General features: G+C 46.2%; 48 protein-coding genes and 1 pseudogene. 39 read left to right on the forward strand and 10 right to left on the reverse strand.

The window, feature by feature from the left end; genetic code table 11:
* Positions 1–186 precede the first annotated feature (186 nt).
* From EGV91_RS05040 to EGV91_RS05050, 3 genes are all read right to left on the reverse strand, one after another.
* Entirely contained in the window at positions 187–396 is a 210-nt protein-coding gene (locus EGV91_RS05040; RefSeq protein ID WP_135501301.1) for a hypothetical protein, read from the reverse strand.
* Between the two features lie 249 nt (positions 397–645).
* Positions 646–1,038 carry a ribonuclease HI family protein gene (locus EGV91_RS05045; RefSeq protein WP_135501303.1) on the reverse strand — a complete coding sequence of 131 codons (393 nt, stop codon included), beginning with the start codon at positions 1,036–1,038 and terminating at the stop codon, positions 646–648.
* Between the two features lie 2 nt (positions 1,039–1,040).
* Positions 1,041–1,730: a queuosine precursor transporter gene (locus EGV91_RS05050; RefSeq protein ID WP_135501305.1), complete on the reverse strand. Its 690-nt coding sequence runs from the start codon at positions 1,728–1,730 to the stop codon at positions 1,041–1,043.
* Between the two features lie 144 nt (positions 1,731–1,874).
* Here EGV91_RS05050 and EGV91_RS05055 point away from each other — a divergent pair, with 144 nt between their 5' ends.
* Entirely contained in the window at positions 1,875–2,072 is a 198-nt protein-coding gene (locus EGV91_RS05055; protein ID WP_135501307.1) for a zinc-finger domain-containing protein, read from the forward strand.
* A 154-nt stretch (positions 2,073–2,226) separates the two neighbouring features.
* Here EGV91_RS05055 and EGV91_RS05060 read toward each other — a convergent pair whose 3' ends face one another.
* Positions 2,227–2,433 carry a cold-shock protein gene (locus EGV91_RS05060; RefSeq protein ID WP_135501309.1) on the reverse strand — a complete coding sequence of 69 codons (207 nt, stop codon included), beginning with the start codon at positions 2,431–2,433 and terminating at the stop codon, positions 2,227–2,229.
* A gap of 164 nt (positions 2,434–2,597) precedes the next feature.
* On the opposite strand from EGV91_RS05060, the gene EGV91_RS05065 reads away from it, so the two are divergent.
* The 4 genes from EGV91_RS05065 to EGV91_RS05080 all read left to right on the forward strand — a co-directional run bounded on the left by EGV91_RS05065 (position 2,598) and on the right by EGV91_RS05080 (position 6,707).
* The gene (locus EGV91_RS05065; protein ID WP_135501311.1) at positions 2,598–3,230 is read left to right on the forward strand and encodes an HD domain-containing protein; all 633 of its coding nucleotides are present in this window, start codon (positions 2,598–2,600) and stop codon (positions 3,228–3,230) included.
* Positions 3,227–5,110, forward strand: coding sequence for an ABC-F family ATP-binding cassette domain-containing protein (locus EGV91_RS05070; protein WP_135501313.1), 1,884 nt, complete (start codon positions 3,227–3,229; stop codon positions 5,108–5,110). Before EGV91_RS05065 ends, EGV91_RS05070 begins: the two co-directional genes overlap by 4 nt.
* Positions 5,111–5,137: 27 nt before the next feature.
* Positions 5,138–6,271 (forward strand): conserved virulence factor C family protein, encoded by a 1,134-nt coding sequence (locus EGV91_RS05075; RefSeq protein ID WP_135501315.1) that lies wholly within the window; start codon positions 5,138–5,140, stop codon positions 6,269–6,271.
* A gap of 130 nt (positions 6,272–6,401) precedes the next feature.
* Positions 6,402–6,707: a hypothetical protein gene (locus tag EGV91_RS05080; RefSeq protein WP_135501317.1), complete on the forward strand. Its 306-nt coding sequence runs from the start codon at positions 6,402–6,404 to the stop codon at positions 6,705–6,707.
* A 110-nt stretch (positions 6,708–6,817) separates the two neighbouring features.
* Here the strand turns inward: EGV91_RS05080 and EGV91_RS05085 are convergent, their stop codons facing one another.
* On the reverse strand, positions 6,818–7,060 hold the full coding sequence (locus tag EGV91_RS05085; RefSeq protein WP_135501319.1) for a hypothetical protein: 243 nt from the start codon (positions 7,058–7,060) through the stop codon (positions 6,818–6,820).
* Between the two features lie 278 nt (positions 7,061–7,338).
* On the opposite strand from EGV91_RS05085, the gene EGV91_RS05090 reads away from it, so the two are divergent.
* The 16 genes from EGV91_RS05090 to EGV91_RS05165 all read left to right on the forward strand — a co-directional run bounded on the left by EGV91_RS05090 (position 7,339) and on the right by EGV91_RS05165 (position 19,417).
* On the forward strand, positions 7,339–7,776 hold the full coding sequence (locus tag EGV91_RS05090) for a BrxA/BrxB family bacilliredoxin (protein WP_135501321.1): 438 nt from the start codon (positions 7,339–7,341) through the stop codon (positions 7,774–7,776).
* Positions 7,777–7,778: 2 nt separating this feature from the next.
* Positions 7,779–8,552, forward strand: a complete 774-nt coding sequence (locus EGV91_RS05095) for a class I SAM-dependent methyltransferase (RefSeq protein WP_221300781.1) — start codon at positions 7,779–7,781, stop codon at positions 8,550–8,552.
* A gap of 325 nt (positions 8,553–8,877) precedes the next feature.
* Entirely contained in the window at positions 8,878–9,471 is a 594-nt protein-coding gene (locus EGV91_RS05100) for a YpjP family protein (RefSeq protein WP_135501325.1), read from the forward strand.
* Positions 9,472–9,598: 127 nt separating this feature from the next.
* Positions 9,599–10,543: a thymidylate synthase gene (locus EGV91_RS05105; RefSeq protein WP_135501327.1), complete on the forward strand. Its 945-nt coding sequence runs from the start codon at positions 9,599–9,601 to the stop codon at positions 10,541–10,543.
* Between the two features lie 35 nt (positions 10,544–10,578).
* Positions 10,579–11,076, forward strand: a complete 498-nt coding sequence (locus tag EGV91_RS05110; RefSeq protein ID WP_135501329.1) for a dihydrofolate reductase — start codon at positions 10,579–10,581, stop codon at positions 11,074–11,076.
* A complete protein-coding gene (locus EGV91_RS05115; protein ID WP_135501330.1) occupies positions 11,069–11,794 on the forward strand; it encodes a lysophospholipid acyltransferase family protein in 726 nt (241 codons plus the stop codon). The genes EGV91_RS05110 and EGV91_RS05115 overlap by 8 nt, the downstream gene beginning before the upstream one ends.
* A 99-nt stretch (positions 11,795–11,893) precedes the next feature.
* Positions 11,894–12,733, forward strand: a complete 840-nt coding sequence (locus tag EGV91_RS05120; protein WP_135501332.1) for a DegV family protein — start codon at positions 11,894–11,896, stop codon at positions 12,731–12,733.
* Positions 12,734–12,766: 33 nt separating this feature from the next.
* Complete coding sequence (locus tag EGV91_RS05125) at positions 12,767–13,564, forward strand: GDSL-type esterase/lipase family protein (protein ID WP_135501334.1); 798 nt, start codon at positions 12,767–12,769, stop codon at positions 13,562–13,564.
* Between the two features lie 14 nt (positions 13,565–13,578).
* The gene (locus EGV91_RS05130; protein ID WP_135501336.1) at positions 13,579–14,160 is read left to right on the forward strand and encodes a YpmS family protein; all 582 of its coding nucleotides are present in this window, start codon (positions 13,579–13,581) and stop codon (positions 14,158–14,160) included.
* Between the two features lie 15 nt (positions 14,161–14,175).
* The gene (msrA, locus tag EGV91_RS05135) at positions 14,176–14,706 is read left to right on the forward strand and encodes a peptide-methionine (S)-S-oxide reductase MsrA (protein WP_135501338.1); all 531 of its coding nucleotides are present in this window, start codon (positions 14,176–14,178) and stop codon (positions 14,704–14,706) included.
* Complete coding sequence (gene msrB, locus EGV91_RS05140; RefSeq protein WP_135501340.1) at positions 14,703–15,128, forward strand: peptide-methionine (R)-S-oxide reductase MsrB; 426 nt, start codon at positions 14,703–14,705, stop codon at positions 15,126–15,128. Before msrA ends, msrB begins: the two co-directional genes overlap by 4 nt.
* Before the next feature lie 456 nt (positions 15,129–15,584).
* Positions 15,585–15,800, forward strand: coding sequence for a YozE family protein (locus EGV91_RS05145; RefSeq protein WP_135501342.1), 216 nt, complete (start codon positions 15,585–15,587; stop codon positions 15,798–15,800).
* A 69-nt stretch (positions 15,801–15,869) separates the two neighbouring features.
* Positions 15,870–16,574 (forward strand): purine-nucleoside phosphorylase, encoded by a 705-nt coding sequence (deoD, locus tag EGV91_RS05150; RefSeq protein ID WP_135501344.1) that lies wholly within the window; start codon positions 15,870–15,872, stop codon positions 16,572–16,574.
* 134 nt (positions 16,575–16,708) lie between these two features.
* Positions 16,709–18,238 carry a lmo1851 family serine protease gene (locus tag EGV91_RS05155; protein WP_135501346.1) on the forward strand — a complete coding sequence of 510 codons (1,530 nt, stop codon included), beginning with the start codon at positions 16,709–16,711 and terminating at the stop codon, positions 18,236–18,238.
* A 58-nt stretch (positions 18,239–18,296) separates the two neighbouring features.
* Positions 18,297–19,178: a CobW family GTP-binding protein gene (locus EGV91_RS05160; protein ID WP_135501348.1), complete on the forward strand. Its 882-nt coding sequence runs from the start codon at positions 18,297–18,299 to the stop codon at positions 19,176–19,178.
* The gene (locus tag EGV91_RS05165) at positions 19,175–19,417 is read left to right on the forward strand and encodes a hypothetical protein (protein ID WP_135501350.1); all 243 of its coding nucleotides are present in this window, start codon (positions 19,175–19,177) and stop codon (positions 19,415–19,417) included. The genes EGV91_RS05160 and EGV91_RS05165 overlap by 4 nt, the downstream gene beginning before the upstream one ends.
* Here the strand turns inward: EGV91_RS05165 and EGV91_RS05170 are convergent.
* Positions 19,408–20,760 carry an MATE family efflux transporter gene (locus tag EGV91_RS05170; RefSeq protein WP_135501352.1) on the reverse strand — a complete coding sequence of 451 codons (1,353 nt, stop codon included), beginning with the start codon at positions 20,758–20,760 and terminating at the stop codon, positions 19,408–19,410. The genes EGV91_RS05165 and EGV91_RS05170 overlap by 10 nt on opposite strands.
* A gap of 130 nt (positions 20,761–20,890) precedes the next feature.
* Between EGV91_RS05170 and EGV91_RS05175 the strand changes: the two genes are divergently transcribed.
* The 9 genes and pseudogenes from EGV91_RS05175 to EGV91_RS05215 all read left to right on the forward strand — a co-directional run bounded on the left by EGV91_RS05175 (position 20,891) and on the right by EGV91_RS05215 (position 32,793).
* Positions 20,891–21,970 carry an undecaprenyldiphospho-muramoylpentapeptide beta-N-acetylglucosaminyltransferase gene (locus EGV91_RS05175; protein ID WP_135501354.1) on the forward strand — a complete coding sequence of 360 codons (1,080 nt, stop codon included), beginning with the start codon at positions 20,891–20,893 and terminating at the stop codon, positions 21,968–21,970.
* Between the two features lie 14 nt (positions 21,971–21,984).
* Positions 21,985–22,941 (forward strand): diaminopimelate epimerase, encoded by a 957-nt coding sequence (gene dapF / locus EGV91_RS05180; RefSeq protein ID WP_135501356.1) that lies wholly within the window; start codon positions 21,985–21,987, stop codon positions 22,939–22,941.
* An 18-nt stretch (positions 22,942–22,959) separates the two neighbouring features.
* Positions 22,960–24,633, forward strand: coding sequence for a sensor domain-containing diguanylate cyclase (locus EGV91_RS05185; protein WP_135501358.1), 1,674 nt, complete (start codon positions 22,960–22,962; stop codon positions 24,631–24,633).
* A 223-nt stretch (positions 24,634–24,856) separates the two neighbouring features.
* Complete coding sequence (locus EGV91_RS05190) at positions 24,857–27,673, forward strand: 2-oxoglutarate dehydrogenase E1 component (protein ID WP_135501360.1); 2,817 nt, start codon at positions 24,857–24,859, stop codon at positions 27,671–27,673.
* Positions 27,674–27,803: 130 nt separating this feature from the next.
* Positions 27,804–29,069, forward strand: coding sequence for a 2-oxoglutarate dehydrogenase complex dihydrolipoyllysine-residue succinyltransferase (gene odhB / locus EGV91_RS05195; protein WP_135501362.1), 1,266 nt, complete (start codon positions 27,804–27,806; stop codon positions 29,067–29,069).
* 91 nt (positions 29,070–29,160) lie between these two features.
* Complete coding sequence (locus EGV91_RS05200; RefSeq protein ID WP_135501363.1) at positions 29,161–29,751, forward strand: DedA family protein; 591 nt, start codon at positions 29,161–29,163, stop codon at positions 29,749–29,751.
* Positions 29,752–29,811: 60 nt separating this feature from the next.
* Positions 29,812–30,018 carry a DUF6501 family protein gene (locus EGV91_RS05205; RefSeq protein WP_221300751.1) on the forward strand — a complete coding sequence of 69 codons (207 nt, stop codon included), beginning with the start codon at positions 29,812–29,814 and terminating at the stop codon, positions 30,016–30,018.
* 55 nt (positions 30,019–30,073) lie between these two features.
* Positions 30,074–30,930 (forward strand): annotated as a pseudogene (locus tag EGV91_RS05210) (AAA family ATPase).
* A 9-nt stretch (positions 30,931–30,939) separates the two neighbouring features.
* On the forward strand, positions 30,940–32,793 hold the full coding sequence (locus EGV91_RS05215; RefSeq protein ID WP_135501389.1) for a vWA domain-containing protein: 1,854 nt from the start codon (positions 30,940–30,942) through the stop codon (positions 32,791–32,793).
* A gap of 56 nt (positions 32,794–32,849) precedes the next feature.
* On the opposite strand, the gene EGV91_RS05220 is transcribed toward EGV91_RS05215, so the two are convergent.
* Both EGV91_RS05220 and EGV91_RS05225 read right to left on the reverse strand, forming a co-directional pair.
* Complete coding sequence (locus tag EGV91_RS05220; protein ID WP_135501367.1) at positions 32,850–34,031, reverse strand: toxic anion resistance protein; 1,182 nt, start codon at positions 34,029–34,031, stop codon at positions 32,850–32,852.
* Entirely contained in the window at positions 34,003–34,701 is a 699-nt protein-coding gene (locus tag EGV91_RS05225) for a 5-bromo-4-chloroindolyl phosphate hydrolysis family protein (protein WP_135501369.1), read from the reverse strand. The genes EGV91_RS05220 and EGV91_RS05225 overlap by 29 nt, the downstream gene beginning before the upstream one ends.
* Before the next feature lie 201 nt (positions 34,702–34,902).
* On the opposite strand from EGV91_RS05225, the gene EGV91_RS05230 reads away from it, so the two are divergent.
* The 5 genes from EGV91_RS05230 (at position 34,903) to EGV91_RS05250 (ending at position 38,585) form a co-directional block, all read left to right on the forward strand.
* Positions 34,903–35,190, forward strand: coding sequence for a DUF1033 family protein (locus tag EGV91_RS05230; protein WP_135501371.1), 288 nt, complete (start codon positions 34,903–34,905; stop codon positions 35,188–35,190).
* A gap of 278 nt (positions 35,191–35,468) precedes the next feature.
* Positions 35,469–35,666 carry a cold-shock protein gene (locus tag EGV91_RS05235; RefSeq protein ID WP_135501373.1) on the forward strand — a complete coding sequence of 66 codons (198 nt, stop codon included), beginning with the start codon at positions 35,469–35,471 and terminating at the stop codon, positions 35,664–35,666.
* A gap of 374 nt (positions 35,667–36,040) precedes the next feature.
* Positions 36,041–37,702 carry a M4 family metallopeptidase gene (locus tag EGV91_RS05240; RefSeq protein WP_135501375.1) on the forward strand — a complete coding sequence of 554 codons (1,662 nt, stop codon included), beginning with the start codon at positions 36,041–36,043 and terminating at the stop codon, positions 37,700–37,702.
* Between the two features lie 159 nt (positions 37,703–37,861).
* A complete protein-coding gene (locus EGV91_RS05245) occupies positions 37,862–38,068 on the forward strand; it encodes a cold-shock protein (protein ID WP_135501377.1) in 207 nt (68 codons plus the stop codon).
* A gap of 40 nt (positions 38,069–38,108) precedes the next feature.
* The gene (locus EGV91_RS05250; protein WP_135501379.1) at positions 38,109–38,585 is read left to right on the forward strand and encodes a YkvA family protein; all 477 of its coding nucleotides are present in this window, start codon (positions 38,109–38,111) and stop codon (positions 38,583–38,585) included.
* A gap of 633 nt (positions 38,586–39,218) precedes the next feature.
* Here the strand turns inward: EGV91_RS05250 and EGV91_RS05260 are convergent.
* Together EGV91_RS05260 and EGV91_RS05265 are read right to left on the reverse strand one after the other, a co-directional pair.
* Positions 39,219–40,826 (reverse strand): ABC-F family ATP-binding cassette domain-containing protein, encoded by a 1,608-nt coding sequence (locus EGV91_RS05260; protein ID WP_135501381.1) that lies wholly within the window; start codon positions 40,824–40,826, stop codon positions 39,219–39,221.
* A 254-nt stretch (positions 40,827–41,080) separates the two neighbouring features.
* On the reverse strand, positions 41,081–41,317 hold the full coding sequence (locus EGV91_RS05265) for a hypothetical protein (protein ID WP_135501383.1): 237 nt from the start codon (positions 41,315–41,317) through the stop codon (positions 41,081–41,083).
* A 90-nt stretch (positions 41,318–41,407) separates the two neighbouring features.
* Between EGV91_RS05265 and EGV91_RS05270 the strand changes: the two genes are divergently transcribed.
* From EGV91_RS05270 to EGV91_RS05280, 4 genes are read left to right on the forward strand one after another with little or no spacing between them, the layout of a single operon-like run.
* Positions 41,408–42,352: an MFS transporter gene (locus EGV91_RS05270; RefSeq protein ID WP_241666107.1), complete on the forward strand. Its 945-nt coding sequence runs from the start codon at positions 41,408–41,410 to the stop codon at positions 42,350–42,352.
* Positions 42,353–42,360: 8 nt separating this feature from the next.
* The gene (locus tag EGV91_RS17335; RefSeq protein WP_241666108.1) at positions 42,361–42,582 is read left to right on the forward strand and encodes a hypothetical protein; all 222 of its coding nucleotides are present in this window, start codon (positions 42,361–42,363) and stop codon (positions 42,580–42,582) included.
* Positions 42,583–42,611: 29 nt separating this feature from the next.
* The gene (corA, locus tag EGV91_RS05275; protein ID WP_135501385.1) at positions 42,612–43,565 is read left to right on the forward strand and encodes a magnesium/cobalt transporter CorA; all 954 of its coding nucleotides are present in this window, start codon (positions 42,612–42,614) and stop codon (positions 43,563–43,565) included.
* A 22-nt stretch (positions 43,566–43,587) separates the two neighbouring features.
* The gene (locus EGV91_RS05280; protein ID WP_135501387.1) at positions 43,588–44,286 is read left to right on the forward strand and encodes a YjjG family noncanonical pyrimidine nucleotidase; all 699 of its coding nucleotides are present in this window, start codon (positions 43,588–43,590) and stop codon (positions 44,284–44,286) included.
* Positions 44,287–44,731: the final 445 nt, after the last annotated feature.

Raw genomic sequence — 44,731 nt, forward strand, 5'->3', positions numbered from 1 at the left:
TTTTGCATATAGCGGTATGCTGTCTTTCGGATAACGCACCCTGACGAGCTGAAACACCAAAAACGATAACAGCAGAGCCAGGAAATGCGGCCAGTATAGATGGTCAACCAAATTATTGACCACCAAGTAAATCACGATAGGGATAATGTAAAATAAAACCGAATGCAATGGAATCACCTTTTCAAACTATTTTTTCGGGTTGCGCTGCTGGCGCGATGAAAGCGCCAAGTACAGATTATAAATAGAAAATGCGATTGCAAGTGAGATTATGATGATGGAAATTACCGGGTACACCGAAACGCCGCGCTCCATGATTTCAATGATGCGGGTGTAAAGAATCCAAGGTCCGATTACTAAAATGAAAATATCGAGTACAATTCCAATTTTTGATCTCATAATTTTCCCCCATTTAATTCAACTGCTTCAAGTTTACCAGACTTTCCATAAAGCGTCTGCCAAAAACTAGTTCTCCATTAAGTTAACTTGATAAAGAGAGGAAAGGCGCAATTCCCGAACAATTCCATCGAAAATAATGCTCTAGTCCAAGTCCCTTCAACGCTGCGCTTGTTTTCGGATAGATAAGTACGTTTAAGCGCAGTGAAAAGAGCAAAAAGAAAAAACTCCCGCTGAACTAGCGGGAGCGTGTTATCTTCTATGGGACCGCAGCTCCGTACGGGCGAGGTCATCGGCGGCACGGTTCTGGGAATCGGGGATCCATTTGATAAAGCAATAGTCAAAATGTGCCGCCAGGTCAAGCGCTTGTGCGAGCAGCGGCTTGAACTTCGCGTTTTTCGTAAACTCACGTTCAAATGCATCTACCGTGACCTGGGAATCGGATTTGATGGACACCATTCCGCTGGTCAATTCTTTCGCCATCTCGAGCCCGATGACCAGAGCAGCAAATTCCGCTGTGTGATTGTCCATTTCGCCAAGGTATCGGCTTTTCTTGAGGAGGTGCCCTTCACCTTTGATGAAAATGCCGGCGGCACTGACTTTCGGGTCGCCGGCTGTCGCAGCATCTACAAAAACTTCCAGCATGGTCACACCTGCTTTTCGTCGATTGGTTTTATCGCTTTCGCCATATAGCCGAACGGTGTTGCGAGTACAGTCACGATGAATTTAAGGATGTATGTCGAAATGAATATTTCAAGCCAAATATCGAATGGGAATACGCCATAAAACGCGATGCTTGTGAAAATGAGCGTATCAATCAATTGGCTGATCAGCGTGGAACCGTTATTGCGGATCCAAAATTGGCTGTCTTTCGGAAACACTTTGCGGATTGCTGAAAAGATGATGACATCGATGTGCTGGCTGGCAAGATAGGCGATCATGCTGCCAAGGGCGATTTGGGGCACCAAACCGAAGATCGTGTGCAGAGAATCGTCCGCAATGTCGCTTTCCGCTGGTATGAATTTCAACCCGAATTGCATGACAACAACCATGATAAGCAGTGAGGCAAAGCCGAGCCACACGGCTTTGCGTGCGTCTTTTTTGCCGTATTTTTCATTTAATATGTCGGTTGCCAGAAAAGTCGAAGCATAAAGGCTATTGCCGAGCGTGGCAGTCAGCGCCAAGATCTCGATGGTTTTGGTCACTTGGATATTTGCCAGGACTGTCGAAATGGCTACCCAAGCGAACAAGCCGGTCTTGCCGAAAACCTTATACATGATGAGCATAAGGATGAAATTGATCAGGGCGAAGCCCAATCCTAAAAATTCGTTAAACAATGATGGTCCTCCTTAGTTTTGGTGAGGCGGGAGTTTACGAACCGCCGCAAAAAGTGAAATTATCCTTTGCTAGTATAACTATTGTTGCATTAAATGACAAATCAGTAGTAAAATAAACGAACGGCAATTTAGAGGGGTGACAGCTTGGACAAGCTTTCAATTATCAACGAGATTGACGGCATGATGGAAACCTATTGCGAAGGGTGTTTCGTACGCAAGCAAATTCGAAAAGAGCAAGGCAAAACCGCCGCTCACCGTTTTTGCATCAGCAATTGTTCCGTCGGCGCTCAACTGCAATTTTTGGGAAATGAATTAAATAAAGTTGGCACTAGCCATAAATGATCGACCGGCAAAGCCGGCGGCGGAACTATCCGCCGCCGGCTTTTATGCGGATCGAGCGGTGGGTCTTACAAAAAAGACGGCAAATGCGCCATCGCATAAAAAAAGAGACCAGGTAGAATTCCGCAGGTCTCTAAAGCAAAAAAGCTATACTGTTTTAATTGGTGATCTCGACCACATTTGCTGCCTGCGGACCACGATTGCCGTCAATAATTTCAAAAGACACGGGTTTGCCTTCTTCGAGTGTCCTGAAGCCGTCACCTTGGATGCCGGTAAAGTGGACGAAGACGTCATCACCATTATTATGTTCAATAAACCCATAACCTTTTTCTGAGTTGAACCATTTAACTGTGCCTTGGTGCATGCGCGTTCCCCCTATTATTGAGTCTTGCCGTGGCACCATTAAAAAACCTTTTAATGGATGGCTATACTATACATTAAGCGTGCCAAATCGTCAATCTAACGGGAAAAGAAAAGCGGGCAGCATGGAATACCGTTTATAATAGAAGTAAAGGAGCTAAAAATTACATGCAGAACGTAATCAACGAGTGTGAAAGAGCGGCACGGAAAATATACGATCGGTTCGACGCCAGCCACGATTGGCAGCATATCGAACGGGTCAGACAAAATGCAAACGCCATTTTGGCGCAGGAAACGGCGGACGGTTTCCTGATTGACATCGCAGTGATTTTGCACGACGTTTCGGATCCGAAATATGCGCAGGGCGGGGAAGACCCGGAATCGGCGATTTTGGACAGCCTGGAACTAACGGGAATGCAGAAGCGGCGCATTAAAGAAATTATCGGTTCCGTTTCATTCAAAGGCGGCAACGGTATCGCACCGGCCTCCATTGAAGCGGAAATTGTCCAGGACGCAGACCGACTAGATGCAATTGGAGCAGTCGGCATCGCACGCACATTCGCATACGGCGGCGCAAAAGGCCGCAAGTTATATGATTGGCAAGAAAAACCGCGCGGCGAAATGACCGAAGAAGAGTACCGGTCAGCTCCGACAAGCAGCGCAACGCATTTTTACGAAAAGCTCCTGTTATTGAAAAACACGATGAACACCGCCGCAGGAAAGCAGATTGCTGAAGAACGCCATCAATTTATGCTATCCTTTTTAGAGCAACTAAAAAAAGAAACGGATGGGAATAAATGAGCCACTTAAATATTACGAACTTAACGAAGACAGTTGGAGCGAAAACGCTTTTCAAAAATGTTGAATTTTCTTTGTATCCAGGAGAACGCGCAGGCCTGATCGGCGTCAACGGCACGGGGAAATCAACATTGATGTCGATTCTCTCAGGCGACATGGAAGCAGACTCTATCGTCATGGACCACCCGAAAAAATACCGCATCACGTATTTGATGCAAGAACCGGAATTTGACGAATCGTTGACTGTTCTTGAAACCGTGTTCTCAGGCGATTCGCCGATCTTGGCGTTGAACCGTTCCTATGAGCAGGCATTGAAAAACATGATGGCAGATTCCAGTTCGACGCAATTGCAGGATGAATTGATGAAAATCCAGGAAGGCATGGAGCAGGACAATGCGTGGGACATCAACGCCTTGGCGAAAACGGCTTTGTCCAAACTGGGAATCGACATGTACGACCAGCAAATCAGCGAATTGTCAGGCGGCCAGCGCAAACGCGTGGCTTTGGCGAAAGCGCTGATCGAACCGGCTGACTTGATCTTATTGGATGAGCCGACCAACCATCTGGACGCTGTTTCAACAGAATGGCTGCAGGAAACCTTGCTGCGCATGAACAGCGCTATGCTGTTTGTCACGCATGACCGTTATTTCCTGGACGCCGTTTCAACGCATATTTTCGAATTGGCAGACCAGACACTTTATAGCCACAAAGGAAATTACGGCGATTACCTTGAAAATAAAGCCATCAGAGACGAAATGGCCGCTTCTTCTCAGCAAAAATTGGAAAACCGTTTCCGCTCTGAATTGAAATGGATCCGCCGCGGTGCGAAAGCCCGTTCAACGAAGCAAAAAGCGCGCATCCAGCGTTTCGAGGAAATCCAGGACAGTGTCCAAAAAGAAAACGACAACACATCGCTTGAATTATCCATGCAAAGCCAGCGCCTCGGCAAAAAAATCATCGAAGGCGAAAATGTCGGCATGTCATTCGGCGACAAGCAAATCTTCCGGAATTTCAATTTCCTGATGCAGGGCGGAGACCGGATCGGCATTGTCGGGCCGAATGGCGCAGGAAAATCGACATTGATGAAAATTCTTGCGGGCGAGTACCAACCCACTGAAGGCAAGCTGGAATACGGCAGCACTGTGAAGATTGCGCATTTCACGCAGCATCTGCCGGAGATGGACGAATCCCAGCGGATGATTGAATACATCCAGGAAATCTCAAGTGACTACGAAGCGGCAAAAGGCGTGCGCCTGTCCGCCACGCAAATGCTTGAGCGTTTCTTGTTCCCTTCAAACGGCCACGGCACGCAAATCGGCAAATTGTCTGGCGGAGAGCGCAAGCGGCTTTACCTGCTTAAACTATTGATGGAGCAGCCGAACATTTTGCTGCTCGATGAGCCGACCAATGATTTGGATATCCAGACGCTTTCGGTATTGGAAGATTTCCTTGAAAACTTCCCTGGCGTCGTCCTCACGATTTCCCATGACCGCTTTTTCCTTGACCGGATTGCGCGCAAATTATGGACGACTGGCACAGGTGAAATCCTGGAATACCAAGTCTTGTATTCTGATTTTATTAAAGAAAAAGCAGCCCCTGTCGAAAAAGCGGCTGCACAGCCAGAACCGGTGCAGTTTGAAACGGCTAAGGCGGCAGCAGATAAAAAGAAAATGACATATAAAGAGCAATTGGAGTATAAGACGATTCTTGAGGATATTTCAGGTGTTGAAGCGAAAATTGAAGAGCAGGAAGGCAAGATGGCTGCAGCCGGCTCTGATTTTGAAAAACTGGACAAACTGACTCAGGAAATTGATGCATTGACCGAGCAATACGATCAGTTGATCGAACGCTGGACATACCTTCAGGAACTTGCGGAGGCATAAATCCTAAAACCAGGAGGAATTTTTTTCATGAAAATCAAAATGATCGAACCGACCCCTAGCCCGAATACGATGAAAGTGATCATAGATCAGGAGCTGCCGTTCGGCAAAAGCCATAATTATACTTTGGCGAATGTGCAAACTGCTCCCGCTGAAATTGCCAAGATCCTTGAAATCGAAGGCGTCAAAGGCGTTTATCATGTAGCGGATTTTTTGGCAGTCGAGCGGAATCCGAAATTTGAGTGGGAAAATATTTTAGCGGAAGTCCGCCGTGCATTCGGTGAGCAAAGCAGCAATGTGGACGAAGAAATCAGCATCGACGAGCATTTTGGCGAAGTATATGTCCATGTGCAGCAGTTTAAAGGCATACCGCTTCAAGTAAAGGTTTTTGACAATGAATCCGAAAAACGATTCGCGATGCCTGAACGTTTTATCCAAGCGATGAATGCGGTGATGGACCCGACGGAAGAAAATTACTTGCTGCAGCGCAAATGGGCCGATTATGGCGTGCGCTACGGTGAAAAAGAAGAAATTGGTCAGCATGTCGCAGAAGAACTTGACGCTGCATACCCGGAAGAGCGCCTTCTTGAAATGGCAGGCGCTAAAACATCAGAGGCGGCTCCTGCATTAGCTAGAGGCCGCAAAGTCAGCCTTGAAGAATTTGATGTGCCGGACTGGGAAACGCGGTTCCAGCTGCTCGACCAGATGGCCGAAGGAGAACTTGACGACGTGCCATTGCTTGCGAAAGCATTGGCAGATGAAAAGATGTCCATCCGCCGCCAAGCCGTCATTTTCCTCGGCGATATTAAAGACAAAACGGTCGTCCCTTATATTGGGCAGGCGATGAAAGACAAGAGCTGGGCCGTGCGCAGAACTGCAGGCGACACGATCAGCGATCTGGGTTTCACAGAATTTGAGCCGGTCATGGCGGAAGCATTATCGGATAAAAACAAATTGGTGCGCTGGCGTGCAGCGATGTTCCTGTATGAAAGCGGAACAGAAGCTTCGCTGCCTGCTTTGGAACAAGCGGCCGACGATCCGGAGTTTGAAGTGAAGCTGCAAGTGAAGATGGCAATCGCGCGGATTGCCCAAGGGGAAGACGCAAAAGGCTCGGTGTGGAAGCAAATGACCGAAGCCCGCCAAGCGATGAAAGAAGAAAAGTGACCCATTCAGCCAGCGGCTTTCCATTAGCCGCTGGTTTTTTATTTTGCATAAAGGTTTTCAAAACAGTTGAAACAGGGAACTGCTTTGTATATTGATAAACTTGGTAAACGCAAAAGAGGGGGAAATTCAAATGAGCGGAAATATTTATTCCATTGAATTATTGCACCAGGGAAAATACGATTCTTGGGAATTCAGCAGCGACAGCGAACGAGATCAATTTTACGAAAGGGTAAAAAAGCATTTCGCAGGGAAAGAACTCAACGAAGAGTCCGCAACCGATGATGCGCAGATTGTCCAATTATCGGCAACGAGCCTTGAAATGGATAAAGCTGGTGTGGAACAGAAGATTCCATATGTATGGTATGAAGGGGATCTTTTCGAGGAAATGCTCGGTTTCATCAATGGGCACTATGCCGAAAAGGAAAATGGGAAATGAGTTGCAAGCTGCCGGTGGCTTTCCGGTGGCTTTTCTTTTTTGTGGCCTTGAAGCTGTGTAGAAATACAGGGAAGGCAACGCAGATAGAATAAAAAAAACTCCTGAAAGGTTCAGGAGTTTGTAGAATACTGGTTCGAGTTGATTGCCCGGTCGATTGCCGCGGCTGCTTTTTCAATGCAGGTGAATTGCTCCACTTTCTGCTCTTCGTAAAAAGTGATCTCAAGGATGTTGGTGTTTTTAATGCATCTCGCTGTAATGACAGCATCTTCACCTTTACTGAACGTTTGGGTGATATTAACCGTGTTGTAATAATGTACAGTCTTGAGCATTTCTTTTATGCTATCTAGTGACATTTTACATTCTCCTTTCCGGAACTGGAAAGCTGGTATGAAGATTGTGATGCATATTATTTTCTCTAACATACCACATAGAATGTCAAAAATCTGCTCTATTTTTCAAAAAACATGAAAATGTAATACTAGTTTTAGAATATTCGAACTAAAGGTTATTTTCATGTGAAAAGTTCGTTTTTGGAAGACTAAAACTGGGTTGGAGCGGCTATTGATGAAACCAAAGTTTATTTGGGGTAGAATGAAAGAGAGAAATCCGAAGTTACAGGGGGATGTTATTAATGAATGCATATGATGAATATATGAAAGGCATCGTAGTTCCGATGCGCCAAGAGTTAGCTAAAGAAGGGTTCAAAGAATTGCTGACAGCTGAAGAGGTCAATAATTTCATGGCTGAAGCGTCAGGCACCAGCCTGGTTGTCATCAATTCAATTTGCGGCTGTGCCGCTGGACTTGCACGTCCAGGAGTAATTGAAGCGCTAAAAGGAACTGCTGCAAAGCCAGACCATTTGGTGACGGTTTTTGCCGGGCAAGATAAAGAAGCGACCGAGCAGATGCGCAGCTTTTTTGATGAAGTTCCGCCTTCATCACCATCTATTGCTGTGATAAAAGATGGCGAGTTGGCATATTTCATTCCGCGTGAACAGATTGAGGACCATTCTGTTGAGCATATTTCCAGCCATTTGACGCAGGTGCTGGAGCAGGTAGCTGCTCAGTGAAAATGATTGCCACAACAGCTTACCGGCCGAACGGGATAACGGATCAGAATGCCGCGCAGGCCGCTCAAGATCTCGGTATTCCGTTTGTTGTCCGCAATAAGCGTTCCATCGAAAAGCTCCATGCCGAAGAAAAGGCGGATGTGCTTGTGGCTGCAAGGGAACGGCTTGAGTTTTACCCATTGGGCGAAACGGAGCCGTTCTTTTTTCATCCGAGTTCATCCGCCTTCCGCACAAAACGCCCCATCCATCAGGACCCGCTAATAGAGGTTTCCGGCATCGCGGCAGGAGATTCATTTGTCGATTGCACATTGGGCATGGCATCTGATGCAATTGTTGTGTCGCAATTTGTCGGAGCTGGAGGCAGTGTCACAGGATGTGAAAGCAATCCCGCATTCGCCTATATCATCGGCAAAGGGCTGAAGGAATACACAGCCATGCCGCATTTAGTTGAGGCAATGAGACGGATTGAAGTGGTGTCCGGAGATTCTGTAGACTATCTCGCCTCTCTGCCTGACAACGCGGTCGATGTCATATACATGGATCCGATGTTCACCAATGAGATCAGTGAATCTTCCAATTTCCGGCCCGTACGCACTGCGGCTGATACAGGCCAGCTTACAAAGCGCTGGGTCGACGAAGCTGTGCGTTCGGCAAAGAAAAGCGTCGTCTTAAAAGCGCATTTCCGCTCTGTCGATTTTGAGGCATTCGGTTTCAACAGGCGCGTTCGCCCGAATACGAAATTCCATTACGGCGTCATCGATTGCCGAAATAAATAAAAAGGCCGACGGAAGATAAAAGAATCTTCCGTCGGCCTTTTCAATTCTTCGCTTGTTTGCACTTCCCGGCAGTGCCGAGGGAGAGAAATTAGTCAGTGAAGCTTAAAGATGTCAAATATCCAAGCATAAATAATAGTCCTAAACCGATAAGTAATGATGCATCCATGGAATTTTCCTCCTTTATTTCGAAAAAACAGAGCTAAATGATTAACTTTATTGTACAATGATTTTCAAGAAGATGAAACCTTTACCCATGAAAAACGTATAATAAAGCATAAGCATTTGTCAAAGTTTTATAAAATGTTCAAAATTGAAGGTGATGCAGATGAATAAATGGTGGCAGAAGTCATTGATGATTGCAGTTGCCGTGTTGACATTGGGTGCAATTCCCCCGAGCCATATGCTATGGGAATCACTTTTGGATGACAAAGCACATAATGATTCACAGCCTGCACAGGAAAAGGATAAACAAGTTCTTTATGACTGGATTGATCCCGGCGAATTTTATTTCGCAGATCCTTCCATTCTTCATACTGTACATAAATCTGCCGAAGAGCAGGCCTATTTGAAATTCGGCAGCCGCATCGGCCCGATTATCGGCGAAGAATTTCAAAGGGCCATCTTGCCGAATATGCAACAGGCCATCGATATGCACTTGGCGAAAATGGGCAGCGCCGAATTGAGAAAACTGGCCATTTCCGAAAAACCTTCCGGCGACCATGCAGAAAAGATTTTTCATATCTACGATATGGAAACAAATAAAGATGCTATCCGCTTTCATGTGAGAACGGAGAAAAAACCGCAGCAAGGATACTTTTTCAACTTCCATTACCATGTGGCAGACGACAATTTTCAGCAGCATATCACATTAGGAGACATTTACTGGTCTAAAAATACACCACCTAAATGGCTTTCGTAAGGCAATTCTAATAATGAATCACTGTTAAGAGGCGGCGCTGACCCGATTGTGGGTCCAGCGCCGCCTTTTTCATATTTTTTCAAGAACATTTTTGTTATGATTAATATAATAATGGAGGCGACTTGAAATGGAACAATATTTGGATTTATGCAAGCATATCTTACATAATGGAGCTTCGAAAGAAGACCGAACGGGCACGGGGACATTAAGTGTCTTCGGCCATCAGATGCGTTTTGATCTGGCTGAAGGATTTCCATTGATGACAACGAAAAAAACGGCATTCCGGTTGATTGCTTCCGAATTGCTATGGTTCATCAAAGGCGATACGAACGTAAAGTCACTGATAAAAGAAAATAATCATATTTGGGACGAATGGGCATTTGCGCAATGGGTGGAAAGTGCGGAATATAGCGGGCCGGATATGGCGGACTTCGGGCGAAAGGCGAATACAGACGAGGAATTCGCAGCGCTTTATAAAGAACAGATGCTTATTTTTCAGGATAAGATCTTGAACGAAACCGGTTTTGCGGAAACCTACGGAGACCTTGGCCCGGTTTATGGCAAGCAATGGCGCTCATGGGCTAAGACAGATGGCGACACGATTGACCAATTAAAAAATGTCATTGACTCCATTAAAAAAAATCCGGATTCCCGCCGGCACATTGTGACTGCTTGGAACCCGGAGTTTATCGAGGACATGGCGCTGCCGCCATGCCACATCATGTTCCAATTTTATGTGGCAGATGGCAAGCTGTCTTGCCAACTATATCAGCGAAGTGCGGATGTGTTTTTAGGTATGCCCTTCAATATCGCTTCGTACGCTTTGCTGACGCATCTTATTGCCCGGGAATGCTCGCTTGCTGTAGGAGACTTCGTTTATACAACGGGTGACACACACTTGTACTCCAATCACCTGGAGCAAGTTAACGAACAATTGACGCGTTCGCCAAAAGCTTTGCCGACGCTGGTAATTACAGAGGATGAAAAATCCATCTTTGAGCTTGAAGTGGAAGACATTGCAATCGAAGGCTATGATCCGCATCCACGCATTAAAGCGCCGGTAGCGGTTTAAGACTAAGCAATTTACGAGAACAAGGGGGAGCCAAAATGATTTCATTGATGGTGGCACACGATCCGAATTATGTGATTGGCAAAGACAATAAATTGCCCTGGCACATACCGGAAGATCTCGCCTATTTCAAAAAACATACAGTCGGCAAAGGCATGGTCATGGGGCGCAATACGTTCGAATCAATCGGGCGTCCGCTGCCAAAACGACGTAATATCATCGTCACCCGCAATGAAGAGTATCAAGCAGAAGGCGCGGATGTTGTGCATACGATTGAAGACGCGATCCGCTTGGCAGAAAATGTACATGAAGAAGTGATGGTGATCGGCGGAGAGCAAATATTCCGGTCGGTGCTGCCAATTGCGGACCGTCTGTACATCACGCTGATTCATAAAGATTTTGAAGGAGATACGTATTTCCCGGAATATGGTGATGACTGGCAGATAGTGTCGGAATCGGCACAGCACTTATCGGGAGATATCCCTTTTTCCTATCTGGTTTTTGAACGAAAGGAACGGTCATTGCCCGATGTATAACTCGTTAAGGACCTTTTCGTATTTATTCGGCTATTTGCCGCTTGCGGCGGCCAACTTAAAAAAATTCAAAGCTAAGAAAAAAGAGATGGCTCTTTCCGAATACGATGCGCTGATTCATTCCGAACCTCAAAAATGGGCAACGGGCATCATGAAAAGGACCAAAAGCAAAATTACGGTAACTGGATTGGAACACTTGCCGCAAGGAGCAGTGCTATTTGTGAGCAATCATGAAGGCAATTTTGACATTCCTGTGCTGTTGTCTTCCATACCGAAGCCTTTTGGGTTTATTTCGAAAAAAGAAGTCAAGAAATTTCCGGTTATTCCGGTTTATATGGAAGAAATGAATTGTGTGTTTCTGGACCGCAGCGACCGAAGAAGTGCGCTGAAGTCGATTGGGGATACAGTCGAGAAGCTTCAGCAAGGCCATTCAATCCTGATTTTTCCTGAAGGTACCCGCAGCAAAGGCGGCGGGCTCGGAGAATTCAAAGCAGGATTTATGCGCATCGCAAAGGATTCAGTCGTTCCCATCGTGCCGATTGCCATCAGCGGAACCTCAGAAATTATGGAGAAAAATAATAATAAGGTGAAGGCCGGGAACGTGGCTGTACAAGTTTTGGAGCCGATTTCAGCCGCAGCCATTTCGCAGGAAACGGCGAAAGAACTGGTGGCAGATGTCCGCTCCCGCATTGAAAAGGCGTTAGCGGCAAGTTCTCGCTGATGCCAGAAGCCTCAATGGATGTTGCCTGGAAAAGAAATTGTTTCGGGCAAGCCCATATAAGGAATTGTCTATATATCTTTGTTCAAGAGGAGTGATTTCATGTCGAAAATTCATATTGTTACGGATTCAACTTCAGATTTAAGGCCCGATGTAATTGAAAAATACAATTTGCATGTCGTGCCGTTGAATATTCTCATTGATGGAAAAACCTATTTGGACCGGGTGGATCTGCAGCCGAAAGAATTCCTTGAACTGATGGGGAAATCAGCTCAGCTGCCAAAAAGTTCACAGCCTGCTCCTGGCGTGTTTAAAGAATTATATGACCGCTTAGGAAAAGACGGCGACCAAGTTTTGTCGATTCATATGACAGGGGGCATGAGCGGCACGGTTGAATCAGCACGCACTGCTGCGGAATTGTCGGATGCTGACGTAACGGTCATCGATTCAAGATACATTTCTTATGCACTAGCTTTTCAAGTGATTGAAGCTGCTGAAATGGCGGCACAAGGCAAGACGATGCAAGAAATTATTGCACGATTGGATCATGTCCGCGAAAACACGAAACTTTTTGTGGTCGTCGATACGCTGGATAATCTCGTCAAAGGCGGCAGAATCGGCAAAGGCCGTGCCATGATCGGCTCTTTTTTGAAGATCAAGCCGATCGCTTCATTGGACGGCGGAGAATACACGCCAGTTGCAAAAGCACGGAGCTATAAACAAGTCGTCCAGTATTTGATGAACGATTTTAAAGAGCGGACGGCGGAGAAAATCATCAAAGGGGTCGGCCTCGTTCATGCGGAAGGTTTGGCGATGGCGGAACCGCTTCGCGAAAGAATTATTGAAAGCGGTTTTGCGGACATCAAGTTTGATTACACCACACCGGTCATTTCAACTCATACCGGCATTGGCGCAATCGGCTTTATGTTTTACACAGAATAAAAGAAAGACATTCCAGAAAAGGGGAGAAAGCATTTGAAACGCATCCTGTTTATTGTCCTTTTGACTGCGGTAATGTTAACCGGATGCAGCTCATCTTTCATTTTTGGAAAAGAAGAAGCGACACCCCGTGAACCTGCCGCATTCACAAATTATTATGTGCCGCCCAATTTCGTGCCGGATGCACTGGTTATTACGGCTGTCGGCGATTCTCTGTCACAGGGTGTTGGAGATGTAGAAAACCGCGGTGGCTATGTCGGCCGGGTTGCAACTGAAATAAGCAGCTGGCCGGGTGTGCGAAATGCAATAGTCGACAATACTGCGAAGCGTGGGCGGCGGAGTGACCAGCTGCTGGCGATGTTCCAGAAAGAGACGTTGACCGGGCCGTTGACTGAAGCGGATTACGTATTGATGACAATTGGCGGCAATGATGTCATGAAAATCGTCAAACGTGATCTTTTCTCTTTGAACCTCGAAGCTTTCATGGATGAGTTGGTGTTATACGAAAATCGCTACCGCACGATATTTGCTTCCATACGCTCAATCAACCCGACTGTGCCTATAATAGCGGTTGGAATTTATAATCCGTTTTCGCTGGTCACAGACGAGGTCGAGGAGTTTGAAGAGATTATTCAGGCATATAACGATACAATGGAAGAAATAGTGGAAGAAGACCCGCTGGCCTGTTTTGTGCCTGTCAGTGATTTGTTCGAAGGAAATGATAACCTGGTGTACCATTCGGATTTTTTTCATCCGAACAGCAAAGGCTATGATTTGATGAGCGAACGGGTACTGGAGCGGATGGCCGAATGTGGGTTCAGTTCCCAAGATTAAGGAAGTGACGATAGATGAAATTATGGCGCCTCGCGTTTTTTATATCCCTTAGCTTAAATCTTTTGGCGATTATCGCGTTCTTCATGATTATCACCATCCCTGCTAAAGGCCATAACCTGGCTGTTTCTGAAACGGCGCCAATTACCGCCAGCAGCGGCAATTCACTGATCATCAATGTCACCAAAGCGGATTTCGAAGGGCTTGCCAATACCTACATCCAGCGGGAAATGGATAATTCTCCGGTTCCTTTGGCTTTGGCAGTGAATGGAGACGTCAGTTTATCGTCGGAATTGGAGATTTTTTCAGTGCCTTTGCCGATTTTGCTGAGGTTTGATCCTGTTGTCCAGCCTGATGGCAATTTGCTGCTGGTCCAAAAATCCGTGGAGGTCGGGTTATTGGATATTCCACCCGAATCAGCGCTTAAACTTCTGCGGGATTCAGTGGAATTGCCGGATTTCATGTCCGTTTCACCGGGCGACGAAACAGTTTTACTGAAACTTTCAGAGATTCCGATAGACAATGGTGTATCAATCCGCGCAACGTCCTTTAATTTGGAAGAAGATGATATTCGGCTTAAAGTGACGATCAATCAATAAGAATGGAGTGATAGGATGAAAACTGAAAAAGCGACATTCGCAGGCGGCTGTTTTTGGTGCATGGTCAAGCCGTTCGATTCATATGATGGCATCGAGTCGGTGGTGAGCGGCTATACAGGCGGCGATCTGCCAAATCCGACCTACGAGCAAGTGTGTTCAGAGACGACAGGCCATTACGAAGCCGTGCAAATCACTTTCCAGCCAGATGTGTTTCCTTACGAAAAATTACTCGACATTTTTTGGACTCAAATTGATCCGACTGATGCAGGCGGCCAATTTTTTGACCGGGGGCAATCCTATCAGACGGCAATTTTTTATCACTCTGAAGAACAAAAGCTGGCAGCTGAAAAATCCAAACAGGAATTAGATAACTCAGGGAAATATGCAAAGCCGGTTGCTACCAAAATTCTGCCGGCCAAACCGTTTTACTTGGCTGAAGAATACCATCAGGATTATTATAAGAAAAACCCTGCACATTATAACCGCTATTCTGTCGGTTCAGGACGTGCAGGATTTATTGAAAAAAATTGGGGTGGACATTCATGAAAGAAGATTTGAAAGCGAAATTGACGCCGATGCAATACCACGTGACACAGGAAAACGGCACGGAGCCGCCTTTCCAAGGCGAATACGACCAGTTCTTTGAAGATGGCATTTATGTGGATATCGTTTCCGGTAAACCATTGTTCAGCTCGAAAGACAAATTCGATTCACATTGCGGCTGGCCGAGCTTTGCGAAGCCGCTGGAAAGTGCCGAAGTCAAGGAAAGCTTCGACACCAGCCATGGCATGCGCCGGACGGAAGTGCGCAGCGCTACAGCCGATTCGCATCTCGGGCATTTGTTCCCGGATGGCCCGTCGTCTTTAGGCGGCTTGCGCTATTGCATCAATTCGGCATCTTTGCGGTTCATACCGAAAGACCAGCTGGACGCAGAAGGCTTATCCGAATACAAGCAATTGTTCGAATGACGAGATGCCCGGGCAACTGTCCGGGCTTTTTATATGCTCAAACATTAAGCTATATAAGTTGAACTAATGATTTTTTAGTTGTCGATATTCCGCAAAACAGCTGCAAAGGTATCGATCCAAGAATTTGGGAGATACCTTTGCGACGATGTGCACAGCACTGCAACGTACTTTTTGTCCCGAAGCTAGCGTAGCGATGCAACGCATTTTCATGTCCCGAAGCTAGCGCAGCGTTGCAGGGACAGGGAAAGGAGCAGTATGGTTTTCTCCGCTGTTTTGTTCCATATCGAGATATCTTTTAGCGGAGGCGCGTCAAGGGGCTAGGCGAAGCTATGAGACGAGTGTTCTTCTCGGTTCATAGCGGGAGCCATGCCCAAAGCGACCGAAGCGGTGTATGAACATTAACTTCTTCAGGTCAACTTATATAATTGTTAATTTTTCTCAAAAGGAGGCTGTTTGATGGAACGTTCGTTTTATCAATTTGCGTTAAAATACCGCGGCAAGCTGGTCGAAGACGACTTTTCCAGATTCGCGGATGCGATGTTCTTGGATCACAGCTTTCCAAGAAGTTCTGATAACTTCGAATTACTGTCGCGTTATATTGAAGAAAAAGCACATCCTGTTCTAAAGGCGTCAGCCTTCGATGCGATGTGGGAGGAATATGAAGGGCTATAATGCAATGCGTTGCACAACATAGAAAAAAACAGTATGATTAGTACGACTAAAATAAAGTGAGGTTTTAACATGAGTGTTCATATTAATGCAAAAAAAGGCGATATCGCCGATACGATCTTATTGCCGGGAGACCCACTCCGCGCAAAGTATATTGCTGAAACATTTTTAGAAGATGTTGTGCAATATAACGATGTCCGCAATATGTTCGGTTTTACAGGCACATACAAAGGGAAGCGCATTTCTGTCCAAGGGACTGGCATGGGCGTACCTTCAATTTCCATCTATGTGACTGAATTGATGAACGAATACGATGTGAAAAAACTGATCCGCGTAGGCACTTGCGGTTCAATCCACAAAGATGTAAAAGTGCGTGACGTGATCATCGCACAAAGCGCTTCAACAGACTCAAAAATGAACGAAATCATTTTCAAAGGCATTTCTTATGCCCCAACAGCTGATTTTGATTTATTGCTAAAAGCATATAATGCTGGATTGGAAAAAGGCTTGAGCTTGCGCGTTGGGAATGTCTTCACGGAAGACGTTTTTTACAACGACCATGCAGAGCATGAAAAATGGGCGGAATATGGCATTCTTGCACTGGAAATGGAATCGTCAGCACTTTATACCCTTGCGGCTAAATACGGGCGCCAAGCTTTGTCGATCTTGACAGTAAGCGACCACTTGCTGACAGGTGAAGTGACAACTTCTGAAGAACGCCAAACAACATTCAACGATATGATCATCGTTGCACTTGAAGCAGCAATTCAGGAATAAAGGTTGAAAGCGATTCGCCGTTTGTAGGGCTTATAGCGGAAAAGACTGTTTCGGCAGTCTTTTTCTTTTAATATTCACCAAAGCTTGATAAAATCGATACAGCATGAATGGCATTAATGAAAGTGGTGAAAGTAATGGATGAAAAGCGTCCCGGCGAAGATCACGAACAGGTCGAGCCAGTTGAAGAAAAACCCTCCCATTTTATTCGGATGAAGACGTTCTATTTTATAATGCTTGTGTTCACTTTGATTCTATTTACGGCAGGGCTGACCGTCTTTGCCTTGACCTTCGGAGATGACAAAGCGGTAGAAGTCAATTCCCCTGAGCGGAGAGAATTCCAAAAGCTGTATACAGCATATGATCAGCTTCAAAACGAATATTACGAAGATGTCGACAGCAATAAGCTCATCAACGGTGCTATCAATGGCATGATCGAGTCGCTGGATGATCCATATTCGGATTATATGAACGAAGAAGAAGCTTCGCAGTTCTTGGAAGGAATTTCATCAAGTTTCCAAGGAATAGGAGCAGAAGTGCAGGAACGCAACGGCTTTATCAATATCGTTGCTCCGATCAAGAATTCTCCTGCGGAAAAAGCCGGGCTCAAACCGGGCGATAAAATCACAGAAGTCGATGGAGAAAGCATCCAAGGTTTCAGTGCATCCGAAGCGGTCATGTTGATTCGTGGTGAAAAAGGCACGGAAGTGACATTGACGGTTCAACGAGGCGAATTGGCGGATCCGATTCAAATCAAGATTGTCCGCGATGAGATTCCAATTGAAACGGTTTATGCAGAAATGATCGGCGACAATGTCGCTCATATCCAAGTGACCAGCTTCTCTGAAAATACGTACGACGAATTGCAAAAAGCGATAGCTGATATGGAAGAACAAGGCATGGAAGCAATGGTCATGGACGTCCGGCAAAACCCAGGCGGTTTGCTGACGACTGCACTTGAAATATCGGACCTCTTTATTGAAGATGGTAAAGAAATGTTCGAAGTGCAGTCTAAAGGCGAAGAACCTGAAATCTATATGTCTTCATCGGTCGATAAAGTGAAAGTCCCGGTGACGCTTTTGATCGACGGTGGAAGTGCCTCAGCTTCTGAAATTCTTGCTGGAGCAATGAGCGAATCGGCAGACGTTAAGCTTGTCGGCGAGAAGACGTTCGGCAAAGGTACGGTTCAGACTGCCAATGATATGACAGATGGCTCGAATTTGAAATTCACTACCGCTAAATGGCTGACGCCGGACGGCAATTGGATCCACGAAAAAGGTATTGAGCCGGATGTGGAAGTTCCATTGCCAGCTTATGCTTCACTATCTGTTTTGGATCCATCTGTTGAACTGAAAGATGGCACCATTTCTGAACAAGTGAAAACAGCGGAACAAATGCTGGAGGCCCTTGGCTATGAAGTGGGCAAAGTAGATGGCGTATTCGAAGCCGAGATGGAAAAAGCGGTTGAAACTTTCCAGGAGGACAAAGAACTGGAAACGACAGGCGTATTGACAGGCGACACGGCATTCGCTGTGATGGATGAACTCCGCCTGAAAATAGAAAAAGATGATCCTCAGCTTCTAGAGGCCAAAAAGATTATTATGGAAGAAGCGGGCATTAAAGCAAAACCTGCTGAAGAAAAGAAAGAAGAAGACGCGAAAGAATAACAGGGAGGCCCGCGGAAGCGGGCCTTTTCTTACGCAATAATATCTCGAGGGGGATTCGATGAAAGATGTATATTTGTTCAGTGGGTTTTTAGGAAGCGGAAAAACCACACTGCTAAAACACATTATCCAACAAGTGAAAGACCAAGGGCTGGTGCCCGCAGTCTTTATGAATGAGCTGGGTGAGATGAATTTCGATTCAGATGAAATCGTGGACGGCGTGCCTCAAAAAGAATTGCTGGATGGCTGCATCTGCTGCACCGGCTCCGAAAAGTCTGAGGCCCAGATCCAGACGCTTTTAGCTGAAGAAGAGTTTGATGTATTGCTTATCGAAACAACTGGCGCGGCACATCCTGTCGAAGCGTTAGACGCGGTTTTCTCGCCGCTTTTTGCAGAACGGTTGAACTTCAAAGGCATCGTTACGGTTGCAGACAGCAAACGTTGGCTAGACCGCAGCAAGCTTTCCCCTCAAATCCGATCGCTGTACCTTGAACAAATCCGCCATGCTGATTTGATTCTTGCAAACAAGATGGATTTGCTGTCGGAGGAAGAACAAGCCAAAGTGACTTATGAAATACAGTCCTTGAACTCTTCCGCGCAAATTATCCAGACCGTGCAGGCGAAAGTGCCGATGGCTGCCCTTGAAAAAATTGCACCTTCTGTCAAAGGAGAAGTCCAAAAAGCGCCGGTATCAAAATTGAATCTCAATGCACAAGTGCTGCATTTTGACGCGCCAGTCAAGCGCGACGTCTTTGAACAATGGTTGCGTGCGCTGCCGGAATCTGTGTTCCGCATTAAAGGCTATGTGCCATTGGAAGGCGACAAGTATCCGCATGCGTTCCAATATGCATATGGGATGGCGCAATGGCTCCCAGAATACATGAAAATGCGGCCGCAGATCGTGGTTATCGGTGAAAACCTGGAAGAGGTGAAGCTTCCGTGATTGAAGCTTACCGGAAATTATGGCCAAGCCGGAGCGGCACTGGTTCGATTGGGAGCATTGAAGAGCTGGAACAGAAAATCCAAATTGAGCTGAACGATGAACTGACCCATCCGCGCGTCCGCAAATCGCGCCAGGAAAAACTGGACATGGCGCTTCAGCGAATTGCCGAGTCTGATCTCTCGACAGCCGAACAAACCGAATTAGCCCAGCTATACAAAAAGATTGCCGCTCAGGAATGAGCGGCAATCTTTTTTTGTATGGCGGCTAAACGGATGGACAATGTGGCTGCTCCGGCAGTTAGTCCGGCGATCAAACCAATCCAATAGCCGAAAGGGCCGAAGCCCGTATAGCTGGCCAGCAAATAACCGACCGGCAAGCCGATGACCCAGTAAGAAATTAAAGCCATGATGAATGTAATGTTCACGTCTTTATAGCCTCTCAACGCTCCCTGAACAGGTGCTTGGATGGCATCAGACAATTGGAATAAGGCAGCGAAAATTAAAAATTGGACAGCCAATTCGATTACAGCCGGGTCGCTTGAATACAGCTCCGCAATGGGTTCGCGCATGAAAAACAAGATTGCGGAGGAGATGAAGCTGAAAGAGATTGCAGAACCTACGCTTAACCAGCTGTATTTTTTCGCATCACCGAAACGCTTGGCGCCGACTTCAAAGCCCACAAGGATGGTCGCCCCCATAGATATGCTAAGCGGCAGCATGTACAGCAAAGACGTGAAATTGATTGCGATTTGATGAGCGGCAATTGTAATGGTGCCATAAGTGCTCATCATCAGCGTCACAGCGGAGAAGATACTTGTTTCCGCAAACAAGGAAATGCCAATCGGAATGCCGATCAAGGAAATTTCCTTGAAGCGGGCCAATGAAATTCTTGGCCAATTTGTAAAGATGAAGAAATCTTTAAACGGTTTTTGCGTATGGACAATCCACATCGCGATCAGCAGCACTAGCCAGTAGGTAATGGCGGAAGCCAGACCCGCGCCTGCTCCACCGAGTTCCGGAAAGCCCCAATTGCCGAAGATAAGGAGGTAATTGAAAAAGACGTTGATCGGTGCCGACAGCAGTGAAATGATCATCGACACACGCGTTGAGCCTAGCGCATCAATATACGAGCGAAGCGTGTTGTAGACGAACAAAGGGACAACCCCGAAGCTTAAGGCGAAAATGTATTCAGAAGCCACCTTTTCAACAGCAGGCTCGAGATCCATGAATCCGAGAAGATTGTCAATGGAGGTGAAAAAGAAGATAAAGACCAATACTGCCAAGATGATCGACAGGTATATGCCTTGCTGGACCGCTTCTTTTACTTCTTTTTTTCTTTTGGCACCCATCAATTGTGCTACAATTGGGGTTATGGACATCAATATTCCAGCTAATCCGATGTAAACGGGAAACCAGAACGAGGAGCCGATTGAAACGCCGGCCAAATCTTCAGTCCCATACCTTGAAGTCATGTAGATGTCGAAGAATGTCACCAAGTACATGGCAACTTGCGTCACTAGAATAGGGACGACGATTTTCCAAAGCATCTGAAGTTTCTCTGAAGTGTTAGTGGTTTCGAACATGCTTTTCCTCCAATATTCCTAAGTGAAATCGATAAATAAATTTAAGTATAGCATATAAAGCCGACCCTTAGAGGCGGGCATCCAGAAAGCCGGATGAGCAATTTCAATATGAGAAAGTAGGACTCCAAAAATGAAAAATAGAACCATATTATTAACGGGCGGCGGAACAGCCGGCCATGTTTCCTTGAACCAGGCATTGATTCCCGAATTGAAGAACTTAGGCTTTAACGTAGAATATATCGGATCCAAAGACGGCATTGAAAGCGGACTGATCCCTGATTCGTTCCCCGATGTCCCTTACCATGCAATTGCCAGCGGGAAGCTGCGCCGCTATTTTTCTGTCAAAAATTTTACCGATCCGGTTCGGGTCGGAGCAGGGCTTGTGCAGGCGCTTAATGTCATCCGAAAAACAAAACCTGTGGCAATTTTCTCTAAAGGTGGATTCGTATCTGTACCCGTTGCGATGGCAGGCAAATTGATGTCAGTTCCTGTGATTATCCATGAGTCGGATGTCACGCCGGGATTAGCCAATAAAATTGCAATGCCATTTGCCAACCATATCTTCACCGTATTCAAAGAAACGCTTAAGCATGTGCCCAAAGAGAAATCGACATGCACGGGATCGGTCATCCGCAGTGAATTGATGGACGGTTCTGCCGCTAAAGGCAAAGAAATCTGCAATTTCAACAACGACTTGCCTGTGCTGATGGTGATGGGCGGGAGCCAAGGTTCGGCTGTCATCAATGAAGCGATCCGCTCGAACCTGACGGCACTGCTGAAGCAGTATAATGTGATCCATCTTTGCGGAAAAGGAAATGCAGACAGCTCATTGATGGATCTTGCGAACTACAAACAATTCGAATATGTCACTCACGAGTTGCCGCATTTGCTGCATATGACTGATTTTGTCGTTTCACGCGCTGGATCAAATTCGATTTTTGAATTTCTGGCGTTGAAAAAACCGATGCTGCTGATTCCGTTATCGAAGCTGAAAAGCCGCGGCGACCAGATTTTAAATGCGCGTTTATTTCAACAGCAAGGCTTTGCGCATGTCGTGGAAGAAGAGGAATTGACGCCGGAACGTTTCCTGGCTGAGATGCAGAAATTGCAAATGGATGAAGACCTGCTGGTTGATGCGATGACAAATGCGGAATCGCCAAAAACCGCTTATGAAATGGCGAAGCTTGTCGCTGCCCACACAAAGAATTAATAGAGGTGATAGCAATGGAACTTAAGTTGATGAAAGTACATGGCTCCATGAATACATTTTATCTTTACGAAGGTGCAGACCGATCTGATTACGGCGTGCTTGCTGAAGAATTATGCAGGCTGGATCCGGAAGTTGATGGATTGCTGGCAGTTTTGCCGTCATCGTCATCGTCTGCGAATGCGCGCATGCGTGTGTTTAACAAAGACGGTTCGGAAGCCTCGATGTGCGGCAACGGGCTGCGCTGTGTAGCGCGCTATGTGTGCGAGCGTGATGGGCTGGAAAATGCGGTCATTGAAACGATGAAAGCAAATTTGAAAGTGGAAAAACAGGCATCTGACGGCAGTATCGCCATGTATGCGGTGGAAATCTCCCCCGTTTCATTTAAATTGGCGGATCTGCCCATGGCCTATGAAGGCAATGAAGAATGGATATTAAAACCGCTGCCGTTTATCTCTGAGACAATCCTTTTTACGGCCGTGGCTGTACCCAATCCACACTTGATTGGCATTGTTCCGGCAGAGCTGCAAAAAGGCGGAGCACATCAACAAAAATGGGCTGAGTTTTTCAATGGGCCGAACGATTATTTTTCAGACGGCGTCAATGTCAGCTACGTCACCAAGGCAGAAGACGGCATTTTCGTGAAAACTTTTGAACGGGGCGTCGGATTTACAAATGCCTGTGGAACAGCTATGACTGCTTCTGCTTTAGTGGGCTGTTTAGCTGGGCTTGTGCCATACGGAGACGTTTCCGTCTTCAATCCGGGGGGAATGGTCAAGTGTTCAGTTATAAAGGGAGATAGCGGCTATTCACTGCAATTGGCAGGGAATGCTACGTACCTTTCCAATCATCTGTTTTTATGGCAAGAGAGCGGCACAAACAGCGAGTTTATATCTTCAGAATTACTTGGGGAACAGCGTGATTATGAAGATTTCATCTTAAAAACATCAACGATAAGCGGACAATTCGTGTAAAAGAAAAGAGAGATGTTCATGCGGGGGCCTTTTACAAAAAAGCAATTGGAACTGTTGTATGGTAAAACCGACAGCCTGATTTATTTCATGCGGCAGACAGGGGACACGTACGAGTATGAATACGTGAACGCTGCCGTGCGGAAAGTATTCCGGAAAGATTTGTCAGGCTTGAGTTTAGATGAAGTCATGCCTCCGCATTTAGCAGAGGATATTAAAAACCAATACAGGATAGCGATGCAGCAAGACGCGGTCCACACATACAGGGACTATAATTTGTTCAGTAAAGAAAACGCGACGAATGAAACTACAATCACTCCGATGGAACATGAAGGCGATGTTTTTGTGCTGGCTGTTTCGAAGAATGTCGCCAAGCAGAAAAAGGTGGAAGAAGAGTATCTGTTTTATCAATCACTCGTGCGCAACTCAGTTGATCCGATGCTGATGATCACCTCGGAATTCATCATCTTTGATATGAACCTGGCTTATTCAAAAACGTTTGGCGTGGAGAACCGCGATTGGGTAGGAAAGCCATATGGCGAATTGCCTTTTGTGGACGACGACACGTACAATTATGTGCTGTCGGAGCTGAATAGCTATAAGACGCATCGGGATGCAAAACCGCTGTTCATCAAAAGAAAGAAGCATGACGGCGAAGAAGTGCTTTATTCGGCAAATTATTCCCCTATTATGGAAGGCGGCGAGATTCGGGCATTCCATATCGTATTGCGTGAGTTGACAACGGAATACCAGTTGAAACACGAGCTGAGGAAAACCGAAAAAATTCTGGAAAGTTACAAAAATGCGCTCAATTACGCAGCTTTGGTGGCAATCTGGGAATCATCGGGAATCATCAAGTTTATCAACGATAATTTCAAAGGCACTACCGGCTATGAAAGGGAAGAAATGCTCGGCATGCATATTTCCAAAATCGGCAAAGCGGTCATAAGCTCTGACCAATACAATGACATCCGGAAAGTCGTATTGTCCGGCAGCATTTGGCGAGGTGAATTGAAAAGCTTGAAAAAGACTGGGGAATCTTTCTGGATAGACACGACGATCATCCCGTTATCCGGTGAAAAAGGAAACACGGGACAAATGCTGGCCATCATGTTCGATATCACGGACAGGAAAAAGCTCGAAGAGCAATTGCATTTTATGGCCTACCATGACAGTTTGACGAAATTGCCGAATCGCTTGGCGATTGTCCGCAAGTTTGCCGAGATGAAAGCGGAGGCAGATTTGAACAACGAACAACTAGCGATAATCTACATGGACGGCGATGACTTCAAGTCGGTCAACGACCAGAATGGCCACGAAGTAGGAGATGAGTTTATCTACCGATTCGGCCAAGCAATCCAAAGCAGCATCCGCAAACAGGACATGGCGGCACGAATCGGCGGAGATGAATTTTTAATTGCATTGTCCGGCTTGGATCCGCTGCATGCAGAGAAACAGACCCAACACATAATCGGACAGATCAAGGCGTCGCTGGAGCGCGGCTGGAAAATAGGCGATGTGCATTTTTCACCTACTGCAACTTTAGGGGTATCCCTTTATCCAAGCCAAGGAAAAACGATGGACGAACTTGTAAATAAAGCCGATCATTCGCTTTACATCGCCAAACGGCAAGGCAAAAATTCAGTGCTGTTTTATACCGAAGAGCATATGAGAAACCCGGAACCGCGCACTTGAAGCAGCGATTACGGGATGAAATCGCTTTCATTTGAGTTATGTGAATCTTTTCGGGCAAAAGCATTGTTTTTTTCACTGGAAGTAGTAAGATTGATATGGAAATTTGTTCTTCAATTGTTGAAACGCCTTCCGCTTTATGTATAGCGGGATGCGTGATAAAATATGGAAGATACACATATACTAAAAGTGACTGCCTAGAGGCAAAAAGTTGGAGGTTATTTAAATGTCTACCAATTATTCAGAAGAAAAATCACCCTGGAGTTCCATTGCCGGGCCAAACCTTGGCTATGTGATGGAAATGTACGATTTGTACCAGGAATCTCCAGAATTGCTCGATCCGGAATTTGCTGAGATGTTCAAGCAATATGGACCGCCAGCAGAAGCTGCTCCGGCGTCTTCATCATCTGCTGAAACGGCTGCGGCCAGCGTTGATTCCAGCAAGTTCGGCAAAGTTCTGGCAGCGGTTCAGCTGGCGGAAGCAATCCGTGCGCATGGCCACCTTGCGTCGGATATCTATCCATTAAAGGACCAGCCCAAAGATTCTTCGCGGCTGGAAGCTTCTGCGTATGGCCTGACTGACCAGGACTTGAAAGAAGTACCGGTATCACTTCTTCTGGAAAACGCACCGGCTGAAGTTGCCAATGGCTTGCAGGCAATCGAATATTTGAAATCACTTTATACGGATAAAGTGGCTTTTGAATTCTCGCACATTGTCCAATTGCAGGAACGCAGCTGGATTCAGTCGAAAATCGAAGCAGGAGAACTAAAACCTTCTTTTGCGGCTGATAAAAAGAAACAAATCCTTGATCTTCTGACACGCGTAGAAGGCTTTGAGAAGTTCGTACACCGGACATTTGTCGGCCAAAAGCGTTTTTCAATCGAAGGAGTCGACTCTTTAGTCGTGTTGATTGATGAACTTGTCCGCTTGTCGGAAGCAAAAGGCACAGAGAAAATAATGATCGGGATGGCTCATCGCGGTCGTTTAAATGTGCTTACACATGTTTTGAACAAACCATATGAAATGATGTTTGCTGGTTTTGCGCATGTGCCTGATGAAACCTTCTTGCCGGAAGACGGCTCTGTCGAAATTACTAAAGGCTGGTTCGGCGATGTGAAATACCATATGGGCGCATCTTATACGTCTCCAAAAGGGACGAACATTAAACTTGCATACAACCCGTCCCACTTGGAAATTGTCAGCCCGGTCGTCGCAGGCTATACGCGTGCAGCACAGGAATTGACCAACCAGGCAGGAGCACCGATCGTTGATTCGAAAAAAGCTTACGCGATTCTCGTGCATGGCGATGCCGCTTTCCCTGGGCAAGGCGTAGTAACAGAAACATTGAATTTCAGCCGCATCCGCGGTTACCAGACTGGCGGTTCTGTACATATCATCGCCAATAACCTGATCGGCTTCACGACCGAGCAATTCGATTCAAGATCAACGCATTATTCATCCGATCCTGCTAAAGGCTTTGAAGTGCCTGTTATCCACGTCAACGCTGACCATCCGGAAGAAGTGGCAGCTGTTGCAAAACTTGCTTTTGAATACCGTGAAAAATTCGGCAAAGACATCTTAATCGACTTGATCGGCTACCGCCGCTATGGCCATAATGAAATGGATGAGCCACTTGTGACGAATCCGATGATGTACCACGGCGTCCATGAGCATGCAACGGTCCGCGAACTTTACGGACAGCAATTATCTTCTGAAAACGTACTGACTGAAGCGGAAGTCAAAGCGCTTGATGCAGATACTCAAAAGTTGATGCAGGCGGCTTACGATAAAGTGAAAGAAAGCAAGTCGGAAGAAACACACGAAATTAAAATTCCGGAAGCTGTATTGAATGGTTTCCCTGAAGTCCAAACGGGCGTAGGCCGTGAAGCTTTGGAGAAGATGAACCATGAATTGCTGACTTGGCCAAGCGAGTTTTCTGCTTTCGGCAAATTGGCACGCATCCTCAAACGCCGAGAAGAGCCTTTCAATGGCAAAGGAAAAATCGATTGGGCGCATGCAGAAACCTTGGCATTCGGTTCGATTATCCAGGAAGGCACGCCTGTCCGTTTGACGGGGCAAGATGCGCAGCGCGGAACTTTTGCACACCGCCATCTCGTGCTCCACGACGATAAAACCGGCGAAGAGCTTGTGCCGCTGCACCACATTTCTGACGCGAAAGCGTCGTTTGTCGTGCACAATAGCCCTTTGAGTGAAGCTTCGGTAGTGGGCTATGAATATGGCTATAATGTCGAGAATGACAAAGCGTTGGTCCTTTGGGAAGCGCAATATGGCGATTTCGCCAATATGGCTCAAATGATGTTCGATCAATTCATCTCGGCAAGCCGCTCGAAATGGGGACAAAAATCCGGTCTTGTCATGCTATTGCCGCATGGTTACGAAGGACAGGGCCCGGAGCATTCAAGTGCACGCCTTGAAAGATATCTTCAAAATGCTGGTGAAAACAACTGGACAGTAGCGAATCTTTCAAGCGCCGCAAATTATTTCCATATCTTGCGCCGCCAAGCGAAAATGCTTGGGGAAGAATCGATCCGCCCGATGATCATCGTGACGCCAAAATCCCTTTTGCGCCATCCACTAGTCGGTGCAGAAGTCGAAGATTTGGCTGAAGGCCAATTCCAGACAATTATCGAACAGCCTGGAATGGGCACGAAAGAGAAAAAAGTGGAACGCATTCTTTTTGCAAGCGGCAAAATGGCAATCGATTTGGCTGAGCGGGTGAAAGACGGCAAAGGATTCGACTGGGCGCATATTGTCCGAGTTGAGCAATTGTATCCGTTCCCAGCTGAGAAAATCCAAGCGATTGTTGACCGTTACCCGAATGCCAAAGAATTGGCTTGGGTACAGGAAGAGCCGAAAAATATGGGTTCATGGACTTTCGCAGAACCGTATTTGCGCGATATTGCAAACGGCAAAGACGTTGCTTATTACGGCCGCATCAAACGCTCAAGCCCTGCAGAAGGCGACGGCGAAGCGCATAAAGCGGAACAAGGCCGAATCCTTGACGCTGCATTGTCAAATTAAAAAAGTTTACAGCAGGCAAGCCCTGTTGATGTGACCAGCACCGAATCGGACTTGGATGGCCGCAAGAACCCGCTTTGCAGCGGATTTCTTGCGGGTCATTTAAGCGAGACATTATAAGGAGGAATTTTTTGTGGCAGAGATCAAAGTACCTGAATTAGCAGAATCGATTACAGAAGGAACTATCGCACAATGGCTTAAACAGCCGGGCGATACAGTTGAAAAAGGAGAATTCATCGTTGAACTGGAAACGGATAAAGTCAATGTTGAAGTCATCTCTGAAGAAGCCGGAACGGTGCAGGAACTATTAGCACAAGAAGGCGACACGGTTGAAGTCGGCCAAGTCATCGCAATCGTTGGAGCTGGCTCAGGCGCAGCTGCTGAACCAAAATCGGAAGAACCTGCGAAAACAGAAGGAGCTCCTAAAGCTGAAGCGCCTGCAACGCAAGAAGCAGTTGAACAAGCGCCGGCGGCTGAAGAACAATCTTCCTCTGACCGTACAATCGCCAGCCCGGCTGCCCGCAAATTGGCACGTGAAAAAGGCATCGACCTTGCTGCGATTTCTCCTGTAGATCCGATGGGCCGCGTGCGTGTCCAGGATGTTGAAGCACATGCCGCTAAACCAGCAGCAAGCGCATCTGCACCTGCTGCTAAAACGGAAGCTCCAAAAGCTGCTGCACCTTCTTCTGATGAAGAAAGCGGACGTGTAGTACGGGAAAAAATGTCCCGCCGCCGCCAGACAATCGCGAAGAGATTGTTGGAAGTCAAGCAATCGACTGCGATGCTGACAACGTTCAACGAAATCGACATGACAAATGTCATGGCGCTGCGCAGCCGCAAAAAAGATCAGTTCCAGCAAAACAACGACGTTAAACTTGGTTTCATGTCATTCTTCACAAAAGCTGTTACAGCAGCATTGAAAAAATATCCATACGTAAACGCTGAATTGGACGGTACGGATGTCCTCTTGAAGCAGTACTTTGATGTTGGCATTGCCGTTTCAACTGAAGAAGGCCTTGTGGTTCCGATTGTCCGTGATACGGACAAGAAAAACTTTGCTGAAATCGAAAGATCAATCGGCGAATTGGCGACGAAAGCACGCGACAAAAAACTTTCGATTGCTGACATGACAGGCGGTTCTTTCACAATCACTAATGGCGGCGTATTCGGCTCATTATTATCAACGCCGATCTTGAACGGCACGCAAGTCGGGATCCTTGGCATGCACACAATCCAAAAACGCCCGATTGCTGTTGGCGATGCAGTTGAAATCCGCCCGATGATGTACGTTGCGCTTTCATATGACCACCGCGTCATCGATGGCAGCGACTCTGTCGGATTCTTGAAAATGGTCAAAGACTTGTTAGAAAACCCTGAAGATTTATTGCTTGAAGGTTAATATTTTTAGGAAAGAAAGGCCCCTGAATTGCAGGGGCCTCTTTTTTTTGGGATGATAGTAGGAGAGAATTGCCGAAAGGCGGCAGATGCCGATGGATTTATCCCGATTAATGAATTTAGTTATAGAATACGGCTATATCAGTATGTTCGCATTTAATTGGCTGCTGTTGTTCGGCTTGCCAATTCCGAACGAAGCCGCCGCCGCTTTTTCAGGCATGTTGACGGAAATCAGCTATTTTACGCCGATCTACGCTTTTCTAGCCGCCTACCTAGGGCTGATTAGCAGCAATACATTTGCTTATATGCTGGGCCGCATATTCGGTCAGCGCCTGCTGCATCGATTGGAAAAGACATGGCTAAATAAAACCATCGAGCGCTTTTCCGCTTTTCTGGCCAAGCATGGCAAGATGGCGATATCGTTCAGCTTTTTCTTGCCTGGCATCCGCTGGGCGATGCCTTACGTCGTTGGAGCAAACCGGTACCCATTTGGCCATTATGCGCTGTATGCGTACACTGCAGGATTCGTATGGATGTTTATTTACTTCAACATCGGTCGCACATTCCCGTATGCCTACGAATCGATAATCAGCCATCTTCAAGGCTTCCTACTGGGCTTGTCTTTCCTGGTCGTTTCCGGCTCTGTCATCCGGATGATCTGGCTATCAAAAAAGCAGCGCAGCTGAGTGGGTTTGAAATTTGCGCGGAGTTTCCTTATACTGAAGTTTATAGACCCATAGAAAAGGATGATTTATGTGATTCACAACGAATGGCTTACGAAAGAAACAATCCGCACAGTAACCTGCAAGCATACCGACGCAGCTAAATTTCTGGTTTCCAATGTATTAACTGTTGGCAAAACCTATGAAGTGAAAAACGAAACGGATGAATTCATTTTCGTTGTCGATAATACTGGAAAAGTTGGCGGGTTCTACAAAACATATTTTGATTGAAAACAAAAAAGCCGATGATGCGTCATCGGTTTTTTTCGTGGAAAGAAGGGTTCATATGGATTTTATTGAAAAAGATTTTCAAAGCAGAAAAAGCCGCGATCATGCAGACTATGAAAAACTGATTGCAGAAGGCGGCTATATATCTCCCGATGCTGATTTATGGCACGACATCCTGTCAGCTGTGGTGCTTCGCAAACCAGTTTTATTGAAAGGGCCGACTGGGGCGGGAAAAACCAAACTTGCAGAAAGCATTTCCGCTGCCTATGGCCAGCCCATGCAAAGCATTAATTGTTCGGTGGATTTGGATGCGGAAGCGCTTCTCGGTTTTAAAACCTGGTGCAGCATAAAGGAGAAAGCAGGATCGAGTTTATCGAAGGCCCGGTCGTTACGGCAATGAAAAAAGGCCAATTTTTGTATATCGATGAGATTAATATGGCTAAGCCTGAAACGCTGCCGATTCTTCACAGCGCACTCGATCACCGCCGGATGATGACAAATCCTTTCACGGGGGAAGTGATCGAAGCCCATCCTGATTTTGGGGTTATTGCAGCAATCAACGAGGGCTATATTGGAACGGCACCGATGAACGAGGCGTTGAAAAACCGTTTTATCGCCTATCCGATCCCATATTTGGCAGGGGACCAATTGCGGCAGCTTTGGGACCGTGAATTTCCAGGCGCCGATCCCGAATTGAAAAAATTCATCCTTAATTTAGCTGCGGATTTGATGAAGCAAGTAGAAAATGGGTTGCTGTCAGAAGAAGCTGCATCGATCAGAAGCTTGCTTGATGCAACCGCACTTTCTCAGCATATGGACCCGATGCGAGCAATCCGTTATGCCATAGCAGAAAAATTGGAAGATGCAAGTGAACGGGAATTGTTCATGGATCTGGCCCATACTTGGAAGAAGTAGGTGAAGCGAATGGCTTCGGTCAACCGATTTATCCAATTTAATAATGAAACCATCGATACGAAGCTGCTGCATGGGATGGAAATGCTGGCTGGGGCATTGGCTGATGCGCCGTATTTGAAAGTGACGACGCGCAAATTGGTGGAATTCCGCCCTTCGGAATCGACGTTATCCATCAGTGTATTCTGGCGTCACAGGGCACCGCATATTGAACGCCTGGGCTACAAATCGGATATCTATTTGATGGCCGCCGGATTCTGGCGGGATTTTGATGTACCTGCATGGCGCACATTCATCAGCAGCAATTCTCCGCTGCCAGAATTGAAACAACAATTGCTCCTATGCGCGGAAGAGTTCAGGCTAAGTGAAAAAATCAAGAAAGCACGTCCCGGTACTGCAGAAGCGTTTAAAGTCCGGGAGGAGACATATGCTGGCTACCACAAAGACCGCTACAAAGGGAATCGGCAGAAAGGCTTTGCGGTGGACGCCTTCCTGAATGCCGCATATCTGCGCTTGCGCAGCATCGACGTTGTGGATACGGAAGAATGGGAACCGCTGTTTTTCATGTGGAGCAGAATGTTCGATGCACAGTCGACAGCCGATTCCGCTGAAGTTGTTGGAGCGATGATGGACAGGCTGGAATACCTGTTTGAAGCGGATTTGGTCCATGGCTATTATACGTTCGGGGAAGCAGTCGAGAAAAATCAACCATTCCGCTATCACGAAGGAATTGAGCCTGAACAAAGCGACGATGAAGAAAAAATTGATACGATTGAAGAATGGTTCCAGTCATGGCACAGGGAATCGGAAGCTTCCGAATCGGCGGCGATGGAATTTGAACTTGAACAAGGCGGTTCAGGCTATGCCGAAGGCGGCCGCGAAGAATACGGCAGCGGGGAAGTGGAGCATACCGCAAAAGGCGATTCGCGCGGAGAACATAAAGAAGACAACGAAACGGATGACCGGCAGATGGCGAGTTCCTCAAAAAAAGCCGGCACGAAATTCGGCAACGCCAATAATCGTGTCGCTTATACAGAATCCCGCATCCGAATCGCGGCAGGTCAGCGGGGGCAGATTGAAGAATGGCGGCGCAAACAAGCGCCTTATGTAAAATCGCTGCTGCGCGAATTGAAAAAACGCATGATGCAAAAACAGCAATCCCTCAGAACCAATTTGAATGCAGGACGGTTGTCAAAAGACTTGCTGCCGCTAGTAATAGAAGACCGGCCCAAGCCTTTCTACCGCAAATCAGCGCCGTCAAAAGAATTGGATGCTGTATTTTGCCTGTTGATCGATGGCTCTGCATCGATGATCGATAAACTGGATGAAACGAAACAGGCTGTCTTGCTGTTCCATGATGTTTTGCGCGGACTTGGCGTGCCGCATGAAATTGTGCTGTTCTACGAGGATGCCTATGAAGCGAGTGATGACCGGCAGCCAAATTATTTTGAGTGGATGCATAAAATGGAAGATGGTACGCTTGACCATGCGGATGCCATCGCGTCGATGGAGGCCCACGAAGATAACCGGGATGGCTTTGCCATCCGCTGGATGTCGGACCGCCTGCGCAGCCGCCAGGAAAAGCATCGGTTTCTCTTAGTCTTCTCGGACGGGGAACCATCAGCCTATAATTACGCGGAAAATGGCGTTGTCGATACAGCGGATGCCGTGGCGGAAGCAAAAAAGCAGAACATAGAAGTGCTCCATCTGTTCTTGAGCAACGGAACGATTTCAGATGAACAAGCCGCTTTTTACCGCATGATGTATGGCAATAAATCCGTAAGTGCCGATTCGCTCGAGCATTTTGTCGATCAGACTCTGCGTCTGCTTAAGCGGACGCTGCATTTGATCATCCAATCCGTCTGACTGAAAAAAGTCTATGAAAAAACGGCTGCAGGTTTTGCAGCCGTTTTTAATATGCATTAGTATTGTTTGCCTTCACGGTCGTCTTGTATCGCAAGAAGGCGCTGTTTCAAATCTTCTTCCATGCGGCCGATTTCGATCTCTGCGGCTTTTCGGTTTTTGCGCCCTTCAGCTTGGATGCGGAGGGTTTCTTCAATTGTATTAAGCAAGTTTTCCTGGGTCTGCTTCAAGGTTTCGATTTCCACGATGCCGCGCTCGTTTTCTTTCGCTGTTTCAATCGAGTTCACTTTCAGCATTTCGGAATTCTTCAACAGCAACTCGTTTGTGGTTGCTGTCACTTGTTTTTGTGCTTCGACAGCTTTCATCTGGCGATTCAACGTCAAGGCGATGGCAATCTGGTTTTTCCAAAGGGGAATAGATGTCATGATGGAAGACTGGATTTTCTCCGCCAAAGTTTGGTTGGTCTGCTGGATCATGCGGATCTGCGGTGCGCTTTGAATCGTAATTTGTCTCGATAATTGCAGATCGTACAAGCGTTTTTCCAGCCGATCAAGGAATTGTGCCATGTCATTGACTTCCTGATAAGCCATTTGGTCATTCGACGCCTCGGCTTTTTTGCGCAAAGCGGGAATGGTTTCAGTCAGGATTTCATCACGCTTCAGCTCAGCAGCAGCGATATAGACATTCAAAGCTTGAAAATAAGTCTTGTTCTGGTCGTATAGCTGTTCGAGCATCTGGACGTCATCCAGCAAGCCGCGTTTCGAATGGTCGAGCTGTATGCTGATGCGATCAACTTGTGTGCTGAGTTTCTGGTATTTCGTCATCATTTCCTGAACCGAGTATTTTGCCTTAGCGAATATTTTTCGGATACCGCCGCGCTTCTTTTGGGACAGTTCTTCAGGGTTCAGTTCCTGCAATTTTTTCATCAAGTCATTCAGCACATCGCCGACTGGGCCGATTTCTTTCGATTGGACATGGTCAAGCATCTTATGGGAAAACTGGCTAAGCTGGTTTTGTGCGTTCGCCCCGTATGTCAGGATGGCTTCATAATTGCCCGCAGGAATCTGTTTTGCCAGTTCCCGGGCTTTTGCCTGCTCGTCTTTCGTCAGTCGCTCCATTAATGCTTGAGGTTTGCCGGCTTCACTGGCTGGCAAATTGGATTCTTCTTTAACGGCTTCCATTCCGAACGGGTTGCCGAGTAAATCATCGAGTTCACTTTGGTTTGATCGATTCTGTGTCATGATCCACGTCTCCTTCATTGGCGTCAGGTAATTGATGAAGCAATTTCTGGTTATGATGCTGATCGACAGTCAAGCGGGCGTAATCGAGCTCCATCCGCAATTTTTCTACGTCAGAAGACAGCGTAAGCTTTAAATCGCGTTCTATCACACTGTTTAAAGACGTCAGCATTTCCCGCGTGTCCTGCAAAGTCGCTTTTAATTCACGATCTTTAACCGGCAATCCGACCAACATCGTATATTTTTCGGTCAATTCCAAAGCGGAATCCAAATGGGAATAAAAAAAGGGTTCGGCCAAATAGAATTTCCGTGGGTTTTGCTGCACTTGAGTAATGATTTTGTTGGATACTTTCACCATATTCATCAATTGCTTGAACGATGAAATCGAGCGGACCCGGTAATACTGGCTTTGCAATAGCTTTATTTTTTTCTGGGCTTCTTTGATCTGGATCCGGACATGTTTGTATTCGCTGCGTGTCATACCCAGTTTTTTCGAATCGGAACTTATCTGAACTTGTTTGATCGTCGTGTTGCTGGCCAAATAAGTTCCAGCCGCAACTGCCCCGGAGGCAATAAGCCCGATTTCAGCCCCTAAGTAAAAGATGGGAAACATGACGGTCATCAAAGGCAGGCTGATTGATTGCCGTTGGATGAATTTTTCAACAGGCTTCATAAATATGACCTCCTAGTACTCCTGCTCATTTATACGTTTCAGCGGGTGAAAAGTTTCAAGTTCACTCCATATACCTCATATTTTACAGCTTAGGAGAAAGCAATACAAACTTCAGGACTGCATCGGATACCAGCAAACTCTGGACAGAAATGCGATTATTTGGCACAATGATTAATAGGAAGAAAACTGGGAGTTGATGGCATGCATGAAATCATTTACGTGAAAAGTTTTTATGAACCATGGTGGATGCTCGAAGGATGGGAGCAGGATATCGTACAGCGAAACTCTTTTTCTACTATAGAAGAAGCGATTAGCTTTAAAAGCAAATTGGCCGACACGCTGCGCAATGCATATCCGGAGCATAAGAAAAAAGGGGAAGATTTCGACGTTTATTGGGAAAAAGGTGAATTGAAATACTGTCCGGACTGTGAAGAGGATCTCCAGGTATACCACGGAATCATCCATTTGCACACAGAAACCAATCGTTGATGTTATTAGAAAAGTCTGATTTCAATGATAATAGTGGTCTAATGTGTATATTGGTACATCATGTAGTAGGTGCAAAGTCCAATAAAAAAGTTTTTAGATTTATTTGACTTCTCAGTTATAATTGCTATAATAGACTTAAGAACCAAAGAAACCACCAGAAACAGCTATTCACCTATTCAAAAAAGTGATCAGCACGTTATGGTACTTTTTTGAATATGTGAATTTTTTTATGGAAAAATTCCATATTGAAAATTTTTAAATCTCAGGAGGTTTTTTGCATGCAAGGTACAGTAAAATGGTTTAACTCAGAAAAAGGTTTTGGTTTTATCGAAGTTGAAGGCGGAGACGACGTTTTTGTTCATTTCTCAGCGATCCAAGGCGAAGGCTTTAAAACGCTTGACGAAGGACAAAAAGTTGAGTTTGAAGTAGAGGAAGGCAACCGCGGACCTCAAGCTACTAACGTAGTTAAAATCTAATCTCCCAAGACCCGCTCATACGTGAGCGGGTCTTTTTTATGGATTTATCCGTTTTGGAGCTGATTTAAAGGAAATTGGGTGCAGAATTTTTTTGATTCCGCTAACAGGAATAGTGGAACGAATATAGGTTGATACGCGCGTTGATAAGGTTTCTTGTAAATTGTCAGAAAAATAACTGGAGGAAAAAGTAAAATAGGAAAATAAACCTGTTTAATTCCAGAATAGTTTGAAAACAAATTTAATTATAATCCTTTAAACACTTTTATAGGTAATTTAAAACAGTTATAGATTCCTATTTATTCAGAATACTTAAACGGTTATGCTTCTAAGTACCCCGAAAGAAACGGTGGCATATAAAAGGAGTGAACCATTACATGACAAAGAAAAAATTACTGACGTTAAGCCTGGCCGCTGCGCTGGCATTGTCCGCAACTTCTGCATCAGTGTATGCATCGCCAACGAATGCCGTATCTGAAAAAGTCCATGTAAACCAAAAAAGTAAAACAGCTGATCTGATCACGGGCCACTTAACGGTTCCATCAAACAAAGCTGCAAAAGAAATTGTCTTTACATACTTAGAAAAACAAGAAACTCTTTACAAAACTGGCAAAGGCTCAGCAGCTGGCTTTAAAGTAGTGAGTGAGACAAAAGATGAGCTTGGCATGACCAACGTGAAAGTTCAACAAATGTTTAAAGGTGTGCCTGTATTCGGTTCTGTCATTTCAGCAACTGTTAACAAAGAAGGCGTTTTGACGGCTGTATCAGGAACTTTAGTTCCTGAATTGTTCAATAAAGCTTCTTTGAAAAAAGGTGCTACCGTTAAACCGGCTGCAGCTGCAGCAACTGCTTTAGCAGATTTAAAAGCGAATATCGGTGATGATGTGGCAATTGATAAGCAGATAGGGCCTAAATTGACGATTTATGTTGATGGCGGTGTACCAAAATACGCTTATAGTGCAGAATTCCAATTCCTTTACCCGACACCGGGCAATTACCAATACTTCATCGATGCAAAAACAGGTAAAGTCTTGGATTCCTTTAACCAGATGCATGAAGCTAAGCCGACAAACGGCGTAACAGCACCGACTGGAACCAACGCAACTGCAACAGGCAAAGGTGTATTGGGCGATACAAAATCTTTCAATACGACACTTAACAGCAACGGATCATACCTCGTGGACAAAACACGCGGCGGCGGAATTTTCACATATGATGCCAGCAACCGTACACGCCTGCCAGGCACATTGTGGCTTGACGCGGACAATGCTTATAATGCTGCATATGACGCAGCAGCGGTTGATGCTCACGCCTATGCAGCTGAAACCTATGATTATTACAAAGAACAGCATAACCGCAATAGCTACGATGGCAACGGCGCGCAATTGATATCGACTGTGCATTACGGCCGCAGCTATAATAATGCGTTCTGGAATGGAACGCAAATGGTTTACGGCGATGGAGATGGCGTCCAGTTCACTTCGTTGTCAGGCGGGCTTGATGTCATTGCCCATGAATTGACGCATGCTGTTACGGATACAACAGCTGATCTGATTTACCAAAATGAATCAGGTGCCATCAATGAATCGATGTCCGATATTTTCGGAACGATTGTCGAATATCACGCTAACAACAATCCGGACTGGTTGATCGGCGAAGACATCTATACACCTGGAACTGCAGGCGACGCACTGCGTTCGATGGCAGATCCGACACTCAATGGCGATCCGGACCATTATTCTAAACGCTATACAGGAACAGGCGATAATGGCGGCGTCCACATCAACTCAGGCATCAGCAATAAAGCTGCATACCTATTGGCTAATGGCGGCACGCATTATGGCGTTTCAGTCACTGCCATCGGCAATGACAAAACAGCGGATATCTTCTATCGCACGTTGACGCAATACTTGACGCCAAGCTCGAACTACAGCCATTACCGCGCATCAACAATCCAGGCGGCAACGGACCTTTATGGAGCTTCAAGCGCTGAAGTGGCAAGCGTCAAAGCCGCATTCTCAGCAGTCGGTGTAAACTAATAATCAAATCAAATAAGGTAGGTGGGGCCGCTCTGTGGAGCGGCCCTTTTTTGGGAGGTATTAATTGCCGAAAAAACCCGGAAACCCTTTAGTTTAAGGAACAGCCTTTTAAGGGTATAAATCATGTAGTGAATTAAGTTACCTTTAGGAGGGTTTTAGATGAAAGGCACAGTAGTATCATTCGACAAGGAAAAAGGATTCGGTTTTATAAAAGGCGATAACGGTGAAATGTTCTATACGCATTCTGAGCATTCAAACATCGGGGATTTCTCCGTGCTGAACGAAGGCCAACAAGTGGACTTCATCCCAGTTGAAGGAAATCCGGAAAAAGAACGCATTGCCACAAACGTCACATTGAAATTCTAAAAGAGCTGTAAAATACCTACGAGGTGCAGGAGGAACATACATGACTAACGATTATTTGAAAAAACCGCTTCCAAACTCACAAGAACAAGATGACTTCTACCAAAAACTAAGAAGCAGAATCCAAAAATGGCTCGATAACCGTTCGGGTGGCGTCGGGAAATTAGGGCAATATGTCTTATTTGCACCGGATTTCTTCCATTTGTTAAGCAGACTCATGTTGGACAGCCGCATTGATGCTTCCAGCAAAAGCAAAATCGGAGCCGGTATTTTGTACTTTTTCGCACCGATCGATTTCCTGCCAGAGCTGTTAGTAGGGCCGGGAGGTTTCTTGGATGATGTGGTAGTCGCAGTGTTCATCGTCAATACATTGCTCAACAAATTCCCAACTGAAGTGATTGAAGAACATTGGGCAGGGGACAAAGAGCTGTTATCCGTCGTACGCGGCATTTCAAATTCAGGCAGCAAAGTCGTTTCCAAAATACCAGCAGGCCGTTTAGTGAAGCGCTTCATGAAATAAAAAAGGCAAGCTAAAGCCCGCAGCTCCTATTTGAGAGCTGAGGGCTTTTTAGGTAATAGACAAATATATATTTATATTATTTAAAGAATAAAAAGTCATTTCATCTTAGGTATACCGGATTCTGCGCTCCATGCGGACGCTTTCCGCGGACGAAGCGCTGAGCCTCCTCGTCGCAAGCTCCTGCGGGGTCTCATCACTCCGTTCTTCCGCAGGAAAGATCGTGTCCGAAAGAAGTTCGGACATGGTCTTTGCGACGAAGCTAGCGCAGCGATGCAACGTACTTTCATGTCCCGAAGCTAGCGAAGCGTTGCAGGGACAGGAGCACATATTTGCTTTTCGCCGCATTGCGCTCCGAACCCTTGAGAGGTTGCTTATGAAAAGCGGATTAGATGGTTACACTTTCTGATTGGAGCTACATGCTGACAACCGGGCTAGCCGCGAAGACTCCTGTGGGACAGCGAAAGCTGAAGACCCCGCAGGAACGTCAGTGACGAGGAGGCTGAAGCTGAGCCCACGGAAAGCGAAGTGGCCAGAACGGTTGGGGTATACACAGTTATTCATGTTGATTAGATTTTATTTGCAGTCGGAAAAGCCCGCAGCTCCTATTTAAGAGCTGCGGGCTTTTTTTGTTTATTAGCTTAAGATTCCTTGTGAATCTTTCCATTCCAGGAAATCGTCATAAGTCAATTGTTTGTCCAAGATTGAACCGTCTTCACGGATTTCAATGACGCGGTTTGCAACTGTCTGGATAAACTGATGGTCATGTGAAGTGAAGACCATAGCGCCTTTAAATGCAATCATGCCATTATTCAATGCTTGAATCGATTCAAGATCCAAGTGGTTGGTCGGCTCATCAAGCAACAGGACATTCGAATGCGACAGCATCATTTTAGACAGCATGCAGCGCACTTTCTCGCCACCGGATAGGACGGAAGGTTTCTTTTTCACTTCTTCACCGGAGAATAACATTCTGCCCAGGAAACCGCGCAGGAATGTTTCGCTTTCATCTTCCGGAGAATACTGGCGCAGCCAGTCCACCAGCGATTGCTCACTGCCTTCGAAATAAGCGGCATTGTCAATCGGCAAGTAAGCGCGTGAAGTTGTTACACCCCAGCGGATTGAGCCAGAAGCAGGCTGATCTTCTTCGGCAAGGATGCGAAGCAACGCTGATTTAGCAAGCGGATCGCCGATCAGTACGATTTTATCGTCTTTGCCCATATTGAAGCTAATGTTATTTAAAAGCTGTTTGCCATCTACTGACTGGCTTAGGTCTTTTACAGTCAACACGTCATTTCCGATTTCGCGGCCGACAGTGAAATTGACGAACGGATATTTACGGGAAGAAGGACGGATATCATCCAGTTCGATCTTATCAAGCATTTTCTTCCGCGACGTTGCCTGCTTCGATTTAGAAGCATTGGCGGAGAAGCGGGCGATAAAGGCTTGAAGCTCTTTGATCTTTTCTTCTTTTTTCGAGTTCTGGTCAGATGCCAGACGTGTTGCCAACTGGCTGGATTCATACCAGAAATCGTAGTTGCCGACGTATAGCTGGATTTTACCGAAGTCCAAGTCTGCGATATGCGTACACACTTTGTTCAGGAAGTGGCGGTCATGCGAGACGACGATGACGGTGTTGTCAAAGTTGATCAGGAATTCTTCCAGCCATTGGATGGCTTTCAAGTCCAAATGGTTGGTCGGCTCATCGAGCAGCAAAACATCAGGCTTGCCGAACAAAGCTTGTGCTAGAAGCACTTTGACTTTATCCGAACCGGAAAGTTCAGCCATTTTCTTATCGTGGAGCTCTTCAGAAATGCCAAGCCCTTGAAGCAGGATTGCAGCTTCTGATTCCGCTTCCCAACCGTTGAGTTCCGCGAATTCGCCTTCTAGCTCTGCAGCACGCATGCCGTCTTCATCTGAAAAGTCTTCTTTCATATAGATGGCATTTTTTTCTGCCATGATTTTGTATAATTTCTTATGGCCCATGATGACTGTTTCAAGCACCGGGTATTCTTCGTATTCAAAGTGATCCTGTTTCAAAACGGCCAGGCGTTCACCTGAACCCATGTAGACATTGCCGGATTGCGCATCAAGCTCACCTGACAGAATTTTGATGAATGTAGACTTGCCGGCGCCGTTCGCGCCGATCAGGCCGTAGCAATTACCAGGGTTGAATTGGATGTTTACATCTTCAAAAAGTTTACGGTCGCCAAAGCGAAGACTTACGTCATTTACTGCTATCATTTTTTACGTACCTCCCAAATTTCACAATAAGAATAGTATACCATGAAACCCGCTGAAATCGATAGCAATCGGCTACAGTCTGAGATAAACTTAATGGAATGGCATAAAATATTTCTTGAAGCTTTTCATTTTTTTTCTAACCGATGCTTTCCGCGCAGCTATGCATAAACAGAAACTTATGTTTCAGCAGAGCCGGTAAGTGGAATAACTCTATGGTTTATCCTGTTTTGATGAATAGTTTCAGCTCGAAGGAATCAAACTTTATATTTCCGCTCTTTATAAGCTTCCAGCATGCCCAGGTCCTTATTCAGTAAATACTCCATGCGTACATAATCGCGTCTTTCCGGGATGTGGTCTTTTGTCAGGCCTTTCATCGTATAAATGAAATAATAGCCGCCGATTTGGCGGAACCAGACGACGACATGCGGAAACTCGTCAAAAATAGCTTTGATATTATAGCGTTTCGCGTAGCTCCAATTTACTAATCTCATTTCCAGCCCGCCTTTCACATCCATTTTAATGAATTTCAGCGGCGAACACAAGTTTGGACAAAAGCGATTCGGAGAAGGGGATGAAAGAAAATGGCGCAACTGAAAAACAAGCCGGCACTGGGCTTAATGGTGATTGCCATTTTGTTTGTGTCGTTGAATTTGAGGCCGGCAATTTCCTCTATTGGGCCGCTGCTCGAAGCGATCCGCCGTGATTTGTCACTTTCCAACAGCGAGATCAGCTTGCTGACATCAATTCCGGTATTTTGCATGGGGCTTTTCGCGCCGCTGGCAATCGGTTTTAACCGCAAATTCGGCATCAAAAAAAGCATCACGTTTTTAATTGCGATGCTCGGCGCACTGACGTTTGTTCGGGGCTTGTTTCCGACATACCCTGTGCTGCTCGCGAGTTCTTTTTTTATCGGTCTTGCAATCGCGGTGATCAGTCCGCTATTGTCGGCTGCGATTAAAACGAATTTTCCGGGAAGAACCGCTTCATTGATCGGCGTTTATTCGTTCGGCATGGGGCTTGGCGCGATGCTGGCCTCCGGTTTGACCGGCGTATTTTATACGCTGGCAGGATGGCCTCTTGCGCTGGCCAGCTGGGGAGTGCTGGCGCTGATCGCGTTGCCATTTTGGCTGCGTGTGAAGGAACCTCCGAAAACGTACGCTGTGGATGCTGGCAGCCCGGCGAAGCCCCCATGGAAAAACAAGCGTGCCTGGACGATGCTGCTGTTTTTCGGCTTTCAGTCGGCTATGTTTTTCTCACTGATTACGTGGCTTGCGCCTATCGCCATCGATAAAGGAATGAACGTGTTGACTGCTGGCGCGGTTTTGACGGTCATGGCAGCGGTCCAGCTCGTTGGAAACTTGTCTCTGCCGGTTTTGTTGGCAAGATTCCCAAGCCGGCTTTTATGGATTTTCCTGTCGCTGCTGTCGGGCGTTGCCGGACTGTTATTGCTTTTATTCGGCGGAGCGTCGCGACTTGGGCTGCCGCGGTTTTCCTCGGCATCATGCTCGGCTGTTTGTTCCCGATAGCGCTTTTAATGCCGCTTGATGAGAACGAACACGCGGATGATGTCAACAGCTGGACGGCGATGATCCAATCTGGAGGCTATATCATTTCAAGCGGGATGCCATTTTTAATCGGCATGCTGTATGACCGTTGGGGTGACCATTCCATTACTTTATATCTCTTATTGAGTTTTGCAGCACTGGTCATGCTGTTCGGAATTTTATTGTATAGAAACGAAATAAAGCAAAACTAATTCAAATAAATAAGAGCAAGGAGAACGTTATGATTCGAATTTTAGCCATTGATCAACAAGATAAACTCGTTATCGACCCGGAATTGAGCCAGCTGAAATTGATGAAATGGCATTGGGTGGATTTCAATGAACCAACACCCGAAGAAATTGATTTGCTCAGCAGCCATTTTGCGTTCCACCCGCTGGCTATCGAAGATTGCATCCATTCTTTGCAGCGTCCGAAAATGGAGTATTACGAAAATGTGACTTTTTTAGTGATGCATTCTTTTGTGCCAGGGGAACTGGATGTCAATGAAGTGGATTTTTTCCTGGGTGAGGATTTCTTGGTGACCTTCCATTTTGAGGATTTGGATGAAGTCAATTACGCGTGGGAATATTTCAGGCATATGAAAAACGTGGAAAGCTTCAAGCCGCTTGAAGTTACCTATAAAATCATGGACGAAATTGTAGATGGTTTTTTTCCATTGGTAGAGGAGCTTGAAGACCGCCTCGCTTCTGTAGAAGGTTCAGAGCGATTGAAAAAAGCGGACAAATCGATTATGGAAGATACGTTCGAAGTGCGGCGGAATTTATTGAAAATCCGTCAAATCGTCGTGCCGACAAGGGACATGGTCTACCGCATCCTTGAATCGAAGCGTTTTATCATTCAAGAGCAGAAACGCGCATATTTCCAGGATGTCCATGACCATCTCATCAAATTAAGCCAGATGATCGATTCAAATCGGGAATTGACGACGGATATCCGCGATAATTACATATCATTGAACTCTTATCGCATGAACAATATCATGAAGACGCTAACGGTCATTACGACCATCTTCATGCCGCTTACATTTGTTGCAGGGCTGTACGGCATGAATTTTGTCAACATGCCGGAATTGCGTACCGAGAACGGTTATTTTGTCGTTTTGGCAGTCATGCTGGTGATGGCGATCGGCATGAGCGTTTGGTTCAAATCAAAAGGCTGGTTCGACAGCGATTGACCCTATAGAAAGGAATGGGAATATGGCAAGATACAACACGATTTTGTTTGATATTGATGATACCTTGATGGATTTTAGGCTTTCCGAGCGCGCCGCTTTGCACAATACATTTGTCGATTATGGAATGCCCGATGGTTTTTCCCGTTTCCACGGCTCCTACCGGGAAATCAGCAAAGTGCTATGGCAGGATTTGGAAGAGGGGACAATGCCGCTGGCTAAACTGGGAATCGAGCGTTTTAAGCGCCTGTTCCATCAGCATGAATTGGATTTCAGCGCCGAAGCGTTTGGCTCGCAGTATTTGGATTATCTGGGGCAGGAAACACATTTATTTCCGGAAGCGGAAGCAATGCTTGAGGGACTCAGCAATTGCCGCCTGGCCGTCATTACGAATGGCTTCGGTTCTGTGCAGAAAGCACGCCTTAAGAATTCTCCGATGCAGCATCTTTTTGAACACGTCATCATTTCGGAAGAAGCGGGTTATCAGAAGCCGCATAGCGGCATCTTCGATTACGCTTTCCGTAAATTGGGCCTGACAAGCAAAGATTCGGTGCTGATTGTGGGAGATTCGCTGACGTCGGACATTAAAGGCGGCATGGATTATGGCATTGCGACGTGCTGGTTCAATCCGCAAGGCAAGCACAACGGCACTGCGGTCCAGCCGACACATGAGATCCGCTGTTTGTCAGAACTCCCTGAAATCGTTAATGGAAAAATTGAATAAGAAAAGGCCGATGACGTGCATCGGCCTTTTTCAGACTGTCCGGAAACTTAGATGGTTGTTTTGCATTTCGCTTCAGACGGACGCTTTCCGCGGGCATGGCTTCAGTCTCCTCGTCGCTGGAAAAAGAGCTGCTCCTGCATCGCTGCGATAGCTTCGTCGTAAATGAGGTTCTTCAAACCTCGCTTCCTGCGGGTCTTCAGCTCAGGCTTTGCCTGCTGGAGTCGTCGCCTTCCGCTTCATTCCAAGATATTTCTTAATAGCGAGTTATATCTCTTACTCAAGAACACGAAAGATACACTTTCTGAAGTTTCTTTCGTGTTCTCCAGATATGGAGCAAAACAGCGGAGACGCCTGCGGGAAAGCGAGACAGCCGAGACGCCGCAGGGAGCGAAGCGACTGAGGAGGCTTGGCGCTCGCCCGCGGCAAGCGCAGCTGCTTTGCGGAA

Source organism: Planococcus koreensis (assembly GCF_004761975.1).
Taxonomy (GTDB): Bacteria; Bacillota; Bacilli; order Bacillales_A; family Planococcaceae; genus Planococcus; species Planococcus koreensis.

Bases quoted from the DNA above. Each gene is read 5' to 3' on its own strand.
- EGV91_RS05250 (WP_135501379.1), top strand. From the start codon at position 38,109: ATGACTAACGATTATTTGAAAAAACCGCTTCCAAACTCACAAGAACAA.
- EGV91_RS05205 (WP_221300751.1), top strand. From the start codon at position 29,812: ATGATTTATGTGATTCACAACGAATGGCTTACGAAAGAAACAATCCGC.
- EGV91_RS05040 (WP_135501301.1), bottom strand. From the start codon at position 396: ATGAGATCAAAAATTGGAATTGTACTCGATATTTTCATTTTAGTAATC.
- EGV91_RS05245 (WP_135501377.1), top strand. From the start codon at position 37,862: ATGAAAGGCACAGTAGTATCATTCGACAAGGAAAAAGGATTCGGTTTT.
- EGV91_RS05225 (WP_135501369.1), bottom strand. From the start codon at position 34,701: ATGAAGCCTGTTGAAAAATTCATCCAACGGCAATCAATCAGCCTGCCT.
- EGV91_RS05265 (WP_135501383.1), bottom strand. From the start codon at position 41,317: ATGAGATTAGTAAATTGGAGCTACGCGAAACGCTATAATATCAAAGCT.
- EGV91_RS05280 (WP_135501387.1), top strand. From the start codon at position 43,588: ATGGCAAGATACAACACGATTTTGTTTGATATTGATGATACCTTGATG.
- EGV91_RS05065 (WP_135501311.1), top strand. From the start codon at position 2,598: ATGCAGAACGTAATCAACGAGTGTGAAAGAGCGGCACGGAAAATATAC.
- EGV91_RS05090 (WP_135501321.1), top strand. From the start codon at position 7,339: ATGAATGCATATGATGAATATATGAAAGGCATCGTAGTTCCGATGCGC.
- EGV91_RS05155 (WP_135501346.1), top strand. From the start codon at position 16,709: ATGGATGAAAAGCGTCCCGGCGAAGATCACGAACAGGTCGAGCCAGTT.
- EGV91_RS05270 (WP_241666107.1), top strand. From the start codon at position 41,408: ATGGCGCAACTGAAAAACAAGCCGGCACTGGGCTTAATGGTGATTGCC.
- EGV91_RS05230 (WP_135501371.1), top strand. From the start codon at position 34,903: ATGCATGAAATCATTTACGTGAAAAGTTTTTATGAACCATGGTGGATG.
- EGV91_RS05235 (WP_135501373.1), top strand. From the start codon at position 35,469: ATGCAAGGTACAGTAAAATGGTTTAACTCAGAAAAAGGTTTTGGTTTT.
- EGV91_RS05215 (WP_135501389.1), top strand. From the start codon at position 30,940: ATGGCTTCGGTCAACCGATTTATCCAATTTAATAATGAAACCATCGAT.
- EGV91_RS05260 (WP_135501381.1), bottom strand. From the start codon at position 40,826: ATGATAGCAGTAAATGACGTAAGTCTTCGCTTTGGCGACCGTAAACTT.
- EGV91_RS05075 (WP_135501315.1), top strand. From the start codon at position 5,138: ATGAAAATCAAAATGATCGAACCGACCCCTAGCCCGAATACGATGAAA.
- EGV91_RS05175 (WP_135501354.1), top strand. From the start codon at position 20,891: ATGAAAAATAGAACCATATTATTAACGGGCGGCGGAACAGCCGGCCAT.
- msrB (WP_135501340.1), top strand. From the start codon at position 14,703: ATGAAAGAAGATTTGAAAGCGAAATTGACGCCGATGCAATACCACGTG.
- EGV91_RS05160 (WP_135501348.1), top strand. From the start codon at position 18,297: ATGAAAGATGTATATTTGTTCAGTGGGTTTTTAGGAAGCGGAAAAACC.
- EGV91_RS05220 (WP_135501367.1), bottom strand. From the start codon at position 34,031: ATGACACAGAATCGATCAAACCAAAGTGAACTCGATGATTTACTCGGC.
- EGV91_RS05145 (WP_135501342.1), top strand. From the start codon at position 15,585: ATGGAACGTTCGTTTTATCAATTTGCGTTAAAATACCGCGGCAAGCTG.
- EGV91_RS05190 (WP_135501360.1), top strand. From the start codon at position 24,857: ATGTCTACCAATTATTCAGAAGAAAAATCACCCTGGAGTTCCATTGCC.
- EGV91_RS05130 (WP_135501336.1), top strand. From the start codon at position 13,579: ATGAAATTATGGCGCCTCGCGTTTTTTATATCCCTTAGCTTAAATCTT.
- EGV91_RS05110 (WP_135501329.1), top strand. From the start codon at position 10,579: ATGATTTCATTGATGGTGGCACACGATCCGAATTATGTGATTGGCAAA.
- deoD (WP_135501344.1), top strand. From the start codon at position 15,870: ATGAGTGTTCATATTAATGCAAAAAAAGGCGATATCGCCGATACGATC.
- EGV91_RS17335 (WP_241666108.1), top strand. From the start codon at position 42,361: ATGCCGCTTGATGAGAACGAACACGCGGATGATGTCAACAGCTGGACG.
- EGV91_RS05045 (WP_135501303.1), bottom strand. From the start codon at position 1,038: ATGCTGGAAGTTTTTGTAGATGCTGCGACAGCCGGCGACCCGAAAGTC.
- dapF (WP_135501356.1), top strand. From the start codon at position 21,985: ATGGAACTTAAGTTGATGAAAGTACATGGCTCCATGAATACATTTTAT.
- EGV91_RS05240 (WP_135501375.1), top strand. From the start codon at position 36,041: ATGACAAAGAAAAAATTACTGACGTTAAGCCTGGCCGCTGCGCTGGCA.
- EGV91_RS05105 (WP_135501327.1), top strand. From the start codon at position 9,599: ATGGAACAATATTTGGATTTATGCAAGCATATCTTACATAATGGAGCT.
- corA (WP_135501385.1), top strand. From the start codon at position 42,612: ATGATTCGAATTTTAGCCATTGATCAACAAGATAAACTCGTTATCGAC.
- EGV91_RS05100 (WP_135501325.1), top strand. From the start codon at position 8,878: ATGAATAAATGGTGGCAGAAGTCATTGATGATTGCAGTTGCCGTGTTG.
- EGV91_RS05170 (WP_135501352.1), bottom strand. From the start codon at position 20,760: ATGTTCGAAACCACTAACACTTCAGAGAAACTTCAGATGCTTTGGAAA.
- EGV91_RS05095 (WP_221300781.1), top strand. From the start codon at position 7,779: ATGATTGCCACAACAGCTTACCGGCCGAACGGGATAACGGATCAGAAT.
- EGV91_RS05080 (WP_135501317.1), top strand. From the start codon at position 6,402: ATGAGCGGAAATATTTATTCCATTGAATTATTGCACCAGGGAAAATAC.
- EGV91_RS05120 (WP_135501332.1), top strand. From the start codon at position 11,894: ATGTCGAAAATTCATATTGTTACGGATTCAACTTCAGATTTAAGGCCC.
- EGV91_RS05060 (WP_135501309.1), bottom strand. From the start codon at position 2,433: ATGCACCAAGGCACAGTTAAATGGTTCAACTCAGAAAAAGGTTATGGG.
- EGV91_RS05115 (WP_135501330.1), top strand. From the start codon at position 11,069: ATGTATAACTCGTTAAGGACCTTTTCGTATTTATTCGGCTATTTGCCG.
- msrA (WP_135501338.1), top strand. From the start codon at position 14,176: ATGAAAACTGAAAAAGCGACATTCGCAGGCGGCTGTTTTTGGTGCATG.
- EGV91_RS05070 (WP_135501313.1), top strand. From the start codon at position 3,227: ATGAGCCACTTAAATATTACGAACTTAACGAAGACAGTTGGAGCGAAA.
- EGV91_RS05200 (WP_135501363.1), top strand. From the start codon at position 29,161: ATGGATTTATCCCGATTAATGAATTTAGTTATAGAATACGGCTATATC.
- EGV91_RS05185 (WP_135501358.1), top strand. From the start codon at position 22,960: ATGCGGGGGCCTTTTACAAAAAAGCAATTGGAACTGTTGTATGGTAAA.
- EGV91_RS05085 (WP_135501319.1), bottom strand. From the start codon at position 7,060: ATGTCACTAGATAGCATAAAAGAAATGCTCAAGACTGTACATTATTAC.